Genomic DNA, 57075 nt, shown 5'->3' with positions numbered 1-57075 from the left:
TACATTCAGACCGGAAGGAGCGGACGGAGGGGCTGCTCCTGGAGCTGGCGTACCGGGGTCCGGAGGCGTGACGCCTCCGGGGTTGTCGGTGCCGGCACCGACATTGTCGCCGCCTTGGCCGGTATCGCCGGGAACTCCGGGAAGGGCCGCGCCAAACGGGCTTACGGTCGCGCTTGGCGCCGACTCATGGCCGCCTACGTCCACTGCGGTCACGTAGTAGGACGACAGCAGGGAGCCGGAATGATCCGAGAAGGACAGCGTGCTGCCCGTCAGGATGGATTCTCCATGCTTGCTGAAGCCGAGTCCTTGCGAGCGGTACAGCCGGTAGCCGACGACATCCTTTTCGGGGCTTGCCGCGAAGGAAATCCGGTAAGCGCCGTTCACCGCTTCCAGCGATACGTTCGATGGGGCGGAAGGAGCGGCGCCGTCGTCTCGACGCGGGTCGACCATCGTCGGCGCGTCGTCGGTCGCATCCTTGGGGATGAAGGCCGACAGCGGCCTGCGGTATTCGGCCGGCATAGCTTGCTGGGCTTTGTTGATTTCGTCCATCAGCTCGCCAAGCGGCTTTTCCCTCTTGATGACGGTTTTCGTGAAGACGAAGTCCGATGGAGTCGTGTCCTGGGCGATGTAATTGACGCCGTTGTACGTAATGAAGGACATGCTGCCGAGAACGTTGTCCACTTTGGTCGGCACGTATTTCTTGTTGAACCAGTCGGTGACGAGCAGGCCGCGGGAGCGGATCAGATCGCTCGGCAGCATCCCGCTGACGGTCGAAACGGTCGCTTTGACGAGCCCGTCCGGTTTGGGGAACGCCTCGGTCTTGAACAGCTCGGGCCTGTCGGCGACCGTCTGGTTCATGATTTCGGTCCAGAGCGAGCGCGCCCTGGAATGGGAGTCCTTGAGGAGCACGTTCTTCTGCTCCTTGTAGCCGGCCCATACGCCCAGCGTGATGTCCGGCGTGAAGCCCATGAACCAGACGTCGCCATAGCTCTGGGTGGAGCCGGTCTTGCCTGCGATCGGAATCTTTCCGTAGGATTTGAAGCCGCTCGTCAGGCTGTGAGCCGTGCCGCTTGCATCCGAGATGACCGTGCGCAGCATGTCTGTCATCAGGAAAGCGGTCTGCTCGGAATAAACGCGCTTCGGCTTGAGCTCGTGCTGATAGACGATATGGCCTTCCGAATCCACGATCTTGCTGATCATGAACGGCTCATTGTAGACGCCGCCGTTCGGAATGGTCGCATAGGCATCCGTCAGCTCTTCGACGGTCACGCCCTTGCTCAGGCCGCCGATGACACCCGTTTGAGCGTTGTCGTCGCTAGGCTGCAGGGTCGAAATGCCGAGAGAGCGGGCAAAATCCCATGCCTTCGGAATGGTCACCTTGTCCAGGAACAGCTTGAGGGCCGGCGTGTTCAACGAGCGGTTGAGAGCTTCGCGTGCCGTCACGAGACCGTTGAACTTCTTGTTCGCGTTCATCGGAATATGGAAGCCCTTCTGGCCGTCCTTGAGAATGATCGGCGAGTCGTCGATGACGCTGGCCGGCTGGACGAGCCCGGCCTCGAGTGCCGGCAGATAGGCGCCGATCGGCTTCATCGCGGAGCCTGGCTGGCGCGTCATCTGCGTCGCGTAGTTCATCTGCTCGATGTTGAAGTCGCGCCCTTCCATCATGCCGAGAATGGCGCCGCTGCGGTGGTCGATCATGATCGCGGCGGCCTGTTCGGGGCCCTTTGTCTTGCTGGCCGGTCCGAAGTTGTCCGGGTTGCTCGCGACTTCGCGCATGTTGTTGTAGATGACCTTGTCGATCGTCGTGAACACCCGGTAGCCGGAGCGGAGCAGCTGCTCGCGCGCGCTGGCCAGAATTTCGGAATTTTCCGTCTTGGCCAGATCGCTCTTCTTGAGATTGGGGTTCTGCTTCATGGCGAGAATCGTTGCCGCTTCCCGCTCCGTCTCGAGCATCAGGTAAGGGAAGGTGTTGTAAGCCTTCTCCTTATGCGGGGCGAGCGTGCTCTTGAGATCGAAGGCGATCGCCTCGTCGTATTGGGCCTGGGTGATGCGGCCGGTGACGAGCATGCGGGACAGGACGATTTTTTGCCTTGCCGTGGCTCTCCGGAATCCGTCCGGGTTGAATACGCCCTTCCCGTTGAAGGCCGAATAGGACGACGGCAGCTGCGGAAGGCCTGCCAGATAGGCGGATTGAGCCAGATTGAGCTTGCTGAGATCGGAGATGTTGAAGATTCCGATCGCCGCGGACTTGATTCCATACAGATTGTAGCCGGATGAACCGTTGCCGAACGGCATTTTGTTCAGATAAGCCGCGAGGATCTGGTCCTTGGTCAAATATCTCTCCATCCGGATGGAGAGCAGGATTTCCTTGACCTTGCGCGCATCGGTGCGGTCGAGGCTGAGGAATACCCTTCTTGCCACCTGCTGGGTGAGCGTGCTGCCGCCGGTCTGGCTGCTTTCATTGAGCAGCTTCTGCTTGACGGCGCGCCCGAAGCCCATGTAGTCGATTCCGATATGGGAATAAAAATTGCTGTCTTCCGTCGACAACAGGGCGTCGATGACGGATTGCGGGATGTTCTGCAGGTCGACGAGACGCCTGTCCTCGTCGGTCCTGAGCTGTCCTACGGGGGTTGTCCCGTCGTTGAAATAAACGAAGCCGGTCAGGGCATTCTCGTTGACCATGGCTTCCAGCTCGCTGCCGGGCCGGACAGGATCGTCCTTGACCAGGGCGGCCACATATCCGGTCGCGATGCCGCCGGCAAACAATGCGCCGGTAATGCCGAAGATAATCAGCCATTTCGCCGTGATCCACACGACGAGACCGAACGTCCTCCAGCCGCTGCGCCCGGGAGCTTGTTCATGCTCTTGAGCCATATGTACCTTTCCTCCTCCAAGTAAGCACAGCTATTATAGCACATGTCGCCGGAACCCGGCACCAGATGTCATTTCCATCGTTGAAATCTCCCCTTTTCCGGCTGTTGCTGCCGAAGCTTGGAAGTTGACACTCCTCGCGGGGCATGATATAACTTGCAAAACGATTCCGCACGGCTCGGAGGAGCCGGCGGACCATACGGCCAACGGCGTGGATGGGCATCCAGTAGCCGGACGGCAGGCGTTCACAGAGACCCGGTGGCAGGTGCGAACCGGGACGCCCCGTCCGCGCGAATTACAGCCCTGAGCCGGCCGGGGGAACCGCGGGCTGCCAGCCCGGCGCGTAGCCCGGTCCCGGAAGCAGCCTTCCGTTATGTTCAACGAAGTGGGAATCCATTTGGCTTTGCCTGTCATAGCATGCGCAGGCGGAGCGGATTCCAACAAGGGTGGTACCGCGAGCTAATCCTTCTCGTCCCTTCGGACGAGAAGGATTTTTTGCGTTTTCAGCGCCGCAGGCGCCCATCAGAGAAAGGGGAGCACAGAAAATGAACCAGCAGGAGAACATGGAGCGGAGCGGGCAGCGTCCCGGACCGAAGCTGACTTCGGAGCAGCGGCAGGAGGTTGCGCGGCAGCTGGCGATTCTCGCAAGGGGAACGGCCGAGATCATCCCGGAGAGCGGCCTTCGGGAGAAGCTGGAGGAATCGGTGGCGGCCGGCATTCCGCTCAAGGTGAAGCTGGGACTGGATCCTTCGGCTCCGGATATTCATATCGGCCATACTGTCGTGCTCCAGAAGCTGCGGCAGTTCCAGGAATGCGGACATGAGGTCCAGCTGCTCATCGGGGATTTCACCGGCCGGATCGGCGATCCGTCGGGCAAGTCGGAAACCCGCAAGGCTTTGTCCGAGGAGGATGTCCGGCGCAACGCCCAGACATACAAGGATCAGATTTTCAACGTGCTCGATCCGGAGCGGACGACGGTCTGCTTCAACTCCGAATGGCTGTCGCCGCTCACCTTCAATGAAGTCATCGGCCTCGCGGCCAAATCGACGGTTGCCCGCATGCTGGAACGGGACGACTTCACGAAGCGGTACAAATCCAACCTGCCGATCAGCATCCACGAGTTTTTCTACCCTCTTATGCAGGGATACGATTCGGTCGCCCTAGAGACGGACATCGAGCTGGGCGGAACCGACCAGAAGTTCAATCTCCTCATGGGCAGAAGCCTGCAGAAGGAATACGGCAAGCGGCAGCAGACCGCCATCACGATGCCGATCCTCGAAGGGCTCGACGGCGTTCAGAAAATGAGCAAGAGCCTCGGCAATTACATCGGCATCCAGGAGGAGCCGGACCAAATTTTCGGCAAAGCGATGAGCATACCGGACGGCCTCATGCCCAAATATTTCGAGCTGGCCACGGATCTGGACTCGGATCGCTTGGCCGCCGTCTCATCCGGATTGGCAGACGGCACCTTGCATCCGAGGGATGCCAAGCTGATGCTGGCTCACTCCCTCGTCCGCCTGTTCCATGGAACGGAAGCGGCTGACTTCGCCGAATCGCGTTTCCGCGCGATATTCTCCGAAGGCGCCTTGCCGGATGATATCGAGGAGGCCGTCCTGCAGGCGGCAGAGCTTGAAGAGGGCAAGATCCGGCTCGTAAAGCTTCTCACCGTCCTGGATTTGCTGCCGTCGGGCAGCGAAGCCCGCCGAAGCGTCCAGCAAGGAGCCGTCAAGCTCAACGGGGTTAAGCTGGAGGATGTCTCGGCGGTCGTGGAGCCGCAAGAAGGGGATGTCCTGCAAGCCGGCAAACGGCGCATGGCGCGGATTCGGATTCAATTGTAGCGGCTGTCCGAAATTTTCAACAAGAAAATGTCTAAGTTGTGAAACAAATGGCCGATTGCAACGTATAGAGTACCGGGCAGTTAACATTAGATGCCAAATATGGGGAGGTGCGGGATGGAAACGGTTTACCTGTCATGCCTTGCCTTCGGCGTCCTGTTCGCCATCGTAAGCGTAGTGCTGGGGGATATTCTGGGCTCTTTCCTGGACGGGGCGCTCGATTTCCTGTCCGTGGACGGTCATCATATTTTCCAGCCGGCTGCCGCTGCCGGCGCCGTTACGGCATTCGGCGGAGCGGGGCTTATGATGGAGAAGTATTCGAGCCTCCCGGCCTCCGGCATTGCGCTTCTGTCCGTCCTCGCTGCGGCGGGTTGCTCCTTGCTCGTGTTCTTCCTGTATGTCAGGCCGATGCAGAACTCCGAATCCACTTCGGGGTACTCCATGCAGGAGCTGGGCGGATCGATCGGCGAGGTGCTGACGGCCATTCCGGCCCGCGGCTGCGGCGAAGTGCTGGTCCGGATCGGAGCGGGAGTGACGAACCATACGGCCGAAAGCTTCGACGGCACCGATATTCCAACCGGAAGCAAAGTCGTCGTCGTCGAAGTGAAGCCGGATGCCTTGGCGGTATCCATTTTGAAATGAGAGAGGGGAAATGGGTTTGATTCCAGATTATTTGGTTATTCCTGCTATCGTTGTCGGTGTCATTGTCGTACTGGGTCTTGCGTTCTGGGCAAGGTACAAGACGGTCAGCCCGGATGAGGCGATGATCGTCACGGGTACGTTCCTCGGATCGAGCAACGTCGCATCCGACGATTCGGGCCGCAAAATCAAGATCGTCCGCGGCGGAGGCGCCTTCATCCTGCCGGTATTCCAGCGGGCGGAGTTCTTGTCGCTTCTGTCCATGAAGCTGGACGTATCCACCCCCGAGGTGTATACGGAGCAGGGCGTGCCGGTCATGGCGGACGGAGTCGCCATCATCAAGATCGGCGGCTCGGTCGAGGATGTGGCGACGGCAGCCGAGCAGTTCATGGGCAAGCCGGTTGAAGCTCTGAAGTCGGAAGCCCAGGAAGTTCTCGAGGGCCATCTGCGGGCGATTCTCGGCTCCATGACGGTAGAGGAAGTGTACCGCAACCGGGACCGTTTCGCCCAGGAGGTTCAATCCGTAGCGGCCAAGGACCTGAAGAAGATGGGCCTGCAGATCGTCTCCTTCACGATCAAGGATCTGCGCGACAAGCATGGCTACCTCGATGCGCTCGGCAAGCCGCGGATCGCCGCGGTCAAGCGGGATGCCGAAATCGCCGAGGCGCAGGCGGTTCGCGATGCCCGAATTCAGAAAGCCCAAGCCGAAGAGGAAGGGCAGAAGGCGGAGCTGCTGCGCGATACGAATATCGCAGAGGCTTCCAAGGAGAACCAGCTCAAGGTCGCTTCATTTAAAAAGGACCAGGATACGGCCAAGGCCGATGCCGATCAGGCGTATACGATCCAGGAAGCCCGGATCAAGCAGCAGGTCGTGGAGGAGCAGATGAAGGTCGAGCTCGTCCGCAAGGAACGCGAGATCGATCTCGAGACCAAGGAAATCCTTCGCCGCGAGAAGCAGTACGATTCCGAAGTGAAGAAAAAAGCCGACGCCGATCGTTATGCGGTGGAGCAGGCCGCCGAGGCGGAAAAGGCCAAGCAGATCAACGCGGCGGACGCCACGAAGTATCGGATCGAAGCCGAGGCCCGCGCCAACGCGGAGCAGAAACGGCTGGCAGGCCAGGCGGAAGCCGACGCCCAGCGGGCCAAAGGCACAGCCGAAGCCGAAGTCATCCGGCTGCGCGGTCTGGCCGAAGCGGAAGCCAAGGAAAAGCTGGCGCAGGCGTTCGAGAAGTTCGGCGAAGCGGCCGTGCTCGACATTATCGTCAAGATGCTGCCGGAGCTGGCCGGCAAGGTTGCCGAGCCGATCAAGTCGATCGACAAGCTGACGGTTGTCGATACGGGCAATGGAGCCGGAGCGGCCCGTCTCAGCAACTATGTGACGGATCTGATGGCGACAGCGCCGGAAATGCTGAAGAGCGTCGCCGGAATCGACGTCAATGCCCTGATGAAAAGCCTAACTTCCCGCGTTCCGGCGGCAGGCGTGAAGCCGGCGGCTGCTGATATCCCAGCGCTGCCGTCCGATGCGGCAGCTGCGATGGCTGCGGCAGCCTCGGAGGCATCCGTCAAGGAATAAGAAGAACCGGATGCAGCGGTCATATGAAGGAGAAAAACCCCCTTGCGGCAATCGCAAGGGGGTTTTTCGGGTCTCTTCCGAAGAAGAGAAGCCGGTATTAGCGGCTGTAGAACTCGACGATTTGCTTCTCGTCGATGTCGGAGCTCAGCTCGCCGCGCTCTGGCAGGCGAACGTACTTGCCTTCCATAGCCGTTTCGTTGAACTCGATGTAGCTAGGAAGGTGATGACGGCCTTCCATGGCTTCTTTGATCGATTTCATGCTGCGGCTGCGTTCGCGCAGGCCGATCACGTCGCCAGGCAGTACTTGGTAGGAAGCGATGTCGACTTTTTTGCCGTTGACCGTGACGTGGCCGTGGGCAACGAGCTGGCGAGCGCCCGGGCGGGAGTTCGCGAAGGCAAGGCGGTAAACCAGGTTGTCCAGGCGGGACTCAAGCAGGAACATGAAGTTCTCGCCGGAGATGCCTTTCAGCTTGGAAGCCTTGTCGAACAGGTTGCGGAATTGCTTCTCGTTGACTCCGTACATGTGGCGGAGTTTTTGCTTCTCAGCCAGCTGCAGGCCGTAGCCGCTCACTTTTTTGCGCTGGTTCGGACCGTGTTGACCCGGTGCGAAGTTGCGCTTGAGTTCTTTGCCGGTGCCGCTCAGGGAAATGCCGAGACGACGGCTGAGTTTAAACTTGGGACCTGTATAACGTGACATATTGGGTGTAACTCCTTCTTCAAATGGAATGTTTGAAAAGGGTCCAATGATTTCGCCGGATGCTGCACGGACATGGACAAGCCATGACCCCGAAGGACTAGTTCAGCCGCTGGCCCTCCAGCTGCAGCACCCCATGAGGGTGTCACAAAAACGTTGGCCTATATTCAACAACTAATTTTATAGGAATCAGGCATCCAGTGTCAAGCCGAATCCCGTTGCGGAAAGCTTGCTTCGCATATTAGTTGTTGCGGGTTGGAAATGCTAGTGGAAACGAGCGGAGGTTGGAATGACATGGAATGGAAGCGGGCAGGAACGGTTGCCGCCGGAACGGGCGCGATTCTGGCTATAACCTTGGGCGGCTGCGCGGCTATGCAGGCGGACCGTACGCCGGAGGAGCTGTTCAGCCTTGCCGTGTCGGGGCTGGCGGCTCAGGACAGCTACAGCTTCAGCGGCTTCTCCACATCGGCCGGCAGCTCCGCGGCCAAGACGCAGTTCAAGGGAGAGGTGCAGCGGCATGAAGGAGTTCGGCTGCTGGAGAGCAGAGAGGGAGAAGCGGACATGCTGGAAACCGAAGGCGGAATTCCGGCCGGATACAATCCGGCATGGCTGCTGGGCCGGCTGCTGGACAGCAAGGCGGCCGTCGCTCTGGACGCTGCCAATTCGGAGGCAGGCCGCGCTGTTCTCATCATCCGTCCGAACCCGGCAGAAGCCGGGAGGATATGGCGCAGCCGGCTTCAGGACCAATGGAGCCGCATCGAGAGCAGCTCCCCGGAGGACAGCGAGGTGTGGGGGCGGCTGGACGGCTCCCGGCAGGCGGAGCTGAAGCGGGAATGGAACCGGGAGCTTATGCGCAGCGCCGGACAGTGGCAGGAAATGATGGATTCCTTATCCGCGGACTCCTCGTATACTCTCGTCGTCGACCGCAGCCAGCTCGTGCCATTGAAATTGGCCGAAAACGCGGATCTTCATTATAGATTGGACGGGAACAAGGCCGATGAGCAGAGAAAGACGGAGTTTCTGTTCCAATTGAATCATTAGTGCAATAACGCATGACCGTGCAACAGAAGAGGCGTTCATGATAGGATGGTTCGCGTAAAAAGTTTTTTAGATCGAAGGGAGATTCAACCGTTCATGCGTGATCCTAGACTTCAAACACTCGCCGCGAATCTGGTGAGCCATTCCGTCCAAGTGCAGCCTGGCGAAAACATCCTGATCGACTTGATCGGAAGCGAGCTTGAGCTCGGCAAGTGCCTCATCGAGGAAGTGGTCAAGCGCGGCGGCCGTCCATTCGTGGAAACAAGCGACCGTTCCATCCTGCGCTCCCTGCTGCAAAATGCCTCCAAGGAGCAGATCGAGCTGTGGTCCAAGCTCGACCAGGAAAGAATGAGCCAGATGCAAGGCTACATAGGCGTCCGGTCGGGAGAGAACGTCAACGAGCTGGCCGATGTGCCGGAAGAAAGCATGAGGATGTACCAGCAGCTCTACTCTCACCCGGTCCACTCCGAAATCCGGGTGAAGCGTACCAAATGGGTCGTGCTCCGCTATCCGAGCGCATCGATGGCGCAGCTGGCCAAGATGAGCACCGAGGCGTTCGAGGACTTCTACTTCAATGTGTGCAATCTGGATTACAGCAAGATGGAAGCAGCGATGACGCCGCTCAAGCAGCTCATGGACCGCACCGACCGCGTGCGCATCACCGGACCGGGCACGGATCTCAGCTTCTCCATCAAGGGAATCGGATCCGTGAAATGCGCGGGCGAGCGCAACATTCCCGACGGCGAGCTGTACACAGCTCCGATCCGCGATTCCGTGCAAGGTACGATTACGTACAATACGCCCAGCGTGAATTCCGGCGTGACCTTCGACAACATCTCCTTCACGTTCGAGAACGGACGCATCGTCAAGGCGACCTCCAACAACACCGGCCGCATCAACGAAATTCTCGATACGGACGAAGGAGCCCGTTATATCGGCGAGTTCAGCCTCGGCTTCAATCCGTACATTCTGCATCCGATGAACGATACCCTGTTCGACGAGAAGATCGCGGGCTCGCTGCACTTCACGCCGGGTCAAGCGTACGAGGAGGCCGACAACGGCAACCGTTCCGCCGTCCACTGGGATCTCGTTCTCATCCAGCGTCCGGAATACGGCGGCGGCGAAGTGTATTTCGACGACGTGCTGATCCGCAAGGACGGCCTCTTCGTCCTGCCGGAACTGGAAGGCCTGAATCCGGACAGCTTGAAATAATCCGATTCGATTCCGACTGCGTTTGCGGGGCTCTAATTGAGGTTAAATTTTACATGTTCCATCTTGAATGGGCATCCTGATTCAGTTATGATGAAGGAAACGTTTTCTTTATCGACTTCTTACAAGGAGGAATCCCTATGTCCAACAATGCGGCTATCGTAGAAATTTCCCAAATTGCAAGCCGGTTCCGCTCATCGATCGTCCTTCAGGCCGACAACAAGTACATCGATGTGAAGAGCATCCTGGGCTTGTTCACGACGTTGGTCGGAGGCCATTCCTATGAGCTTCACGTTCACGGGCCTGATGCCGACGAAGCGAAAGCAGCCCTTTCCGAGGCTTTCTCGAAGCATAACCTCGACGTGAAAGTCATCGGCGAGTAGCTTCATTCAGCAGCTATCGATAAGCCCGGCCGCGCATTCGGCCGGGCTTATTTTCATGGGCTTGTTCCTGCAATGACCTTGTGTATTGGACAGAGATCGTCTAATATTAAAGATACTATCGTAACATGAAGACGGCGAGACATCCGCACAGGGGGGGGAAACTATGTCTTCACCGGAAGTCCTGGTCCATCTGCATCAGAAGGCGGTTCAACTGCTGCAGGATGACGCGAACAAAATCGAGAAGCTGATTGAGGTTCAGATGGAGAATCTTGCTACCCGCAAGTGCCCTCTGTACGAAGAAGTCCTCGATACCCAGATGTACGGCTTCTCGCGGGAAGTTGACTTTGCCGTAAGGGCGGGGCTTATCGATGAGGCCGCTGGCAAAGCGATCATCAGCCGGCTCGAGCGCAACCTTGCCCAACTGTATGAAGCGCTGGACCAAAAGTCTCAGCTCCTATAGCAGCCAGCAACGGTGGCTTCCCGGCCATCCGCAGCAAAAAGGCGCATCCCCCGCTGTCGGCGGGAGATGCGCCTTTTTGCTGCGTGCTTCCTAGACGAGGAAGAAGGCGAAGCCTAGAATGATATAAACCATAATCAGCAGAAAGCCTTCATACCAGTTGGTCCTTCCGTCGCTGGAGACCGCCTTGGCGATAAATACCGCGACCGCAATGGAAGCCAGCTCGATCGGGGTGAAGACGATGTCCATCGTCGGCCCGAACAGACCGCTGATCAGCACGAGCACCGGGGCGACGAACAGCGCGATCTGCAGGCTGCTGCCGACGGCGATTTCCACCGCTGCGCCCATCTTGTTTTTGAGCGCGAGCATGATGGCCGCGCTGTGCTCGGCGGCATTGCCGACAATTGCGACGACGAAGGCGCCGATGAACAGCTCGGAGAGGCCGAAGCGGGCCGACACCTCATGCAGCGTTCCGACAAGCCATTCGCTGACGAAGGCGACCATGACGGTGGCCACGACCAGATACAGGATGGAGCGGCCTTTGCTCCATACGGGTTCTTCGTGGTGGCCCTCCGCCGACGCATCGGCCTTATCCTCCATATCGGAGAGCATGTTTTTGTGCGTGACCATGGAGAAGACCAGCCAGAGCAAATAGCTGACGATCAGAATGATCGCGACCGTAATGCTGAGCACCTTGTCGGCTTGTACGGAGAAATGCTCCGCCGCGACGAAGATGGCCGGCACGATGAGGGCGATGACGGCCATCACCATGAGCGTCGAGTTGTGGGTGGCCAGCTGGACGTTGTAGCGCTGCTCCTTGTACTTCAGTCCGCCCAGAAAAATGCTGAGGCCGAGCACCAGCAGCAGGTTGCCGATGATCGAACCGGTCAAGCTCGCTTTGACGGTCTCGAAGGAGCCTGCCCGAACGAGGAAAATCGCGATGATCAGCTCGGCTGCGTTGCCGAAGGTGGCGTTGAGGAAGCCGCCGAGACGCTGTCCCGCATAATGCGCCACGGACTCGGTGGCCTGCCCGAGAAACCCGGCCACGAAGATGACGGAGATGGCGGAGACGACGAATTGGAACATTTCGTTCCAATGGGCGTAATGGGCGATTCCGCTCAATGCGAAGCTGATGATCAGCCCGGCGAAAAACAGTTGACGACGACTCAAGAAGCGGCACCTCGATCATTTTGGAATATGTAATACGGCAAAATCTGTATCTTAATATACCCATCCCGCATGGAAAAGTAAACGCCCGGAATGGATTGTGCTTGTCTTGCTTTTGGAAGAGATCATCCCTTACAATGGAAGAAAGAGTGGATTCATTGAAGGAGTTGAACGTGATGGCGGAAGACCTTCAAACAGGCTTGATTCGGATTTCGGATGACGTTGTCGCTACGATCGCCGGACTGGCGGCGCTTGAGACTCCCGGGATCGCCGCGATGTCCGGCGGCATATCCGAAGGTCTCGCCAAGAGGCTCAGCGGAAAGAACGCCCAGAAGGGCGTATCCGTCGAAGTCGGCCAGCTGGAAGCGGCCGTCGATCTCAGGGTAATCGTCCAATACGGCATTCCGATCCAGGAAGTCTGCAGGCAGCTGCAGCTGAACGTCAGGGAAGCCGTAGAGAATATGACGGGTCTCAACGTGGTCGAGATCAACGTCAAAGTGGATGGAGTCCTGTTCCGGGACGAACCGGTAGAGGAAGCCGGAACCGGTCCGGCAAGGCTGAAATGAAAAAAGGAGCCGCTCATGAGAGCGGCTCCTTTTCATTTTGCGGATGCAGGGACGGCAGCTACGAATTGGCCTGCCGGCCGACTGCGCGAAGCGGGTTGTCCGTCGCCCGCTTCGCCGATGCGGGCTGACGATTGGCTTCGCGGCTGATGCTGAGCAGCACGCCGACGGACATCAGGCTGGCCAGCAGGGAAGAGCCTCCATAACTGATGAACGGAAGCGTGACGCCGGTCAACGGAATCGCATTGGTGACGCCGCCGATGTTGATGAATGCCTGTACCGCGAACAGAGAGACGATGCCGGCTCCCACAACCGTGCCGTATATATCGGGACAGCGAAGGGCGACAATCAATCCGCGCCACAGGAAGAGCAGGAATACGATCAGGAACAACGTGCTTCCGATGAAGCCGAGCTCTTCCCCGATGATGGCGAAGATAAAGTCGTTGTAGGCGAACGGCAAGTACTGGACCTTCTGGATGCCGTGTCCGAGGCCGGCTCCGCTGAATCCGCCATGGCCGAGCGCCATCAGCGAGCGGGCGACCTGATAACCGTCCCCCAGGGAGTCGGCCAGCGGATCCTGATAGCTCGTAAACCGGCTGATGCGGTATTCCCACTTGGTTGGCGAGATGAGGAAGGCTACGGCTCCGACAGCGGTCAGGACGATGCCTCCGAAAAAGGCGGATGCAGCCAGCTGGCGCAGGTTGGCTCCTCCTGCAACAATCATCAGGAACGCGCAGGCCGCTATGACGAGGCAGGAGCCGAGATCCGGCTGCAGCATGATCATTCCGCATACGATGCCGACGATGACGATGACCGGCACGAGCCCTTTTTTGAAGCTGCGGAACCGTTCCCCTTTTTTGGCGATCAGAGTGCCGAGATAGAGGATAAGCGCCAGCTTCGCGAATTCCGTCGGCTGTACCGCGAATCCCATCACATTGAACCAGCTTCTTGCCCCGTTGATCTCTCTTGCCACGAACGGAACGATCATGAGCATGAAAAAGACGGGAAGAAAGAACAGCATGAACCCCCGCTTGAACACCTGATAGCGGAAATTCATCACAACCAGCATGATGACCGTCCCGAGAGCGGCGAACAGGAATTGCTTCTTCAAGTAATAAAGAGGATCATTTCCTGCAGTGCGGCTGACGGCGGCCGTGCTGGAGCTGGAGCTGAACACCATGACGAGACCGAAGCCGACAAGAGCCAGCGTCAGAATCAGGAGCAGGAAGTCCGGCCTGCCGCGGCGGCCCTCCGGATTGACCTTCATGGTTGGCTGTCACCTACTCGGAAAGCTTATTTTTGAGGTCGGCGAGCTTCTGCTTGGCAGCGCTCAGAATAGGCTGGGGCACGGCGGACTCATATTCGAGGCCGTGCGGGAAAGTGGCTCGTCCGATATAGACGGATTCAACGGTGAGCACGGCTGCCGGATTTTCCAGCTTGCCTTCGACGGCCCGCGTGCTGATCCGCAGGAAATATTCGTAGTTCGTGCCGCGGTCCACGAATTTCAGATCGTATGTAGCGCGGTAGTATTCCCATTGCCAGCGGACGAATCCGAGGCTCTCGGCGCTTTCGTCAAGGTGGGCCAGATCGCTTTTCAACCCGTTCAAGCCTGAATTTTCAATTAACATGGGGGAAATCCTCCTCAGCAGCATGGCAAAGACTGTATTCCCTTTCATATTAGTATGTTTCCAAAGCCAGTGCAACCCTGCGCGGCCTGTCGTCCCGAGCGCCGCGGCAGTATCGTCTACCCCGGCGGGGCCTGCATCTGGTACACTACAAGAACAGCAGGAAGATTATAAACGGCCGCTCCGGGAGCCGCCTCTGGCGTCCCGGCACAAGGCAAGGAGGGCAACAGCTTGAATCAAGACCAGACCGCCGCGGCGGACAAGCTTTTGGAATTGTATCCGCGCATGGTAAGCGACCGCCGCCATCTGCATCGGCATCCTGAAATCAGCTTCCGGGAAGAGCATACATCCGCCTGGATAGGAGATCGTCTGGCAGAAATCGGCTGCGCCTCTGTCCGCAAGGGGGTCGGAGGCTACGGACTTGTCGTCGATCTGAAAGGGGATCATCCGGGTCCCGTAATCGCGCTGAGAGCGGACATGGACGCTCTGCCGCTCCAGGACTTGAAGGAAGTGGAATACCGCTCCCAGACACCGGGCGTCATGCATGCATGCGGGCACGACGCCCATACGTCCTCGCTGCTGGCGATCGCAGAGTACTATCATTCGCTCGACGGCGGCTTCGGCGGCACCCGCAGGCTGCTCTTCCAGCCCGCGGAGGAGCTTACTCCCGGCGGCGCGCTGCCGATGATCCGCGACGGAGCGCTTGAAGGCGTCGACGTCATCTACGGCGTGCATCTATGGACGCCGGTCCAGGCCGGTACGGTCAGCATCCGCGGAGGCGCGTTCATGGCCGGCGTGGACGAGTTCACCATCGAGATTACCGGCAAAGGGGGGCATGGAGGGATGCCGGAGCATACCCGCGACACGATCGTCGCGGGGTCTGCGCTCGTCCAGGCTCTGCAGTCGGTCGTAAGCCGCAATGTCAGCCCTCTCGACACGGCGGTTCTTTCCATCGGCTCTTTCCAGGCCGGAGAGGCGAGCAATGTCATTGCCGGCAACTGCCGGCTGAAGGGAACGGTGCGCACCTTCGACAAGGGCGTGCGGGACCTGATGCGCCAGCGCATCTCCGAGCTCGTCCGGCTCGTATGCGCCGGATTCGGCACCGAAGGGGAGCTGGATTACCGGGAGGGCTACCCGCCGGTCGTCAATGACGAGCTGGAGGCGGCCCGCTGCATGGCTGCGGCAGCCGAGCTGTTCGGAGACGGGAATGTCCGCGAGTCGGAGCTGATTACGGCAGGCGAGGACTTCGCCTATTACCTCGAGCAGGTGCCGGGCTGCTTCATGTTCGTCGGCGCAGGCAATTCCGAGGCGGGCGCCGTGCATCCGCATCATCATCCGAGATTCGACCTCGACGAAAGCTCGATGCTTCAATCCGCCCGGCTGATGATCGGCTGCGCGGAAAAATATGCCGCCACATTCTCCCGTGAATGACCTCATGGAGGCATGCGCACGATAAGGAAACAACCGGACTTCCTGTGCTGGAAAGCAGGACGGAACGAACCGGCCAATTTCTTGGGAGGTCAAGCGCATGCCAGTTGCGGTATCACAGATCATGAGCAAGCCTTGCATCACTGCTACGCTGAAGGACAATGTGTATGAACTGGCCGTGCTGATGAAGGACCACGGCATCGGCTTCGTTCCGATCGTCGAGGGCGAGAGGCTGATCGGAGTCGTGACGGACCGGGATCTTGTCGTGCGGGGATATGCCGGCAAGCATTCCGGCTCCACCGCCGTAATCGAAGTCATGACGCCGAACCCGGTCACGCTGAGCCCGGCTGACACGGCCGAGGAAGCGGGCCGCCTGTTCGCGGAAAAGGAGATCCGCAGGCTGCCCGTCGTGGAAGACGGCCGCTTGGTCGGCGTTGTCGCGATCGGGGATCTCGCCGTACGCGACAGATTTGCGGATGAAGCGGGACATGCGCTGAGCGCCATATCCGAGGCGGCTCCGTCCCCGTTCGTCCATTGACAGGCATAGGAAAGAAAAAAGGCCGGCATCCCTTCGGGAACTGCCGGCCTTTTTGCTTCAGCCCCTCCTATGCGCGGCCAGGCGGCATAAAAAGGCTGGGTTTTGCCCCATACTGTCAGCATTGGCAAGTGATAAAAGGAGGCTGGGTCTAACATGCTGAAGCGGAAGAGCGGCCCGCTTGTCGTGCTGGAGGACGGCACGGTGCTGCTGGACGATGCCCATCCCGGAGCCGAAAAGGCCAGGGAAGCGCTCGCGGGCTTTGCCGAGCTCGTCAAGCGTCCCGGCACGATGCATACCTACCGAATGACCCCGCTGAGCGTATGGAATGCTGCTTCCCAAGGCAAGCCGGCGGAAGAAATCCTGGACTGCCTAGAAGCCAATGCGCGGTACGGGGTGCCGGGCGCGGCCGCCGGCAGAGTGAAGCAGTGGCTCAGCAGGTACGGGGAGCTGGAGCTGACATCGATTGAAGACGGCATGCTGCTGCTGTCCGGACCCGCCGCAAGGCTGCGGGAAATTACGGACGAGTGCATCGCTTCATGGGGGGCTGCCCGCGCAGCCGATGGAATCGCCGTTCCGGGCGATCGCCGGGGAGATCTGAAGAGAGAGCTGCTGCGGATGGGCATGCCGGTCGTCGACCATGCCGGCTACCGGGAAGGCGAAGCGCTCCGCATCGGTCTGCGCGGCGAGCTGCCCTCGGGCAAGCCGTTCCGGCTGAGGGATTACCAGCTGCAAGCGGTGGAACGGTTTTGCCGGGACGGCGTCCAGGGAGAGGGCGGCAGCGGCGTCATCGTGCTGCCGTGCGGAGCGGGCAAGACCGTCGTTGGCGCCGCCGCTCTCGCCAGGCTCGGCTGCGCGACGCTGATCCTGACATCGGGCACGACCTCCGTACGGCAGTGGCGGCGAGAGCTGGTGGAAAAAACGACGATCGCGGAGGATGACATCGGCGAATATACGGGGGAGAACAAGCAAGTACGGCCGGTCACCATCGCCTCGTATCAGATTATGGGACGCCGGGGCAGCGGAGGCCATATGGATTTGTTCAGCCGCAGGGACTGGGGCCTCATCATCTACGACGAGGTGCATCTGCTTCCGGCTCCGGTATTCCGGTTGACCGCCGAGCTGCAGGCGACGCGGAGGCTGGGCCTGACAGCGACGCTCGTGCGCGAGGACGGGCGAGCCGAGGATGTCTTTTCCCTGATCGGCCCCAAGCTGTTCGAGCTGCCGTGGAAGGCGCTTGAGCGCGAGGGCTGGATCGCCGCGGTCAGCTGCCGGGAGGTGAGGGTGCCGCTGCCGGAGGAAGACGGGGAAACATACGATGGGGCGGGAGCCCGCGCCCAGCTGCGGCTCGCCGGAGAAAATCCCCGCAAGGCGGAGGCGGTGCGCCGGCTTCTGGAAAGGCATCCGGGGAAACCTGCGCTCGTCATCGGCCAGTACTTGCGGCAGCTGTCCAGCCTCGGGAGGGAGCTCGAAGCTCCCGTGCTGTCGGGCAGCACGCCGCCCGAGGAGCGGGAGGAGCTGTACAGCCGCTTCAATTCCGGCAGCCTGCCTGTGCTGGTCGTATCCAAGGTCGCGAATTTCGCGATCGATATGCCCGATGCGGCCGTCGCCATTCAAGTATCGGGCAGCTACGGCTCCCGTCAGGAGGAAGCGCAGCGGATTGGCAGGCTGCTGCGGCCGAAGGAAGATAACCGGGCTTATTTCTATACGGTCGTGACGGATGGGACAAAGGAAACGGAATTCGCGTTGAAGCGGCAGCTGTTCATGATCGAACAGGGCTATACGTACGAGATCGCGGAAAAGGGATCTTTATGATGGGCTCTGACAAGCCTTGGGAGCGCAGCAAAGCTGTCCGTCCTACCCGGAGACGCAGCGATCCGGTGCTTATGCCGGAGCTGCCGGGCTCTGCCGGACCTTTCTCCGGAGAGGATTCGGAAGCGGAGATTTGGAGCCGCTTGAGCCCGGTCTCGAAGGATGTGCTCCGCTGTCTGCTGACGAGATTCGGCGTCCATCCTGCCGAGGAGGGGCGGCTGCTGGAGGAAGCCGCCGCAGGCTGCTGGTCGGGACTGGAGCTGCGTGCCGGCCTGTCCGGCCTGCAGGCAGCCGGAGCCGTGCAAGCGAGGCTGCGCTTCTGGGGGGAGCGCGCCGTCGCCGTGACGGCCGGCTCGTACTTGAAATGGGCGGCCGTTGCCAGCCCATGGATTGCTGCGGACGAGGAGGCGGCGCACCGCAGCGCCGCGTCGGCCGTAAGCGGAGGCGGCGCTCTGTACAGCCGCGCTCTGCTGGGGGCACTAGCGGAGCTTGCCCGAAGCGGACCGGTACTCACCGTGAAGGGAAGGCTTCATGGGAGCACCATTAAAGCTCTGGAGCAGGCAGCGGGCTTGAGCCCCGAATCCTTTATCCAGCTGGACCCTTCCTTGAGGCTGGACTATCCCGGCTCGGTCGCGCTCGTGCTCGACTGGTCTTTCAGCAGCGGCATTTTGCGTCCTGGACGAGCCTGGAGCTGGGATGCGCAGAAGCTGCGGACATGGCTTGACGAGCCTCTGATGCAGCGGGAAAGGGGGCTGTTCAGGTGGATATTGGATCGGGCTGTCCGCCGTTCGGCGGAAGCGGCTGCCGCTGCGTCGGTCATCTCCAGTCTGAGGGAGGATGTCTGGTACAGCGTGCCCAAGCTGGAGCAGCTATGCCGGTCGCGCTCCGTGTGGCCTGCAGGCTGCCCGGGCCGGGACAGCGCGGCATGGACCGGGCTGCTGGAATGGCTGGCGGGCTGCGGCTGGGCCGAATGGGGCGAAACGGAGCAAGGAGAGTCCTGCTTCCGGCTGCTCCTCTCTGCTGAAGGCTGCGGGGAGGATGGGGGATTCAGAGGGGGACGAGCCGCTTCTGCTGCAGCCTGACGGAGATATATGGGCGGGAGCCTGGACTTCGTATCGTCAGCTCTGGCCGCTCGAGCTCGCTGCCGAACGTGGAGAAGTGAGGGAGCTCACTGCCTACCGGCTTACAGAAAAATCTCTGAAAAGGTCGGCGGCGCTCGGCATTGGGGCTGGCCAGCTGCGGGAATGGCTGGCCGTCGCCTCGGGAGCGGCGCTGCCTTCGCAGGTGGAAGCGCTTCTGGCGCAATGCTTGCCCGGGACGGAGAGCCGCAGCACCCTCTTTGCCGTCGAGGAGAGCGGGGAGGACGCTGCAGGAAGCAGCGGCAGGCCTTGCTGGCAGCCGTCGGATCCTTCCTTGACCTTTGCCACGCTCGAACCGGCGCCGGCGGCCGAGGTTCAGCCTTGGCTTGTCCTGCAAGCGGAGAAGCTGCCCGCTGCCTGGACAGCCGCCCCGCGCAGCTATCGCCCGTCCGCTTGCCGCCAGCTGCTGGAGAGCGCGGTCCGGCTGCATATTCCCGTGGAGCTTCATGACGGGGAAAGCGCCGGCATATTCGTTCCGCTCCAAGTACAGGGGGACGGCGACGGCTGGGCTGCGGAAGGCTTCTACCGGAAGGACAATGAAGCCAGAGTGCCGGCGATGCTGATTCACGGCCAAGTCGGCCGAATCCGGCTGCACATTCCCGGAAACGCACCCGCCCGCTGAAGGCGTCTACCGAAGCTCAATCGGGTATGCTATGATAGGAGCAAGCCGGAAGGAGACCTTCCCCGGCAGGAAGGAGTGGACCGATCTTGCAGCAGCTTGAGATTGCGGAGCAGACGCCGCTGGATATGGCGCCAGTCGTGCTCTGCGCCTATGAACTGGGCGATTACATCAACCAATCGGCCGAAGTGGCGGATTATTTATATTGGAAGAACGAAGTCGAACACAACCCGGAGGTCGCCTCGCTGAGGGCGAGATTCAACCGGGCGAAGGAATTCTTCTCCGAATGCGAGCGCTTCGGAAGGTTCCATCCCGACTATCATGCGGCCAAGGATAAAGTGAAGGCTGTCGAAGCCGAGATGGCGCAGGTGGAATGCATCCGCCGCTACAAGGAAGCCGAGGAGGTCGTGGATACGCTGCTCTATGACGTATCCCTGATGATCGCCGAATCGGTATCCGGCTCGATCAAGGTGCCGGGCAACAATCCGCTGCCGTCGGGCGGCTGCGGCGGAGGCGGCTCCTGCAGCTGCGGAAGCGGGGGGTGCGGCTGATGGAGCATTCCGAGTCGATGCCGGCCGTCGAAGCGGCTTCGTTCCCCGAACAGCGTAAGGGCTACATCGTCTGGGTGAGCGACGCCAAGTCGGCCCGCAGCCTGGAGAAATACGGCAACGTGCATTACATTTCGCGGCGGCTGCATTATGCCGTTATCTACATCGATTCGGGGCGCGAGGAAGAGACGCTGCGCAACATTCACCGCCTGCCGTACGTCAAGAAGACGGAACGCTCCCTCCGGAACGAGATCAAGACGGAATACACCAAGGAAAATCCGGACAAAACGCGTTTCTACAGCATGTAGATGCAGCGTCCGGCTTCGGTGGCCCAAGACCTTCGACCTCTGGCGGGCGAGGGTCTTTTTTCTTGTACAAAAACCCAAAATGTGACAATAATGGAGAGTCCTATTTTTTAATTTGAAATTGGAAATAGACATGGTAGAATAAACCTAATCATAAACTAGATATAAAGGCCTGCTTCCCAGGGGCGAGATCGACCGGCCGGTCCGGCTCGGCGCCGGCGCGCTCCAGCGGGCCTACCGGCACGTAGTCGCTTCCCGGATGCGCTTTCACATAATCCTTGGAAGCATCGATGATCGCCGGCAGATGCGCGGCCAGGACGGCGATGCGGCCCTGCTTGATCTTCTCCTGCGCGATCGGGTCGGTCTGCGTGAACGTCTCCGGATCGAGCAGCCCTTCGGAGATCAGCTTGCGGTAGTAAAGCGTGTACTCCTCGTACGGCTTGGTGAAGAAGACATGCTCAAGCGTGCCGTCGCCCTTGTCGACGTAGTCGGAGCCGTAGAACATCGTATTGCCGATGCCGACGGCCCAGCCGTTGGAGAAGCCGCCAAGCGGGAACACCGGCATGCCGCTCTCCTTCAGTCCCGCGTCCTTGATTTTTTTGAGGAAATTGTACATGTCGTCCTTCGTCTTGACCGACTGCGGGTCGATGCCGACCTTCTCCGCGATGTCCTTGCGAACGTAGAAGCCGTACAACCAGTCCATGGCGTCCTTGTCCGTCGAAGGCTGGTTCTGGTACATCATGTACTTCTTGTCTCCGAACGCTCCGATCGCCTTGTCGTACAGGGCCGGCGGCACGTTTTCCTTGGCGATCGCCTTGGCGAGGTTCGGGTATTTGTCCAGCTTGCCGGAGATGTCGACGAGCTGATCCTCCTTGGCCGCCTTGATGATGCCGTCCAGCTCCCCGCCCCAGGCCGGTCCCGTGTAGATGTCCGGCAGATCCTGCGTCGCGAAGATCTGGTTCACCTTTTCGACCTCGCTGCCCTTGGTGTAATCCATCTTCACCTTGACGCCGGTCTTCTCCTCGATCGCCTTGGCGACGGGCGTCGGATCGACGTCCCCGGTGCCGGATCCGTTCCAGTTGTGCAAAATCTTCAACGTCACTTCCTTGCCCGAGCCGCCGTCCCCGCCGCCATTTCCCGCTGCCGCATCGTTGCCGCCGCCGTTGCTGCAGCCAATGAGCGTGCCGCCCATCATCGCCGCCGCGAGCAGCGCCGCCGCAGCCTTGCTCCGCTTGTTCCTCATGGTAACCCCTCCGATATTCGTAAGTGGTATATGATAAAGTCCCTTCCCAGCCGCCCGGCTTGAGCCCGGTTCACCGGCTGCGGGACGTTTACCCTAGCCTTTGACCGAGCCCATCATGACGCCCTTGACGAAGTATTTCTGCAGAAACGGATAGATGCACAGAATCGGAAACACGGTGATGACCAGCAGCGCCATCCGCAGCGATTCCGGCGTCGCTCCCGCCACGTTGACGTTCATCGTCTGGCCGCCCTGCTGGGCCGCCCGCTGCATGGAGGACGACAGCGCTTCCGCTTCGGTGAGCATCTGCTGAAGCAGCGTCTGGACAGGAATGAGGCTCTTGTCGGAGACGTAGTAAGCCCCGCTGAACCAGTCGTTCCAGTGGGAGACTCCGATGAAGAGCGAGATCGTCGCCAGCACCGGCCCCGACAGAGGGAGAATGATCCTCAGGAAGATCTGGAAATCGCCGTAGCCGTCGATGCGGGCCGACTCCTCCAGCTCCTCCGGAATTCCTTGCAGGAACGTGCGGATGATGACGATGTGGAAGAAGCTGAACAGCATCGGAATGACATAGACCCAGAAGCTGTTGATGAGATGGAGCTTCTGGAGCGTGATGAAGTAGGGAATGAAGCCTGCGCTGAAGATCGTCGGCAGGAAAATGTAGAAGGTGAAGAACGTCCGGCCGGGCAGCGTCTTCTTGGACAGCGCGTAGGCCATCAGCGTGCACAGCGTCACATGCAGGAACGTGCCGAGCAGCGTCCGCAGCAGCGTGATCTTGTACGCCTGCCAGATTTTGGCGTTGTCGAAGATCTGCACGTAGTTGTCGAGCGTGAACTGGCGGGGGTAGAAGTAGAGCGCCCCCAGCATGGAATCTTTGCCGTCGTTCAGCGAGTAGACGAGGATATAGATGAACGGATAGATCATCGACAGCCCGAACAGCGTCAGGACGGTGTAATTGAACACGCTGAAGAGGGAGAATTGGCGCCTTCCCATGAACGGAACCTCCTTTCGGATTAGAAAAGGGATACGTCGCTGACCTTGCGGGCGAGCCGGTTGACGGTCAGGATCAGCACGAGCGCGATGAAGCTCTGGAACAGGCCGACCGCGGCCGCATAGCTGAGCCGTCCTTCGCCGATGCCGGCGCTGATGACATGCACGTCGAGCACGCTGCCGATGGCGGCGGTCGCCGGCCCGTTCAGCAGCAGCAGCTGCTCGTAGCCCGCGCTCATGAGGCTGCCGGTGGCGAGGATGAACAGGATGACCGCGATGTTGCGGACTCCCGGCAGCGTGACATGCCAGATCTGGCGGAACCGGCCCGCGCCGTCGATTTTCGCCGCCTCGTACAGCTGCTGGTCGATGCCGGCGATGGCGGCCATGTAGATGATGGAGTTCCAGCCGATGTTCTTCCATACGTCGGAGCCGACGATGATCTGGTAGAACCAGGTGGTGTTGTTGAGGAACTGGATGGGGTCCTTCAAGGCCCCGGAGGAGAGGAGCAGGTCGTTGACCGGACCGCCGTAAGGGGTGAGCAGGCGCTGCATGAGCGTCACGACGACGACCCAGGAGACGAAGTAAGGCAAATAAGAAAGCGTTTGCAAAGTTTTCTTTGAATTTAAGGCTCCGAACCTCGTTGAGCAGGATCGCCAGCAGGATCGGCATCGCGAACCCGATGAGCAGCTTGAGGCCGCTGATGAGCAGCGTGTTGCGGATGAGCTGGCTGGACTGGTAATAATCGAAAAATTGATGGAAGTATTTCAGGCCGGCCCACGGGCTGCCGGTAAAGCCGCCGGAAAACCGGAAATCGCGGAAGGCGACTTGAATGCCGTAGAGAGGCACGTAGGAGAACAGGAAAAACCAGACGATGCCGGGCAGCATGAACAGGTAGAACAGCTTGTGCCGCCAGATCCGCTTCAGGAGCGGGTTAGCCATCATGGGATTCAACCTCCTTGTCGGATGGGGAAGCGGCCGGATATGACGGCGCCTGCGGTCGTTCGGCAGGCGCCGCTTCTCCGGGTGAATCGGGTCGAGCGAAGCCGCGGCTCACCAAGCGGCGAGCGGACCATCGGTCCGCAAGGGCAATGCCGCGGCTTCGCTGAACGGTAATAAGAAGACCATCGGTTCGCAAAAGCAATCCCTCGGCTTCTCAGAACGGCAGCCTATTGGCGGTCAGCCGATCGGCTCGACCGGACGGCTACGGCTGGAGAGACAGCTTGAGCGTCTTGACCTCGAACGGGTCGAAGGCCAGCTCGACCGCTCCGCCGGATATTTCCAGCGGGTGCTGCTTCTGCTCCATCAGATCGGCCAGCCACGCTTCCGAGAGAGCGAAGCCCGCCCGCACCGTCGTCTTCAGTCTCGTGCCGGCCGTCTCGTACAGCCGGATGACGAGGTCTCCGTCATCTTCGGCGCGCTTCACCGCCTCCACCATCACATGCGGATGGTCCGGCAGCAGGAACGAGCGTCCCTCCTCCCAGCCGGATGATGCTCCCGCCGACGGCATATCGGCCGCTGCGGCTGTCTCGGCTGCAGCCGCGCAGGCGGACACCGCCGCCTGAACCGCCGTCGGCTCGGCACCGTCCCCGGAGGACCGGACGGACGGCGATGCCGCGGCCACGGTCCGCAGAGGCACGTTCAGCTCGTAGCCGCGCCGGTAGATGCCGGCCTGGACATGGTCGCCGGCATGCGGATACAGGGAGTAGGTGAACTCATGCTCGGCCCTGTCGGCTTCCGGATCGGGATAGGACGGGCTGCGCAGCAGGTTGAGATCCAGCTCGCCGCCCTCGGCGCGGTGGCCGTACTTGCAGTCGTTGAGCAGCGCCACGCCGTAATCGGGCTCGGACAGATCCGCGTAGTGATGGGCGCAGATCTCGTCCTTGGCGTAATCCCACATCGTGTTGCGATGCGTCGGCCGCTTCAGGTAGCCGAACTGGATGTCGCAGCTGACGGAATCACAGCGGATGCCGAGCGGGAACGACGTGCGGAGCATCTTGCCCGATTCCTTCCAGTCGACCTTCGTCTCGAAGTCGATCCGGCGGCTGCCTTCCGTCAGCACCACCCGCTGGACAAGGATCGATCCGCCGAACGCATACCGCATGGTCAGGCCGGCCTTCGGCCCATCGGCGAACGCCTCGACCTCCTCGAGCCGCAGCGACGTTCCTCCGGCTGCCCGGTAATCCTGGCGGAAGTCCCAGGCGTCCCCGTCATCGGAGTAGACGCGCAGCGCGTTGGCGCCCCGTCCCGGCTGCACAAGCTCGCGGCCGGCTTCCTTGTCGAGGATGGACGTTATGCCGCCCTCCGCATCGAAGGCCAGCGCCAGCAGCCCGTTCTCGATGACCCGGCCCTCGGCCGAAGCCCGCAGATCAGGGAATTCGGCGGCATCCTTCGCCCCGGAAGCCGCTCCTCCCACCGTAACGAAGCCCATCGCAGGCACGCGCACGAGCTGCCAGCGGCCGTCCAGCCGGAGCCATTCCTCCCGCTCCCAGGGGAGCGAGTTGAAGACGGCCGTGCCGGATGCGCCGCCTGCCGCGCTGGCGTAAGCCGCCTCTGTCATCCGTTCCGTTTTGTCCAGAAGCACGGCGTACCGTTCCAGCGATTCGTCGTAGACCCGCTTGATCGAGGAGCCCGGCAGAATATCGTGGAATTGATAGAGAAGCACTTCCTTCCAGATCTCCTCCAGCTCCCGGGCCGGATACGGACTGCCGTCCGCCATCCCGGCGAGCACGGCGGCGAATTCCAGCTCGCGCAGCGCCTTCTCCAGCTTGCGGTTGTAGCGCTTGCTCCGGCCCTGGCTTGTCAGCGTTCCCTGATGCTTCTCCAGGTACAGCTCTCCGCGCCACGTCTCGTAGCGCTCCGCGCCCTCCGCGAGCCGCTCGAAGAAGCGCGAGGACGGCTCCTGCTCCACCGGGCTGAGACCGAGCAGATCCTGCTCCCGGGCGAGCCGCTCCAGATGCTCTTCTCCCGGTCCGCCCCCGCCGTCGCCGATGCCGAACAGCATGAGCGCGCGGTCGGATATGCCTTTGTCCAAATACTCCTGCTCCGCCTTCACGATCGAGCGCGGCGCCGCCGGACTGTTGTACGTATCCTCCGGAGGCATATGCGTCAGCACCTGCGAGCCGTCGATTCCCTCCCACATGAACGTGTGGTGCGGATGGCGGTTGTACACGCTCCAGCTCAGCTTCTGCGTCATCATGTAATCGACGCCGGCCTTCTTCAGCAGCTGCGGCAGGCTGGCCGTGTAGCCGAATACATCCGGCATCCAGAGCGACTTCATCTCCTGGCCGAACTCCTGCTGGAAATACCGCTTGCCGTAGAGCAGCTGGCGCACGAGCGATTCGCCTCCCGGAACGTTCGTGTCCGACTCGACCCACATCGCTCCCTGCGGCTCCCAGCGGCCTTCCGCGACGCGTTCCTTGATCCGTCCGTACAGCTTCGGATAATGGATCTTCATCCACTCGTACAGCTGCGGCTGGCTCGCTCCGAACACATAATCCGGATAGCGCTCCATCATGGACAGCGCCGTCGAGAACGTCCTGGCGCCCTTGCGGATCGTCTCCCGGATCGGCCAGAGCCACGCCAGATCGATATGCGCATGGCCGACGGCGCTGATCGTCAGGACGGGATCGCCGCCGCGCTTGGCGAGCTGCTCGCCGAGCAGGCTCCGCGCCTGCGCGATCTCCTCGTCCGTCAAGCCCGCGAGCCGATGCGAGGCGTCATGCAAGGTGCGGAAGATCCGCTCCTTGCGGGCGGAGCCGGCAGGCAGGCGCTCCGCCGTCTCCAGCAGCACCTCGAAATCGTAGTACAGCTGCCGCAGCTCCTCCCGGCAGATCGCGACGACCGCTTCCTTGAGCGTGCCGCTGCGGTAGCGGCCGAACAGGTCGTTGCAGCCCGCGTCGCCCCACAGGTCGATGGCTTCGTCTCCGCTCGAGCGCTCGCTTACATGCACGACCCGCTTGCCGGGCAAGCCGAGCGAAAAGTCGAACTCGGAATTGATGTTGGTCAGCCCCTGGACCGGCGACCCGTCCTCGTCCACCAGGCAAAGCTCGCCGTTCACGTCGATGAGCAGCACGACCTTTTCGTCCTTCGCCCGTTCCGGCACGGAACCGGAGAAATGGAACCAGGCGCAGTCCCACAGCTCTCCCCAGCGGTCTCCAGCCTGAAGCTGGACCGGCCGTCCCGACCGGCGCCTCCCCGTAGGGCACCGGCTCGGGCGTTACCCAGGCCGATACGGCAAGCTCGGCGACCGGCTCGTATATATTCGCCTGCAGGCGTCCCAGCACGCCTCTCAATTGTTCAGGCCGGATGACTTCGTATGGCATGCTTTAACCGTCTCCTTTATGCAGGCTCAGCCTCTATTTCTTTTCCCAAGCTCAAATCCAACTATAATATATCTATTGTATATGTTCAATATGTTTTTTAGAAAAAAAGGAATAAAAAAAAAACGGTCCCTTGAAGGAACCGGATTCTAAAATAAGCAGCTCAATTCAAAAACGGCTCCGCCGCCTTGAAGGCGAAGAGCCTTCTGCAAGGAGTTGTCCTGCAAGGAGTTGTCCTGCAAGGAGCCGTCTGCAAGGAGTTGTCTGCGGGGAGCCTTCTGCGGGAGCGCGCGGCATATGCCGGAACGATCCACCGCAAAGCGTCGTCATCCTTGAAGCGGCGGACCCGATGTCGTCTGGCGGACGACAAGCTCGGGCTCCAGCAGCGTTTTCGTGTAGCCGCCTCCGGCTCCGCCTTTACGTATGACCTCCAGCAGCTTTTCGGCCGCCCGGCTGCCCATATCGAATTCGAACTGCCGGATATGCGTGAACATGCTGAATTCCTCCACGATCGAGGTCGGATCGTCGAAGCTGACGATCGACAGATCCTCCGGCACGCGCAGTCCGGCCTGCAGGGCCATCTGGTAGATCTGCACCGCGAGCCGCCCGTTCAGCGTGATATAAGCGGTCGCCATCCGGTTGCGGATATACCGGAACAGCGGATGAGTCTCCGCTTTCTTGAGGCTTTCCACCCGGAAGCCGGTAATCATGTGGGCGGGATTGATGAGCGCCCCTTTGTTTTTCAGCTCGTTCATGTACCCTTCGAGACGCTCCTGAACCGTAACGGTCTGCATCGGCGAGTCGGAGCAGATCGCGATCTCGCGATGCCCGAGCTCCCATAGATGGTCCACCGCCAGACTCGTGCCCATCCTTCCGTCGGATGCGATGTAATTCGTCTCCACCCCCGGCAGATAGCGGTCGATCAGAACGAACGGAAATCCGGAGAACTTCATCGCGAGAATTTCTTCATTGTACTGCTCCTCGTCCACGGGAAAGATCAGCAGCCCCTCGGCCCCGATCTCCTTCAGCGTCTTGATTGCTTCCTTCTCCTTGTCCACCTGGCCTCCGGAGAGCAGGATCACGCTTCGATAACCCTTGTCCTCAAGCGCCATGCGCACGCCGTCGATTAGCCGGATGGCGAAATAATCGTCGATGGAAGGCATGACGAGGCCGATCAGGCCGCTCCGCCGTCTCCCCGCTCCCCGCTCCGGAGCCGATAATGCCGCGCCCGGCTGCTGCAGCGGGAAATCCGGGGCGGCCTCTTCAGGCTGCCGGCCGCTCACGAAGGTGCCGCGTCCGGGCACACGGGAGATCAGCTTCTCGGCAGCCAGGCCGGACAAGGCGTTGACGACCGTGATCTTGCTTACGTTGAACCGGTCCATCAGCTCTTTTTCCGTCGGGATCCGGTCGCCTTCCTTCAGTTCGTTCGAATCGATAAGATCACGGATGTAATCCTGAATTTTCTGATACAGCGGAGTTCGATCTGTCGAGCTCATTTTCCATCACCAGTTTCGGTCCGAGATTTGTATATATAATATATTCTTGCTTATCGTTGCGCAACCGTTTCCCATTCCTCCTCCCTGGGCACAGAGCCGCAAATCCCTTTTGAAGCTCCCTGCTTCGCCAGAACTAAACCTCCGCCTTTCGGCGTGTTTTCCCTGCATTCTTTGTCGAAGTGCTTGAATTATATATGTATAATATATTTAATATAAATGCAAGCGCATTCAAACCTGATTAATTCGCCACTCCCGGATCAAGGAGGTGAGCCTCGGGAGCGCAGGGACCGTTCTCCCGAACAAGGCTTGGAAAGCAACCTATTCCGAACAAAAGAGGTGTTTCGTGATGATTCGCAAGCTTGCGGCAGCCAGTCTTGCATTGGCCTGCACATTGTCCTTCTCCTTCGCCGTCTCCGCCGAGCCGGATGCCCAGAAGGAGAATCGCTCCCCGTCCGGCTCCATTTCCTGGCCCCAGCAGCAGCAGCTCCCCCGCTTCGCCAAGGCCAAGCAGCTTGAAGTGGCGGATATCTATGACGCCCCCGGCGATGTGAAGCTGCTTTTGGCCACGCTCCAAGGCCTCGTCAACCGCAGCGAGCCGCGCATTTATTTGCTCGAGAGCAAGGAAGAAGGCAAGTTCGCCTGGCTGAACGATCTCGACGTCCCCTACAAAGTCCGCGACAGCGAATGGTCGCTGCTGGACAAGTTCAAGAGCGAGGTCAAGGGCATCATCGTTTATGACCCTCAAGTACCCGATTCCATCAACGTGGCGACTACCCTGGCGGGAATCAAGGATGCGGTCGCCGCAAGCCCCGAGCTGGCGAAAAAGCTGACGGCTTCTCCTTATTCCTTCAAGGTGCTCGACGATCTGCAGGGCCGCTTCAAGGACCGGCTCGATGCCTACACCTGGCAGTACGAGCATCTATGGAGCCAGACGACCCATCGGATGCTCGTCGGCCTCAGTCCCGATACATCCATCCGCCTGCCGTCCACCGGCATCCCAGCCTCGTACAAGACGGTCGCGCAGGAGACGTCGCAGGAGCGGGACGCAGGCAACCGCAAGGTGTACGATCTCGACCTGTCGCCTTACCTCGGCCAGCAGTCGGTCTATCTCCGCTTCGACGACGCCTTCCCCGAGGACGGCTGGGGACCGGCCGTTCACGAGGTTGCCGTCAAGGCAGACGGGCAGACGATCGCCAGCTTCGTTCCCGGCACTCCCGCGGAGGAGCCGTTCCTGTACGACGCCCAGAGCTCCCAGGTTTCGGCCGGCAGCGGCGGCCACCGCTTCGCCGACAACGGACGTTATTTCGTCTACCGCTTCACGCCTCCGGCAGGCACCAGGCAGCTGACCGCATCCGTCGAGATGTGGAACCAGTTCAAGGTCAGCGCCGGCAGCGAGCAGCCGGCCTCCTCCGAGCAGAAGGAGCCTTACGGCTACCTGCGCGACTACGCCGTCGCGAACAGGGCGATGGTGTTCTGGCTCGACTCCAACGTGCCGGCGCAGCGGGAGCTGTTCGAGCGCATCCTGTCGGATGTGCAGCCGGGGACCCCTTATCTCGGCTGGTTCAGCAACGATACCGTCGGCGAATTCAGCTCCGTGGAGATTACCTCCCGGCACAGCGTGTACGTGCTTGCCGCCGACTGGTTCAGCAACATGACCGTATTCTCGGGCGGCAGATCGGTAGCGGCGCCGCTCAAGGCGGCCAAAGCTCCGAAGCTGCAGAACAAGATCTATGTCACCTATACGTTCAGCGAAGGCGACAACTTCCAGTACAACCAGCATCGGATGCGCGTCCTGTGGGACGATCCCGCACGCGGCAAGGTGCCGCTCAACTGGACATCCAGCCCGCTGCTGTACGACGGCGCTCCCGCCATTCTGGACTACTACCTGAAGACGGCGACGCCGAGCGACCAGCTCATCTCCGGACCTTCGGGAGCGGGGTACTTCTACGCGAACGCCTGGCCGGACAGCACCTTCCCGTCCTATTTGAAGTCAACCTATCCTTACTTGAAAAAAACCGGCATGACGATCCCGTACGTGCTCAACCGCATCGACAGCGAGAACGTTCCGCTCAGCGACGCGAAGGCGAAAGCCTATGCCGACGAGTATCACGCCCCCGGCCTGTTCCTCAGCTGGGAAGACCGCTTCGGCGTCGAGCTGGCCAAAAACAAGCTGCCGATCTCGACGATCCAGGGCATCGGCACGGTCAAGGACGGCCAGCGCATTCTGGCGGAAGCCAAGGCGAAGTGGGACGGCAAGTCGCCTCTCTTCATCTCGCTCGGCCTGCTCGCCTGGAGCTTGACCCCGACGGACGTCGTCGCCTTGAACGGCTCTCTCGGGCCGGAATTTGAAGCCGTCAGAGCCGATCAGTACTTCTCGCTCGTCCGCGAGGCGAACGGTCTGCGGCCTTAAAGTACAGATCCGGCGGCCAACGCCGCCTGCTGAGATTCAAGCCCCTCTCATCAACAGGACGATGCGTTGTCCTAGGCGTCGTCCTGTTTGTGTTTTTGGGCCGATAAGCAGATGTAGGAGCCAGGCATCTGCATCCTGCACGATATAGAAGAACACATAGGATGAGAGGCAAGGAGAAGCAACGATGCCGCCAAATGGGGGGATGCTGTTTGCGGTTGAACAGCACCTCACTACTTGCGGCTTAGTTTCTTTCCCTTACAAAACACGTCCAACCGGATACGATCCGACAGGTAGAAAGCAAATTGCTTCGCTTCTTCCCATTGATGCCGCAGCTCCATTTCCTGTATCAATCCGCCGTGTTTCAATACTACGGCAAACTTTCCATCTTTCGGTTCAATTCGGATTTGATCCATGTCGCCCATTTCTACCTCCCGCTATTGCTGGAACACCGGAGTATTCGTCATGTGTTCAACTTCATTTGACCGAAGGGACGGCATGTTGAAGTTGGACGTTATTTTAATTAAAAACACATAGAAAACGGAACCCGCAATCCAGCGAGGCTCCGTTTTGGTTCTTGCGGAAAAACTAACCAGTACGTTGAAGAGGCTAAGTTGATCCTGGAGTGCTTCAGCAAAAAATAGATGGCAGAGAAAACTTATTCCATTATCTCTTTTCTCCACCAAGCACTCGTTGGAATTTCCTTGGACGTTATGATAACAGATTCGCCGATTTTTGGAGTTGCGATGTTGACCTTTTGTTCGGACGCCGCTTTTGTGACCCGTTCTATGGGATCAGTCCATAAGTGAAAGGCTAGCGTGAACGCTCCCTAATGAATGGGAATCAAGAGCTTTCCTCTAAGATCAAGATGAGCTCGCACCGTTTCTTCAGGCTTCATATGAATCAAAAACCGTTCGTCATATTGCCCGCATTCCATCATTGTCAAGTCGAACGGTCCGTAAATCTCACCGATTTCCTTAAAGTGAGGACCATAGCCGCTATCTCCACTGAAGTAAACCCTCGTGTCGCTCCCGACGATGACCCATGAGCACCACAGGGTAGAATTACGGTTGAACATCCCTCTTCCTGAGAAATGCCTCGCCGGCATACAGGCCAACGTAAGACCGTCAATCAAGAGCTCTTCATACCACTGGTGCTCAGAAATTTTTTCCGGTGCGACTCCCCATTTGATCAAATCCCGCCCTACTCCTTTTGGCACGATAAATCGATGGGTTTTATCCTTTAGTTTACGGATTGAAGAATAGTCCAAATGATCATAGTGATCATGGGATAAGATAATCGCATCCATCGCGGGAAAATCCTCTGGCTGAAGAGGCAGCTTCCTGCTGTATCGTTTCTCGCCAACCCAAGGAATTCGAGTGCCTAGCATCGGATCAAAGAGAAGTCTTTTATTCTCTAGTTCAAGTAGAAAAGCCGAATGGCCAAACCATGTTACACGTGCAGCATTCGGAACAGTCATTATGTCCGCTAACGTAAATGTCTCTACAGCAAGATTAGTTGCAGGCTTTAGTCTCCCTCTTGTTAATAGAGCATCCCTCAGTAAGCTAAATATTGTCGCTAAACCCATTCTCATATCGGTCGGAATCTGATTTTCATATTTTTTCATGGTTGTTCTCTGTGGTTTATTCATCATCTTCACAACCCATCATTTGTGTAGGGCACGCTTTCAAGCCGTTATATCCCTCTAACTCCGGCTGATTTCAGCAGCGGGCTCGTGTGGAGCAGCATATTGGGTTCCTTTATCTAAATCCCCATTTACATTCTGGTTTCGTTTTTACACACCCGAGTATTTCTTTAAAGATCGGCAAAGCCCCAGAAAATGTACATGGTACATCACTGAGGCTTTTATCGTGCTCTACATGAACAATAGCTGGTTTGGGTTATTTGAAACGTTACTTTCCTTGACTATTTTTCCATGCGGTTTGCCCCAACAGTTCCCGCAAAGTAGTCATGTACGTTTCTTCCGACGTGGTCCATCTCAGTCTGGCCGTTTCTTCCGCATCCGGACCTGCAAGAAAGCGTAGTCGGTCAGACTTATCGTTGGCAGCAGCGTAAATCTGGCCGGCCACCTGGTTCACATCAGCATTACCAAATGGAAAGGTCATCATGCATTGCATCATGTGATCGAAATAAGGCTTGTACGATTCTGGAACGGACGCATCTTGGGATGCGGACATGGTGTTCGACCCGAAGCTTGTCGTTAGCATGGAACCTGGCTCCACCAGTTTGAGGGAGATATTTTGCGATTCAAGCTCGTAGGCCAGCGATTCCGACAGTCCTTCGACTGCATGCTTTGACGCTGCATAGACCGAAAAAAGCGGGAATGAGGTAAAGCCTATGTTCGAAGTGATATTTACAATGGTTCCGCCGCCTTGCCCGCGGAAATAAGGCGTAATCGCCTGAATGACGTTCATCGTACCGAAGACATTGGTCTCGAAAACCCCGCGGATAGCATTCATAGGTGTTGTTTCAAACACCGAGATGACACTGACTCCAGCGTTGTTCACAACCGCGTCAATCTTGCCAAACCTGGCGATCCCTGCCGAAATCGCGGCCTCGATGCTGGCAGGATTAGTAATATCGAGCGCCGTTACAAAAATCCGTTCGGGATTTTCCTCTGCCAAGCTCTGGTCCGGCTTGCGCATCGTCGCAACCACGTTCCAGCCCTCATTAGCAAACTTCTTGGCTGTAGTATGGCCTAATCCGGTCGAACACCCCGTGATCAATACGGTTTTTGTCATTGAGCTATCTCCTTCAACTCAGTTTTTATCGCTTCTATGTTAGCTTACTCGGTTATAGTGGCTCTAAGTCAATTCCATCTGTCTACTCCTTATTGTTAAGGGTTTGTAATTGACGCTATGTAAGTTCTGATTGTAAATTATATTAGAGTTACTCTAATCAATACAGGCGGTGAATGAACTCTAATGAGTCTGACTATTAAGCAAATTTCAAAAAAAATGGGCATTACTGCATATACACTTCGTTTCTATGAGAAAGAAGGCGTGTTGCCAATTGCTGACCGAGATGCGAAGGGGGTCCGCATGTTTAGCCAACACTACATCGATTGTATTGAGATGGTGCAAGCACTGCGTTCAACAGGGCTGCCACTATCAGAAATAAAACTTTACGTGGAGCTTTACAAGCGCGGGGATAGTACATTGCCACAAAGGAAACAGATGCTGATGCACCAGAGAAGCAAAGTGGAAGATCAATTAGCCCTATTGGTGAAAACACTGGAAAAGATCAATTATAAATTGGCGTTAATTGATGTCCAAGATAATAAATTTGAAAAGCTGCCATAATAGAAAGGGCAGCTTGAATGGTAAGCATAGTAGTGTCAGTAAGCTCAATCCTTAATCATTCTATATCCCCACCCGAATGCGCTTTTTGAACGTTAGTGAATCCAAGACGGCGACGGCTTAGCTCCGCAACTCGGAAATGGAAGCCAGAGCGGCGCTGCCAAAGAAAAAAATCGCCCAAGCTCGTCGAGGCAATCCAAGGCAATTGGCCCCCCGTCCCCCCGAGAGAGTATCCCGTTCGCAAATCCACTCCGAAGTGCTCGACTACTTCTGTGCACATGGTCATTGTTATCTCCAAGCAATGGAATATGAACACAATCCTATGAAAAACTATGCCCTCCAGTATGACTATTCCAGGATAAGAAGTATTAATTGAGCATTAAATTTGTACATATCTCATTTCCCCCGCGCTAAACTAGTAATCAAATATAATTATAATTTGAAGGTATAAAGTAATCCTTACATAAGGAGACTATTTCTCTGTTGAAGCCGATTATTGATAATAATGTCATTCCTTTTATTGAGAAAGTTGAACGCGAGGCTTGGTTGGATATGTGTGCTTCTGCACCGGAAAGCTATGTGAAAAGTTCAAATGTCTCCTTTACGCGTGTGGGATCAAGTATTGCCCTCGCTAATCGCGGGCTGCCCTATCCTGATTTCAACCGCGTTCTCGGCGTAGGAATTGGGCCAGCAAGCGAAGCGGAGCTGGAACTGGCACTCGCATGGTTGAAAGAACATGCGGCTCCGTCCTCTCCCTTGCAAATTCCGCCGCATGCCCTTTCTAAAAAGATTCTTGAGTGGATGAACACAAGAGGCTTGGAACGTGTTGGAAACGGCAAGGCCGTATTTTATCGAGATTCATCGCCTGTGCAAAGCCATCCAATCCCACCTACGCTTGATATCCGTCTCGTTGGAGCACCCTGCGCTGAAGACTTCGGCTTTACCGTACATGCGGGGTTCGGTGTGCCCGAATCAAACATCCCGTTTTTTTCGGCGTTGGCTGGACGGCCAAAATGGAAAACTTACGCGGCCTATGACGGTAATAAACCCGTCGCTTCCGCAGCCATGTTCATCGACAACAGCTGGGCCTATCTTGGGGTAGCTTCGACGTTACCGGAATATCGCGGCAGAGGGGCGCAGAATGCACTATTCAAACGGCGCATAACGGATGGAATTGCTGCTGGAGTTATCGGTTTTACCGGGGATACTGGACAACCGCTTGAAGGGGAAGAGCACGCTCACAAGTCTTACCGCAACTTTCATCGAGCTGGATTTAAACGTGTTTTAGTGCGTCAGAACTTTATCTTGAAATAGATCGATTTACTCTCATCAGAATCATAGCGTGCTCCCATGCTCCCATCATGCTTGTAACCAATTCATGCTGCGAAAGCTGAGTATATAACTACTGGCACAATAACATTGGCAGGAGAAAACGGACCGGGTAGGGCGAACGCCTTACCCGGTCCGTTTTTATAGGATGTTTCATGTTGGAACACGTTTGGAGAATGTCACTTGGTCACTGTGTTCCTACTGTACACACGAACAAAATCAATCATCATTGTTTGCGGGAATATCGTGGAGCCATCGGGATCGCCATCAAAATCTCCACCGACGGCAAGATTCAATAAAAAGTGAAACTTCTTATTGAATGGAGCCGGACTCGATCCTCCTGAACTAAACCATTCATTTGAGTTTCGTGTTTGATACAGCTTTCCGTCTACATACCACCGAATTTGGTTGGGTTCCCACTCAACGGAATAATCGTGATACCCATTATCCGGCAAGGTGTAGTTCGAACCGATATATTTCCATGGATTACCAAAGTGAACGGTTCCCATCACCTTTAACGGATCCGATCCTCGCTGCTCCATAATGTCAATTTCGCCGCTCGCTGGCCATCCGCCATACTCATAATTTGTCGGAAGCATCCAAATAGCCGGCCATATCCCCTTCCCGTAAGGAAGCTTGGCACGAACGACAAATTTGCCGTACATCCAATCTCCTTTATTCTTCGAAACCAATCGAGCGGACGAATAGGACATTCCGTTTATGTTTTCTTTAATCGCTTTAATTACTAAGTGACCAGAACCGTCTTGATAGGCGTTTTTCGTACTATTCGTATAATACTGTTTTTCCTTGTTCCCCCATCCGTGCCCGCCGATATCATAGCCCCATTTGCTGGGATCAGGAGCCGTGCCGTCAGCCCCGTCGAATTCATCGCTCCATACAAGAGACCAGTTGTCCGGCGCAGGTGCAGGCGCAGAATCTGAAGCGGAAACGATGAATTCTTCCCATCCGGACGCAGAAGTCCTGTTCGCATAGAGAATCGATCCTTGATTCAAGTCCACAGATACGTATAGATTGTTGGCTACAGCTTGAAGGGCTGTTTTTCCGTTCCCTCGATCGATTTTCCTGAATTTTTCCCAAGCTTGAATCGTAGACGCCCTTGCAATCAGTTTAGTACCCTGATTCAGATCAGCTGTGACATATTTGTTGTTGGCAATCGATAAGAACGATACGGTATTGTCCGAATTATGGATGACATTAAATTTCTCCCAATTTTGCGCAACTGCCCGGTTGGCGACAAGCGGACTCGCCCCTGCTTGATCCGCAGACACAAATTGATTATTTACCGCTGCTTTAATCGTGGAAGACATATAAAACCTCCTGAAATTTAATCAAGAGCATGCAGTCCAAATAGGAAGATGGCCGCATCAATCAGCTCTTTAAGTATTCATCTTTCAGCAACCAAGATTATCGCCGGGGGTCACACCGAGAATCGAAGCAATCCGTTTATACTGAACCGTACGGCTTTGAACCTGCATCGGATTTCTACCGTTGCATTCCAATGCGCCATTAATCGTTCTAATGGTTTCACCGAATCCTTTAGAGTTAACCATCGCATTATGTCCCGTCATCGTTCCGGCGCCTGTTTGAGTGTTCCAAAACCAAAGTGCCGTTTTCCAAGCTACCGAAGCGTCCTGGGCAACTAGATCTGGATTGTTCAAGAGTGGAAGCCCCAATGCTATGCCTGCCGCCCCATAATTGTAATTCCAGCTCAATTGCAGGGGACCGCGACCATAATATTGCTTTCCAGGCGCGGGGGGGATACTGATTGTGGGCAGCAGAATAGTGCGAATAATTCGCCGTGTTCTGCTCAACGACATGGTATAATCCTCCCGTTTCATGATAAACGTTGGCAAGGAATGCGGCAGCTTCCTGCTTCTGAATGGTGATGCTGCCAGTTGTCGTAAAACCCGGGTAAGCGCTGATAGCAGCCAACAATCCAGAGTAGGTGTAGAATCGATTGCGGTTAGAGAATATTTGGTTGAATTGGTCTTCAGTAACGATGAAACTGCCCGATTGCGCGGATGCAGGGGCAGTATTGGAAGCAGAAACGATGAATTATTCCCATCCGGAAGCTGAATTCCTGTTCGCATAGAGAACCGATCCCTGATTCAAGTCCACAGATACGTATAGATTGTTGGCTACAGCTTGAAGGGCTATTTTTCCGTTGCCTCGATCGATTTTCCTGAATTTTTCCCAAGCTTGAATCGTAGACGCCCTTGCGATCAGTTTAGTCCCCTGATTCAGATCAGCTGTTACATATTTGTTGTTGGCAATCGATAAGAACGATACGGTATTGTCTGAATTATGGATGACATTAAATTTCTCCCAATTCTGCGCAACTGTCCGGTTGGCAATAAGCGGGCTCGCCCCTGCTTGATCCGCAGACACAAAATGATTGTTAACCGCTGCTTTAATCGTTGAAGACATATGAAGACCTCCTATAATAAGTTGAACTAAATGCGCGTTTTTTCGCATGTAGACAACTGCGTGGCAGAGAACAGTAGTAACGATGTCCGCTTTATAAAGCGGTTGCTGAAAACGAACGTATTCTTAATGTGCAAGCCTTAATGCCATCCATATCCCGTCAGAGTAGACCCCATTATGCTTTAATGCGTTTTTTTCGACCCCGTAGACTTCGAAACCTAAGGATTCGTATAGGTTTCTTGCCGCTTCATTTTCCGAAACGACGGCTAATTTCAGCTGCTCCACACCATCTATCTTCCTCGCCTTATGAATAAGTTCCAGCATAAGGGCTTTTGCCATGCCATGTCCGCGCAGTTCAGGAGCTACATACATTCCGTATATATTTCCTTTGTGGGCGTCCTTAAGGCCGGTGTCCCGCATGAAAGTTGCCATTCCGAACAGAGTGTTATTGACAAAGGCTCCAAGGACAAATTTATCGGGAGTCGGTTTGAGGAGTTCTTTGTAAAATTCCAAGGGAAACTTGGCTTCCTGTTCATAGGAAGAAACGTAAGCTTCCGGGCTGCTTTGCAGCCCGTTTAAGCGCAATTGCTGGTATGCATGAGCATCAGATTCCGACAGGGAACGAATGTTCATTCATTTTCTCCTTGTGTTAAACGTGATGGCTTCAAGGACTTTATTTTCTCTTCCGTGGCTGCTGCTTCGATGCTGGGACAGCCTGATGCTATATTTTCTCAACGATCGTTTTGTTTAAAGTTCAAGGCTGTCGAGTCGGCTTATAGCAGACCGCCCGAAACGAGAATGGTATCGCCAGTAATCCAAGCCGCTTCGTCGGACGCTAAGAATACAGCTGCTCTTGCAATATCTTCGGGCTGTCCTACACGTCCAAGCGGTGTCATGGAAACAGCATGTTCTCGGATCTGGGACCAAGCTCCGATCGCTTGTGTGCCTTCTGTCTCCGTTGTCCCCGGAGCGATGGCGTTCACGCGGATATTTCGTCCTCCGAGTTCTTTTGCCATCACTCGCGTCATGGAGCCCGTTGCGCTTTTTGTCGCCGCATAGAGCAACGCGGACACAGAAGGATTAATGCCCTCAGTAGAGCTGATGTTAATGATATTGCCGCCTTTTGTTCCGAAATGCTGGACGGCTTCTTTGCTGGTCAGGATCGGCCCCAGAACGTTGGTATTAAAGTGACTGTGAAATTCATCCTCGGTTATTGCCTCAAGAGTCGCGAACCGAAAGATGCTGGCATTATTCACCAGGATATCGATTGGGCCAAATAACCGCTTTGTTTCTTCAAATAACCGTTTGACATCGGCTTCCTTGGAAACATTGGCCTGAATGGCGGCTGCCCGTCCTCCGTTTTTCATGATCTCGGAAACAACGAGATCCGCACCTTCTTTGCTTCCCGCATAATTGACGATTACCGCTGCACCAGCTGCCGCAAAGGCTTTTGCAATGCCTGCGCCAATCCCTTTTGATGCACCTGTCACGATCGCTACTTTTCCTTGTAGTTTTTCCACGGTTAAAACCCCTCTTCTTCTTTTTTACTCCCTAAAGTTGTTTTGGGAGCCGTATGGCAATATGGCTTCAGCAGCTCAAGAGAAAGCCAAGTCGGACATTCTGAGGCCGACAGAAAACACAAACTGCAACGTGATGAATGCAGACTGGCGAGCGTGAATCAACGATCATTTGTGTAGGGCACGCTTTAAAGCCGTTTTATATCCGTCTACAACTCTCCGGCTGATTTCAGCAGTAGGAAAGTATTCTTCAAAGCCGTGAAAACCTCCAGGGTATAGATGAAACTCTGTCGGCACCCCCGCCTGCGTCAGCCTTGTTACATAATCGATTGTTTCATCGCGAAATGGATCCAAGTCACCAACACAGGTGTATGTGGGTGGAAGTCCTGACAAATCGGTTGCTCGTGCAGGAGCAGCGTATTGGGTTCCTTCATCTAAATCCCCTAGATACATTTTCCATCCAAATTGGGTTTTCTCATCATTCCATACTCTTCGATCTGTGATTTGATTGAAGGACTTCGAAGTCATCCGATCATCAATCATGGGGTAGAGAGGCATTTGGAATGCTATTGCAGGCCCCTTGCGATCTCTTGCCAAAAGGGAGACGGCAGCCGTTAATCCACCTCCGGCACTGGGACCGATTACTGCGATTCTGGATGAATCAACACCCAGCTCTTCAGCATTTTTAGAGAACCATATGAGTGCAGCATAGCAATCATCAAGTGGAGCTGGATAAGGATGTTCTGGAGCCAGCCGATAATCCACTGAAACGATGACACAATCGAGTTCGGATACCAGTTGCTGCAAAGTAGGGTCCATCATATCAGCAGATCCAAGGATATAGCCGCCGCCATGAAGATACAGAACACCGGGCAGCGTTTCTTCCTTCACTCTTGGTTCGTAAATTTTGATCCGAACATCTGGATCCCCCTCTGCTCCAGGAACATGTTTCTCTGATGTTAAAACAGCATCATTAGCGGGCAACGTTGCAGCTATACCAGCAAACATCTCATTCATTTCGTTCCTTTTGGCATTTAAGTTCTCTCGGGTATAAATGACTTCTGGCAAATAAGAAAACATTTCTTTAATTTCCGGGTTTAGTTTGTTCTCCATCATCCACTCATCCTTCTGCTTAACTTCAGCTTTATTTTTCTCCTCTTTCAATATCTTTGCTTCTCAAGTTTTAAAGTTCCGCCATTCATCCTTTTATGTACTATATTTCCATGCTTTTTGCCCTAACAGTTCCCGCAGGGTCGTCCTGTAACGTTTCTTCCGATGTGGTCCGACTCAGTCTGGCCGTTTTTTTCCACATCCGGACTTGAAAGAAAACGGAACCGGACAGACTCATCGTTGGCTGCAGCTTAAATCCGGCCGGCAACCTGGTTCTCATCTGCATGATGGTTCAACCGCCTGCCCGCGGAAATAAGAGGTAAACGCCTGAATGACGTTCATCGTACCGAAGACTTCCTTGCTGTAAGAATTCCTATTCCTGTCGAACATCCGTTTTTGTCAATAAACGGGCTCCTTCGAGTAATTTCTTTTTGTTTCTACATTAGCTTCATACCGTTTTTGTCATGGAATTATCTCCTTCGAGTAATTTCTTATTGTTTCTACATTAGCTTACCGGGTTAAAGTACCTCTAAGTCAATTCCATGCATCCAGGCCTTATAGGTAAAGGATTGTATTTGATTCTATGTAAGCTCTTATAGCAAATTATGTTAGAGTTACTCTAATCAATAGCGATCAACTTGTGCTCAAGGTAGATTCCTCCCCGCTTTGCTGCCTCAGAAAAGCGGCATTGACTAAACTACAAACACTACGCACTAACAGGGTCATCCGCTATTTTGCTTTAATGGACGAACTGGCGACTGTTTGCCGGAGGAGCTTCGTGCTGACGATGTGCACATTCCTCGCCATTTTGTGCGGATTATGGGCCTGTTCCGACATGTTGTTCAATTTTGGGCACTCTAGGCTAAGCAGGTCCAGGGCATCCGCTCCGTTCCCCCACCTATGCCCTCCTGACCGCAGGCGTTCTTGCCCTGCTCCCTGCAGCCGCGTCCGCCTTTGTGTCTATGCAGTGAGAAAGATACCGATGGAATGGATTCGGAAGCTTCCCTCTGCTCTTGCTTTTTGCTTTGCTTTTTCAGCAAAAAAAAGCCAATTCGGACCTTTTCAGGTCGAAATGGCTTTTTTTCTGCCGCTTTCTATGCCAGGTTCCATTCCTCATGGATTTTCGGCACATCGGCGATGAGCTGCTGCGTATAGACATGCTGCGGCTGCAGGATGACCCTCTCCGCCGGCCCCTTTTCCACGATGCGCCCCTTTTCCATAATATAAAGCGTATCGCTGACATAGTAGGCCAGCCCGACGTCATGCGTGATGAAAATGATCGTCATCCCGTTCTCCTCCCGCAGCTTCATGAGCATGTCGAGAATGGTGGAGCGGGAGCACGCGTCGATCATCGATGTCGGCTCGTCGGCGATCAGGATGCGCGGCCGCATCATGAAGATGCGGGCAATCATGAGCCTCTGCATCTGGCCTCCGGACAGCTCGAACGGGTACTTGTTGTACAGCTCGTCGAACTTCAGGTTGACGAACGAGCAGGCATCGATCATTCTCCGGCGCTCCTCCTCCTTGCTCAGCTCCAGGCTTTGCAGGGCGATGCAGTCGCGCAGCAGCTTCTCCACCCGGTGGAACATATTGAACGAGGAAAACGGATCCTGGAAAATCGCCTGGATGTCCTTCCAGTAGTTCCGGCGCTCCTTATGCCCCTTGAGCCGTCTCGGAGCCCCCTCGTATTCGATCCTGCCGTTCGTTTCCTTGAGCAGGCCGAGCAGCATCTTGGCGAGCGTCGTCTTGCCGCTGCCGCTCTCCCCGACGATGGAGATGATCTCGCCCTTGTGGAAGGCGAAGTCCACCTCACGCACGGCCGTCTTTTTCTTCTTGCCGTAGCCGAACACCTTGGTGACGCCGACTCCGGCGAGCAGAATGTCCTTATCGCTGAACTTCTTCATCCGCATAGCACTCCTTCAAGGTATCCACGCCGAATATGCAGCGGTATGTCCTGCCGGCCTCCACGCGCATCGGAATCTTGCCGCTGCGGCATTCCTCCCGCGCGAAGTCGCAGCGCTCCGCGAAGCGGCAGCCTTCCGGCACGTTCTTGAGGTTGGGCGGAGCCCCGGGAATGGCCGACAGCTTGTGGTCCTTCATGCCTTCCTCGGGGACGATGATGGAGCCCATCAGCCGCTTGGTATAAGGATGGACAGGGTCGAACACCATCTGCTGCGCCGTGCCCCGCTCGACGATCTCGCCCGCGTACATGACCATGATGTCGTCCGTCACATGGTAGAGCAGCGGCAGCTCATGCGTGATGAAGATGAGGGAACGGATGAACTTCTTGTCCAGCAGCTCCTTGAGCAGGCGGATGACCGCCTTCTGCGAGGTGACGTCGAGCGCTGAGGTCGGCTCGTCGGCCACGAGCACCTTTGGATTGAGGATCGTCGAGATGGCGATGACGGTCCGCTGCTTCATGCCGCCAGACAGCTCGCTCGGATAGCGTCCAGCACCTCCGGAGCGAGATGCAGCGTGCGGAATCTCTCCTCCGCCATCGCCCTCACCTGCGGCTTCGTCAGCTTCGGCTGATGCTCCTTCATGAGATCCTCGATGAAGCGGATGATCTTCAGCGTCGGATTGAGCGCGTTCATCGCGGCCTGCGGAATATAGGCGATTTCCCGGCCGAGAATCTGCTTGCGCAGCCTCTCCTTGCCGAGCTTCATGATGTCGATGCCGCCTATGGAGATCGAGCCTTCTCCGTAATAGAGAGGCGGGAAATAAAAGCCCATCAGGCTCATCGACAGCGTCGACTTGCCGCAGCCGGACTCGCCGGCGATGCCGAGCGCCTTGCCCTCCTCGAGCGCGAAGTCGACGCCGTCGACGGCGAACACCTTTTCGTTCAGACGCGTCCGATAGTACGTCTTGAGCCCTTCGACCTCCAGTACGCGCCGCAGGGGCTCGGGGGCAAGTTCGGGTTGCAGGGTCCGCCAGCTTCCGGCTCATGCGCGCTCACTCCTGATTTTCGGATTGAAGATCTCGTCCATGCCGGTGTTGATCATGTACAGCGAGAAGGTGATGACGGCGATCGAGAAGGCGGCCGGGATGAACGCCCACCACGCCCCGGCGACCGGAGCTTCGAAGACGAGCGCCCAGTTCATGATGATGCCGAGCGAGATCGTGTTGTACGGCCCCAGGCCGAGCATGGAAATGGAAGCCTCCGACAGGATGCCGGAAGCGACCTGGAGGATGAAGGCCATGACGACGTAGGAAGCGATATACGGCAGAATTTCGAAGACGATGATCTTCGGCGTGCTGTGTCCGGATATTTTGGCCAGATTGACATGATCCCGGTTCCTCAGCGAGCTCGTCTGGGCGCGCACCGCCCGCGCGGTCCACGGCCAGCTCGTAAGGCCGATGATCAGGGCGACGAGCAGCGAGCTGCGGGAGTTGATGCTGACGGAGATCAGGATCAGGATGATGAACGACGGGATGACGATGAACATGTTCGTCACCGCGGTCAGGATGTTGTCGAGAAAGCCCCCGGCGTATCCGCACAGCAGCCCGATCGCCAGACCGATGATCGTGGCGAAGACGCCCGCGACGAGGCCGACCATGATGGAGGTGCGGATGCCGTAGACGAGCTCCAGGAACAGGTCGCGGCCGAAGTTGTCGGAGCCGAGCAGCAGCCCCCCCGCCCGGAGGCTGGAACGCCAGCGCCTCCATCGACAGCGGATCGGCCCGGTTGATCAGCGGTACGATGACGACAAGAGCGACCATCAGCAGCAGCATGATGGCGCCGAACATGAACTTGGGCGAACGGATCAGAATGCCGGCGGAATGCTTCATCTCAGTTCTCCTCCATTTGGGACGCCTTAATGCGGGGATCGACGATGCCGTAGACGATCTCGATCGTGAAGTTCGCCAGCAGCACCGTCAGCGCGATCAGCAGCGTGCAGCCGGAGATGAGCGGGTAATCCAGCTGCCGGATGGCCGTGAACAGCCAGGTGCCGATGCCGGGGTAGCTGAAGACGATCTCGCAGATGAGCGAGCCGCCGACCATCGTGCCGATGGACAGGGCAAGGCCTGTAATCTGCGGCAGCATGGCGTTTTTGAACACATAACGCGCCACGCGCGAATCGCGGATGCCGAGCAGCTTGCTGTACAGCACATAGTCGGAGTTCAGCTCGTAGATGCTCATCTCTCTCATGCCGATCGCCTGGCCGCCGATCGTGACGAGCACGATCGAGAGGAACGGCAGCGTGTGGTGGCGGAGCACCGAGAGGATGAAGTCGAGGCTGAAATGCGGCACCATCTGATAATCGTAGCCTCCGGACATCGGAAACCACTTGAGCGTGATCGCGAGCAGGTACAGCATGATGATGGCGAGGGTGAAAAAAGGGATGGAATTTACGAACAGCGCCGCCGGGAAAAGCACCTTGTCGAAGACGCCCTTGCGGTAGGCGGCCACCGCGCCGAGCACGTTGCCGATGATCCAGCCGACGAGGATGGCGGGCAGCTGAAGCGCGACCGTCCAGGGGACGGCGGCCATCAGGATGTCGGATACCTTGCGCGGATACAGGCCGAAGGATGTTCCGAGATCGCCGGTGACAAGCTTCTTGAGGTAAATGCCGAACTGCGCGAGGAGCGGTTTGTCCACCCCGAACTCCTTCATGAAGTTGTCGTACACCTTCTTGATGGAATCGCTGTCCGTCATTCCCTGCGACACCTGGGAAGCGATCGTGCTGACCGGGTTGCCCTCGATGAGTCTCGGCAGCAGGAAATTAAGAATCAGCGCGATCAGCAGCGTGACGAGATACCAGCCGGACTTCTTCAGGAAATAGCGGGCATAGGCATTCAAGAGCTTCACCTTCCTTTAAGGAGAAGGGCCGGCCGCATACGCGGCGGCCCTGTGGTTGCGAGGCAATGATTGCGGTCGAGGCATAGCCGTGCAAGCTTCCGAGTCCACGCGTGCCCGGAAGCGGAGATGGCCGCGGCGGTTCGGTTCGACTATCCGCGCAGCGGCGGTTCGGTTCGGCTGCCCGGAGCAGCGGGCCGAATCTCTCTGGAGAAGCAGCGCGTTCGCCTTTGATCGAGGATGCTTACCCTGCAAGGGGTCAAGCGATCGAGAGCATCCGAGTTCAACCGCGATCGGAAGAGAGATCGGCACGCGCAGCGGCCGCCTTGCCAGCGAAGTCAGTTCGTGATTTTATACAGAGCCTTGATGCCCGCCCCGTCTATCGCGATCTGCGGCGGAATGTTGCTGCCGTCCCCGTCGACCGGGAAGCCCTTCCAGACCGACTCGTTCACGGTGTAGAACACCCACGGACGGTACATCAGCGGAATGGACGGGACGTCCTTCAGCCAGATTTGCGTCAGCTCCGTGTACATCTTCTTGGCGTCGGCTTCGGATGCGGTCGGGATCTTGTCGATCAGCTCATCAGCCTTGTCGTTTTTATAGCGGCCCCAGTTCCAGAACGCCATCTCGCCGGCCGGCGCTACGCCTTTGGAATACATGATCGTGCGGGCGCGGCTCCACGGGTTGCTTGGCGTCACATTGCCGGCCGGCGTGTTCATGATGATGTCGAACTTGCCGGTCTGCAGGTCGTTCGTCCAGACCGGAGCTTCAGGGAACTTCGTACGAATTTCGATGCCGATCGCCTTGGCGCTCTGGGCGACGATCTCCAGCGCGGCGTTCCAGTCGGACCAGCCGTACGGGCACTCGACTTCGTACGGACCGAGACGCTGGCCGTTCAGCACACGGATGCCGTCCTTGCCCTTCTTCGCTCCGATGCTGTCGAGCAGCGCGTTCGCGGCTTTGGTGTCCGTCGTCCACTGCAGCGGCTTGATGGCGTCCTGGTCGACGAACTTGGACTCCGATGGCGTATCGAGCGTCAGCGAAGGCTTCATGTCGCCCGAATAGCCGCTCATGGCCAGCTGCGACACTTTCTTGTAGTCGATGGACATCGCGATCGCTTTGCGGACTTCCGGCGAATCCAGGCCCTTTTTCGACATATTGAAGAAGATGGATGGCATCGATCCCGGCAAATAGTAAGGCGCATCCTTCAAGAACGTCTTGATCGGAGCTTTCTCCTGCATCTTCCACACTTGCGGCGTGAACTGCTGCGAGACGTCCACCTGGCCGCTCTTGAACGCCAGGTCTCCGGCCGCGTTGTCCTTGTAGATGACATGCGTGATATATTTCGGAGCGGGCAGCTTGCCGAACAGCTTCTGGCCCCAATAGTTGTCGTCGCGGATGAGCGTGATCTTCTGGTCGTTGTAGAACATGAGCTTGTAAGGCCCGGTGCCGACCGGGTCGGCGTTCATTTCCTTGCGGATCGTCGCCAGGTCGTTGTTCGACTTTGTCTCGACGCCTTCCCATATATGCTTCGGCAGCATCGGCATCAGCTCGATGCTCTCGGTTACGGTCAGTTTGTTGGCGTTGGCGGGGTTCAGGCTGATGACGACCGCATTCGCTCCGTCCGCCTTGACATCCTGGATGTAATCCCAGTAGCTGGACCAGTTGAGCTCGTATTTTTTGCCGAGGCCATAGGTATACACGACATCATCGGAAGTAAAAGGCTGGCCGTCGCTCCACTTGGCGTCGGGGTTCAGCTCGATGCGCAGCGTCTTGTCGTCCGTCCAGCTGTACGACTTGCCGAGGAGAGGCTCGAGCTTTCCGTCGATCATGTTGATCATGAACAGCGTTTCATACACGAGCTCGCGGGAGTTGCCGTAGTTGATCGGAAAAGCCGGGTTGCCGCTCAGCAGGTTGAAGTTGGTCGGCGCTCCCCATTGCAGGCCGTTGATATAGAGCGTCTCGTTGCGCGGCGTTTCCTTGGCTCCGCCGGAACTGTCCGTGCTCGCGGTCGGCTGCGGGCTGGCCGAAGGATCGGCGCTCGCGGCCGGCTCCTTGGTCGCCTCCGTTCCTCCGGTGTTCGCCGCGCTCGTTGGCGGCGGCGTGGAATTGCTGCATGCGGCCAGCAGCGACCCCGTCATCATGACCGAGGCGAACGTTAAGGCTAGCGCTTTACGCTTCATGGCTTCCTCTCCCCATTCCTCAACTAAATTGGATGCCTTTCCCTTAAGTAAGCGTTTACATAAACAAGTATAAAACGGCCTCGAAGGACCGTAAATGGTGGCAGTTTTGGGATTATATCTATTTTTTTGGGGTAGAGCCTCCGATCTGCGGCTGCGGATCTCAGGAAACGTCGGCCGCCGGGATGCGCAGGCGAACGCTGCGGACAAGGAATGCGTCCCCGGCGCGGTTCGGACGGCAAGAAACCGCCGTGACAAGGCCTTTCTGAACCATGATGCCCCGCTCCGCCACAGTCAGCTTCGGATTGCGGCCGTTGAGACGGCAGCGGCGGAAAGCTGCCGGGGTCAAGCGGGCCATACGGGTGATGACTCCGCCGATGGCCGGAGCTTCTACAATCCACTCCGCCGACGTCTGCGGCCCCTTATAAGCCTGAACGGTCCGGAACAGCCAGCCGCGGGTGGCGTTGCGTAGCCGGATGAGCCATTTGGACAGGGTCAGCTTGACGATGGAAGCCTCGATGAGGTCTCCGGGACATACCGGCAGCTTGATCCTCGTCTCGGCCTGAGGCAGTATTTCCCACCAGGCGTAATAGTTCGCTTTGCCGTTCACGTACTCATGCTCGGTTCCGGTCTGGATCAGGCAGCTGTTGTTGTAGCCGTCGATGCCGATCCAGGCGGAGGAATACGAGGATCGCGCCGAGGGCAGCACGAGCGGCACGCTCCAGGAAGCGGAGATGCTTCGGAACGCGCCTTTGCTGCCGGTTGCCGCGTACCCGCTCCAGTTCGACGAGGTCCAGCCTGCGTTAGCGAGGACAGGCGAAATTTTTTTGCCGCGGCAAGCGGCTTTCATTCGTTGGGATAACCGATCGGGCATCTGTTCACAGCCTTTTGAGGGAGATGCTATATCAACTATGCATCGGGCAGAAGGCGTGCATGGGCATCCGGCTGCCATCGCAATCAAGCCAAAGAAATGCTATGGAGGCTTAGTTGCGCCAACCGAATGAAGGACAGTCGCTCCCTTCCCGAAAACGGCAAATAGCCCCCGCTCAATGCGCCGGAGCTGAAGCTCCGTCCCTCACGGCTCCACGAAAAAAATGTACATTCCGGCTGCTTTCTTGATCCGCTGCCGTTCGCCGACAGGGAGCCTTTTCAGCTCTTCGGTACCGTAGGCGCCAGCCGAAAAGCTGTTGTTGCCTGTATAGAAGCCGATCATGAAGAGGTTCCATCCTTGAGCGCCAACGAGAGGCTGATGCGGTCGCTGCCCGCATGCTTGAGCATCTCCCTTGAATCGTCCAACAGAGGCAGCGGCAGCCGGGTGCCCGGATGGACCGTATGCATCGGAACCAAATCAAAAAGACGCGGAATCTAGCATTCCGCGCCTGTTCCTTTGAAGCACCCTTTTGAACCGGATCAGTACATGAAAGAACTAACGACGATGACGAGAAGCACATACAGGACCAGGATGGCGCCTGTGCTGGAGTAAGCATTGCCATAGCCAGCTTCCGACATGATTCAAAACCCCTTTCACAAGTTCTACTCTACGTTATGTATCTCCCGGACGCGACGTTTGGACGGGAAGTATAATTGTGCTTATGCTAGGGGAGCCGGCAGATTCATAGACAGCCGTCCCCTCCTGCACGGCGATCCGGAGCAAGGCGGAAGCCTGAACCGAAATGAAAAAGACGCGGAATTCGCCTTCCGCGTCTCCCCATGCGCCCTCATCCGCTCCTTGAACTAGTACAGGAAAGATGCGGTTACGATGACCAGCAGGATGAACAGGACCAGGATGGCGCCTGTGCTGAGTCTGCCATGACCATATTCGGACATTTTTCATTTCCCCTTTCGTTCTTGCTACTCTACCTTATGTATCTCCCATGCACGACGTTTGGACGGGAGGAATATTTGTGCTTATGATAGGGTATTCCGCAGTTTTGTAGACCGCTGCAGGGGAATCGGACGTCCCGTCCGCCATGCCGAAACGGAAACGGAAAATGAAAAAACGCGGAAGCTTTCGCTCCGCGTCTTCATGTGGAAAGCTGATTTTTACCTGATTAGTACAGGAAAGAGGCGCTTACGATGACCAGCAGAATGAACAGGACCAGAACAGCGGCTGTGCTGATCGATTTGACGTGGCCGACTTCAGACATCTTCCATTTCCCCCTTCACTTGAGTCTACCCTACCTTATGTATTTACCGGCAGCGATGTTTGGACGGGAAGTATATTTGTGCTTATGCTAGGGTATTCCGCAGTTTTATAGACAGCTGCAGGGGGGGGGCGGGACGGCGCAGCCGCCATGCTGAAATGGAAACGGAAAATGAAAAAACGCGGAAGCTTTCGTTCCGCGTCTTCATGTGGAAAGCTGATTTTTACCTGATTAGTACAGGAAAGATGCGGTTACGATGACCAGCAGGATGAACAGGACCAGAATGGCGCCTGTGCTGAGTCTGCCATGACCATATTCGGACATTTTTCATTTCCCCTTTCGTTCTTGCTACTCTACCTTATGTATCTCCCATGCACGACGTTTGGACGGGAGGAATATTTGTGCTTATGCTAGGGTATTCCGCAGTTTTATAGACCGCTGCCGGGGAATCGGGACGTCCCGTCCGCCATGCCGAAACGGAAACGGAAAATGAAAATGAAAAAACGCGGAAGCTTTCGTTCCGCGTCTTCATGTGGAAAGCTGATTTTACCTGATTAGTACAGGAAAGAGGCGCTTACGATGACCAGCAGAATGAACAGGACCAGAACAGCGGCTGTGCTGATCGATTTGACGTGGCCGACTTCAGACATCTTCCATTTCCCCCTTCACTTGAGTCTACCCTACCTTATGTATCTACCGGCAGCGATGTTTGGACGGGAGGTATATTTGTGCTTATGCTAGGGTCGGCGTGATCTCCTCAAGCGGAAGGGCCCATTTTCACGCCCATTTCTCCCGGAGTCCAGCCATAACCGGAACGGCAGGCATAGGATATCGCAGTCTACCGAAGGGAGAAATGACAAATGTCTTATGGAGTCGTCGGCGGAGAAGGCGTAGGCTGCGGTTACGGCGGATTTGGAATGAGCACGGCAGCAATCCTGGTCCTCTTCATTCTGCTCGTCATCATTACGCGCGCGTTCCTTTGCTAGTACTAGTACGGAATGTCATTTTCTAAGGCAAAAGAGGACCCCCGCGGGTCCTCTTTTTTGATTCCTTTCTACGCCGAGACTTGAAGGCTCTAACGAACGTGGATATCCACGCCGTATGCATGCAGGCCCAGCTTGCGTGCGACCGACTGCGAAGCGAAGTTGTCCCATGAGGTGCTGTAAAATGGCAGCATGCCGTCTGCCTGCAGCGCCTGGGCCCAGGCTTCCGCGCACCGGATCGCGAGCCCCCGGCCTCGATGGCCCGGCAGCGTCTCCAGTCCGGCCTCCGCTCCAAGGAGGCCTTTTCTTGCGCTGAAGCAGACCGACACGGCCAGCCCGTCTTCGACAACGGCAAAAACCGGTTGGCGTTCCTCCAGTCCTTCGGCCAAGCCCGGAAATCCGGAATCAAGCAGGCTCCTGTTCTCGCTCGTAATGCGGATGGCTCCGCCCGCTGCCTGAACAGGATTCCTGAACAGATAAGCCGGCCCCATCCAGATCGACGTCAACTCCCGGATCCCATTCCATCTCCGAATCAGTTCTCCAAGCCCCAGCCCTGGCCGGCCTTTCCCGAAATCACGGTCAAAAGCCTCCCGCTGACCGTCCGGGAAATCCTCGCCGAAGCGGACGACGTCTCCCTCCGCCGTTCTGCCGAGGAAAATAAGCGGCGCCGCCGAACCGGACGGCTCATTGACCGCGGTCATCGTTCCCCGTCCATCCGTCTTGAACAAGATCTCCGCTTGAATCGTCATCCGCTCATAATCGCCGATCCTATCCGCACTTCTTCCCCTCATCGTCCCGCAACCCCCCTTCTTCAAGCGCGCATCTATCCTCCTGCGTCTGCGGCTGATTGAATTCTGGCGGCCAGCGCCTCCGGCGTCAGCTCCGAATCCGGCCGCAGCAGCTCCTGAATGCCGGCGTACATCGCCTCGGTAACGCCCGCGGGCAGCCGCACATCGAATACCGGCGTCAGGCGGACCTGCCGCATCAAGGACAGATATTCCCGGAACAGCGGCGTCGAAGCGCTCTCGTCGTATTCGTTCGGATACGAGCCGGACAAGTCGCCGCTCTCGGCGGCCCGATTGGCCTGTTCCGAGCCGGTGAGCAGCTTCACAAGCTCCAATGCGGCTTCAAGACGGTCCCCGCTCAGGCCGGCCTTGAAGGCAAGTCCCCAGCCGGAACCGCCGGATACCGCAAGGCCGGCTCCTTCCTGCCCGGCCCGTACGGCGGGCAGCAGCGCCAGCCTGGTCTCAGCTGCTATGGCCGGAGGCGCATCTGCGGCGAACGAGGATACGGCCCAGCCTCCCTCCAGCACGACCGCCGCTTTGCCCTGATAGTACAGCTCCCGCTGCTGCACGTTGTCGAGCGTTCCCCGGTCGGCGTTAAGCAGCCCTTGATCGGCCAAGCTGCGAACGGCGCGAAGCGCCTCCACGAACGGGGCGTCCGTGTATGCGGCGGTTCCGGCTACGGCATCATTGATCCAGGCTTCCCCGACATAGCGCTCCGCCAGCGTGCTGAACAGGCACGAGCCTCCTACCCAGGCATCCCTGTTGCCGAACGAAATCGGTGTATAGCCGCGCTTCTTGATCGTTTCCAGCGCCTGGAGGAGCTCCTCCCAGCTTCCCGGGAAATGCTCGTAGCCCGCTTCCCGAAACATGCGGCTGTTGTAGAATACGAGCGAGGTCGCCGTAATCTGCATCGGGACAGCTGCCCGCCTGCCGCCGAAGGTGAAGTCGTCGAAGGCCTCGGGCCTGAATCCTCCGCCCCAGGAAGGATCGGCCGCCAGAAAGTCGTCCACCGGCTGGATCAAGCCGTTGCCGAGCAGCATCCGGGCATCCGAGCCGAGAACCATGAAGACGTCGGGCAGCGCGTTGCCGGCTGCGAGCGTCTTGATTTTCAGCTTCAAGGCGTTGTTGTCCAGCACATCCTCCTTCAGCTCTAGGCCGGGATGCTCCCGGCGGAACTGGTCCACCAGCTCGCGATGGACGACATCGACGGCTGCCGTAGAGGTGGGCAGCCAGGAATCCGTGAGCGCGATCCGCAGCGGCTCGCCCGTCCCGGCAGCAGGGGCTGCAGACGGCAGCGGCAACGGACCGCTCCTGCAGCCGGCGGCGGCCGGTATGAGAACCGCAAGCAGCAGCGCCGCCGCAATCCGCTTGAGCATGAACGACTCTCCCCCTGCCTTCTGGCGGCTATCGACTGCGGTAATCCCGAGGGGACATCCCCGCATGCTTCTTGAACATCAGCGAGAAGTACTTATAATCCTGGTAGCCGACCTTGCAGGCGATGTCCGCCGTCCTCAGTCGGCTGTCCCGCAGCATCCGCTGCGCTTCCTCCATCCGATGCCTCGTCAGCCACTTGATGAAGGTCGTTCCCGTCTCTTCCTTGAACACCTTGCTTAGATGAGCTGCCGTCACTCCCGCATGGTCGGCCGCTTCCGCCAATCCGATCGGCTTGTCGCCGTTCTCGGCGGCGAAGCGGATGACTTCCTTGACGAGGCGGCTCGCGGCGCAAGGCTTGCGGACAGTCTCCTCCGCGCAAGCCTGCTGATCCCCCTCGCTTGCAAGTGCAGCCTGCGCATCTTCCGGCTGCCGAGCTTCCGGATGGGAGCTCTTATACACCGCGACTCCTCCCCCGGCGGCAGCAGCCTTCTGGCGAAGGGCAGCCAGCGCTTCAACGAAACCTCGTCCCGCGTCCTCAAGACCGCAGACCGGCAGAGAGGCGCCAACCGCAATGGAAACGCCCAGACAAGCATGGACATTTGCCGCGACCCGTTCCAATGCATCCAAAGAAAGCTTCCCGCTCGGCATAGGGAGGATTCCTGCGAGCCTGCCAGGGCGGATCGCCGTTATGCAGACCGGGCTTCCCGGGGCTGCGGCGAGCGTTTCCTCGGCGATGTTCAGCAAGGCATATCCGTAAGCGTCCAGCTCCGAGGGAGTGAGACGTTCCTGCAGCTGCCGGTAGCCGTCCACTTCGGCCGCGAATACGGCATAGGGAGGCCCTCCCAGCTCCATGCCCAGCAGCCGCGCCTGCTCGAGAAGCTCCTGCCGGCCGATCCTGCCTTCCAGCATCCCCGCGACCCAGCCTCGACTTAAGCAGAGGAGCGCTCGCCCGGAGCAGCTGTCCCCTGAGCTGCTCTCCCTGCCGCCGGAGCCTGCGCTCCTTCTCCTCGTCGCGCAGTCCCGATACGGTCTCCACCAGATTGTCGGCCAGCACCGGCTTGAGCAGGTAATGCCGGATGCCGAGCGCCATCGCCTCCTTGGCGCAGGCAAAGTCTTCATAACCGCTCAGCAGCACCATTTCCACGTCCGGATACTGCTGCTTGACGGTGCGCGCCAGCTCGATGCCCGACATGACCGGCATCCGGATATCCGAGAGGATGAGGTCGACCGGCTCCTCCCGCAGCTTCTCCAGAGCTTCCGCGCCGTCGCGCGCCTCGGAGGCGATTACGACGCCGTAACGCTGCCAATCGATGGACATCCGTATTCCTTTGCGCACCATCTTCTCATCGTCAACCAGCATGACCTTGAACATGGACAGCCTCCCCCTCTGTGCATGGCTGGCGCACGGTAACGACTGTGCCTTTCCCCGGAATGCTCCGGAAATCGATTCCATAGCCGGTGCCGTAGTTCAGCCGGATCCGATCGCGGATATTCGTCAAGCCAAGCCCTCCCTCCTTCCCGTTTCCCTTGCCGGACTCGCATGCTTCCAGCCGAGAGAGAATCTCCTGCTCATCCGCTCCGGCCCCGTCATCGGCGACCTCATAGAGAAGATCGGCTCCCTGGCGGTAGATCCGCAGCCGGATCCTGCCCTCCCCGCCTCCCGGCTCGATGCCGTGGCGGACCGCATTTTCCACGAGAGGCTGCAGCACGATTTTCGTCACCTTGCAGGAAAGGACGGACGGATCGATCTCTTCCAGAAACCGGATTCCGCCGTCATGCCGCTTCTGCTGGATCGCCATGTAATGGCGGATATGCTCGACTTCCTTCTCGACGGTCGTGAAGCGGCTGCCGCTGTTCAGGCCGATCCGGAACAGCTGGGACAGGGAATTGATCATGAGCGACGTCTCGAAGGCGCGCTCCATCCGGCACATCCAATAGATCATGTCCAGCGTATTGTAGAGGAAATGGGGATTGATCTGCTCCTCGAGCGCCTTCAGCTCGGCATCCTTCTGCTTCATCCGCGACACATGGACCTCGTTGATCAACTCATCCAGCTTGCGCGACATCCGGTTGAATCCATGCGACAGCAGCGCGATCTCGTCGCTGCCCTTCACCTCCATCTGCCCGCCGAAGTTTTCTCGCTCCACATGGCGCATAAGCTCCCGGATTTTCTTCAGCGGCTTCAACACCTTGGATCCGAAGATGAGGATGAAGGCCAGGCAGACGGCCAGGCTGGCCAGCATGGAGGCGTAAGCGAAGCGCCGGATCACCGCTGCAGGCTCCGCTATTTGCCGCAGCGGCGTCAATTCCACGATATGCCAGTCCGGACGGCTCATCCGGTCGTATACCGCCAAATAGCTCTCTCCGTCCAGCTCTGCGACGTACTGCCCTTCGCTTGCGGAGCCGAGCCCTCCTGGCGGCAGCGGCGGAGGACTGCTGCCTCCATCCGGATGAAACTCCTCCGAGGTGAGCACGATCCGGCTTCCGTCCAGCAAATAAAACGGACTCTCTCCCGGCATGCTGCTGCGGTACAGCTCCAGGATGCTGCTTTGCGGAATATTGATCTTAAGCACGCCCAGCGAGCGGCCGACATCGTTGATATCCCGGATGTCCCGGATCATCGTGATGACCTTGATTTCCTTGTTCTGGACGTAGACGCTGTCGGGATACCAGCTGTCGCCTCCTTTCCGTTCCTTGGCGCGAAGCAGGCGGTCGGGAGGGATGGCGTTGAGCGCGCCCCTGGTGTCAATGCCCTTTTCGGCGAGATCCTGCAAATAAATCGAAAACAGATAAGGTTTGTTGAAGGCTTGCTCGTTGCAGATGGACAGGATGCGCGAGAGCTGTTTTTGCCTGGCGGCAGGATCCTTCGAGGACAGATAAGCGGACACATCCCGATTCTGGATGAGATTCAGGGAAATGGTATTGACGTCGTTCATCATCATGTCGAGATGGCTGGAGACGGCACGCGCGCTTTCCAGCTTCAGCTGGGCGACCTGGCTCTGAATGAGCTTCGTCGATTCGAAGGTCGAGAAACCGCTTACAATTACAAGCGGAATAACGGCCACCGCCACGGCGAACAGCAGAACTTTGGATCTGAGGCTGAAAAACCGTCTGCTTCCCATCGTCTCACCGCCCGAAGCTGGAATTGGATGGCAGAGCTTGATCTCGGTTGTGCTTTTATCATACGACATCGCCCTCCGGACGCCAAGCGAACAGGTGATTGCTTCGGCTGCGGCTGCCCGAGCGGCCGTTCGTCGGATGCCCGCGGCATGCCGGCAAGACAAAAAAAGCCGGTCCGGATGCAATCCGGAGCCGGCTGGACGACCTAGTCCATGCTCTCTTCCTCTGCGGACGGTGTCGTCCATGGAACCGGCTTGGCCGCGGCACCGGCTGCTTGCGCGGCAAGCACGGCAAGCTCTACCTTGCCGAGCGCGATGCGGTAGTCGGCCGTCATCTCGAATGGATGCGGCAGCGGCAAGCCGCGGAAATACGGCAGGACGGAAGCGGTGCCCGCAAACCAGTCCCCCGGCTCCGGATCATCGACGGGACGGTCCGACCAGGCCGCTTGGAGCGGCGGGCTGTAGAGGGGCTCCGCGCCGTCGCGCAGCCGTCCGCCGGAGAGGCGTTCCCGGTAGGCGGCGGTTGGCGGGGAGCGTCGTACAGATGCGTACATCGCAGGGGCGTAGTCGCTCCGCGACCCGGTATGGCGGGTTTTCTTGGCGAACTCAAGGACGCCCTCCGCCACCCCGGGCACTCCGAACAGCAGCGCGTACAGCCGCTTGCCGAACTCGATCCGCTCCTTGAGATCGGAGAAGTCCTCGAGAATAAGCCCTGCGAGCAGCGGTTCTCCGCTCTCGTCCCGGCCGTAAGGAAACACGACCTGGTTCAGCTGCAGCACCGACTGCATGCCGAAGTAGAATGTGCCCAGCACCTTGCGCCGATAGTAGGCGTTCTGGACGACCCGGCTCTCGATGAAGTTCTGCTCGTTCACGATCAGACCGATCGTCAGCGGCACCGCATCGCCCGTGCGGAGGAACTGCTGCCAGACAGGCCGCATGAAGGCCGACACTCCGAGCGCCGGCAGCAGATGCAGCAGGCTGCGCCCGCTTCGCCTGCTCTCCTCGTAGAGAAGCAGCTGGGCATACTTTTGTCCCTCTGGCTGAGCTGCGGCCMGTTGTTCCTTGGTTGTTTATCGGCT

At 57.7% G+C, this 57075-nt stretch carries 54 protein-coding genes and 5 pseudogenes (1 of these 59 only partly in view); 19 read left to right on the top strand and 40 right to left on the bottom strand.

Translation table 11 applies throughout. From position 1 onward, the window contains the following. Positions 1 to 2874, bottom strand: partial view of a transglycosylase domain-containing protein gene (locus BN871_RS13555; protein ID WP_048746586.1) — the 5' portion only. It extends 237 nt beyond the left edge of the window; the window shows 2874 of its 3111 coding nt (coding positions 1-2874); its start codon is at positions 2872 to 2874; its stop codon lies off the left edge, out of view. Positions 2875 to 3416: 542 nt separating this feature from the next. Here BN871_RS13555 and tyrS point away from each other — a divergent pair. From tyrS to BN871_RS13540, 3 genes are all read left to right on the top strand, one after another. Beyond that, the gene (tyrS, locus tag BN871_RS13550; protein WP_048746585.1) at positions 3417 to 4709 is read left to right on the top strand and encodes a tyrosine--tRNA ligase; all 1293 of its coding nucleotides are present in this window, start codon (positions 3417 to 3419) and stop codon (positions 4707 to 4709) included. A gap of 114 nt (positions 4710 to 4823) precedes the next feature. Beyond that, positions 4824 to 5348 (top strand): NfeD family protein, encoded by a 525-nt coding sequence (locus BN871_RS13545; RefSeq protein WP_048746583.1) that lies wholly within the window; start codon positions 4824 to 4826, stop codon positions 5346 to 5348. A 10-nt stretch (positions 5349 to 5358) separates the two neighbouring features. Next, entirely contained in the window at positions 5359 to 6918 is a 1560-nt protein-coding gene (locus BN871_RS13540) for a flotillin family protein (RefSeq protein WP_021878356.1), read from the top strand. Positions 6919 to 7015: 97 nt separating this feature from the next. On the opposite strand, the gene rpsD is transcribed toward BN871_RS13540, so the two are convergent. Next, positions 7016 to 7615: a 30S ribosomal protein S4 gene (rpsD, locus tag BN871_RS13535; RefSeq protein WP_048746580.1), complete on the bottom strand. Its 600-nt coding sequence runs from the start codon at positions 7613 to 7615 to the stop codon at positions 7016 to 7018. Positions 7616 to 7906: 291 nt separating this feature from the next. Here rpsD and BN871_RS13530 point away from each other — a divergent pair, with 291 nt between their 5' ends. The 4 genes from BN871_RS13530 to BN871_RS13515 all read left to right on the top strand — a co-directional run bounded on the left by BN871_RS13530 (position 7907) and on the right by BN871_RS13515 (position 10702). Further along, on the top strand, positions 7907 to 8653 hold the full coding sequence (locus tag BN871_RS13530) for a hypothetical protein (RefSeq protein ID WP_048746578.1): 747 nt from the start codon (positions 7907 to 7909) through the stop codon (positions 8651 to 8653). Between the two features lie 93 nt (positions 8654 to 8746). Then, a complete protein-coding gene (locus BN871_RS13525) occupies positions 8747 to 9862 on the top strand; it encodes an aminopeptidase (protein ID WP_048746577.1) in 1116 nt (371 codons plus the stop codon). A gap of 137 nt (positions 9863 to 9999) precedes the next feature. Then, positions 10000 to 10242, top strand: coding sequence for an HPr family phosphocarrier protein (locus BN871_RS13520; RefSeq protein WP_021878361.1), 243 nt, complete (start codon positions 10000 to 10002; stop codon positions 10240 to 10242). Positions 10243 to 10405: 163 nt separating this feature from the next. Further along, entirely contained in the window at positions 10406 to 10702 is a 297-nt protein-coding gene (locus BN871_RS13515) for a YlaN family protein (protein ID WP_021878362.1), read from the top strand. 90 nt (positions 10703 to 10792) lie between these two features. Here the strand turns inward: BN871_RS13515 and cax are convergent, their stop codons facing one another. Then, positions 10793 to 11869: a calcium/proton exchanger gene (cax, locus tag BN871_RS13510; RefSeq protein WP_021878363.1), complete on the bottom strand. Its 1077-nt coding sequence runs from the start codon at positions 11867 to 11869 to the stop codon at positions 10793 to 10795. A gap of 173 nt (positions 11870 to 12042) precedes the next feature. On the opposite strand from cax, the gene BN871_RS13505 reads away from it, so the two are divergent. Next, a complete protein-coding gene (locus tag BN871_RS13505; RefSeq protein ID WP_048746575.1) occupies positions 12043 to 12432 on the top strand; it encodes an Asp23/Gls24 family envelope stress response protein in 390 nt (129 codons plus the stop codon). A 58-nt stretch (positions 12433 to 12490) separates the two neighbouring features. On the opposite strand, the gene ftsW is transcribed toward BN871_RS13505, so the two are convergent. Continuing rightward, entirely contained in the window at positions 12491 to 13696 is a 1206-nt protein-coding gene (ftsW, locus tag BN871_RS13500) for a putative lipid II flippase FtsW (protein ID WP_021878365.1), read from the bottom strand. Between the two features lie 13 nt (positions 13697 to 13709). After that, positions 13710 to 14057 (bottom strand): YugN family protein, encoded by a 348-nt coding sequence (locus tag BN871_RS13495; protein WP_048746573.1) that lies wholly within the window; start codon positions 14055 to 14057, stop codon positions 13710 to 13712. Positions 14058 to 14339: 282 nt separating this feature from the next. Between BN871_RS13495 and BN871_RS13490 the strand changes: the two genes are divergently transcribed. From BN871_RS13490 to BN871_RS13460, 7 genes are all read left to right on the top strand, one after another. Further along, positions 14340 to 15485 (top strand): amidohydrolase, encoded by a 1146-nt coding sequence (locus BN871_RS13490; protein ID WP_083436434.1) that lies wholly within the window; start codon positions 14340 to 14342, stop codon positions 15483 to 15485. Between the two features lie 97 nt (positions 15486 to 15582). Next, a complete protein-coding gene (locus tag BN871_RS13485) occupies positions 15583 to 16020 on the top strand; it encodes a CBS domain-containing protein (RefSeq protein WP_048746571.1) in 438 nt (145 codons plus the stop codon). Positions 16021 to 16173: 153 nt separating this feature from the next. Further along, positions 16174 to 17832, top strand: a complete 1659-nt coding sequence (locus tag BN871_RS13480) for a DNA repair helicase XPB (RefSeq protein ID WP_048746569.1) — start codon at positions 16174 to 16176, stop codon at positions 17830 to 17832. Beyond that, entirely contained in the window at positions 17829 to 18911 is a 1083-nt protein-coding gene (locus BN871_RS13475) for a hypothetical protein (RefSeq protein ID WP_048746568.1), read from the top strand. Before BN871_RS13480 ends, BN871_RS13475 begins: the two co-directional genes overlap by 4 nt. Next, positions 18868 to 19590, top strand: a complete 723-nt coding sequence (locus tag BN871_RS13470; RefSeq protein ID WP_048746566.1) for a hypothetical protein — start codon at positions 18868 to 18870, stop codon at positions 19588 to 19590. Before BN871_RS13475 ends, BN871_RS13470 begins: the two co-directional genes overlap by 44 nt. Before the next feature lie 86 nt (positions 19591 to 19676). Further along, entirely contained in the window at positions 19677 to 20138 is a 462-nt protein-coding gene (locus BN871_RS13465) for a YlbF family regulator (RefSeq protein WP_307721783.1), read from the top strand. After that, entirely contained in the window at positions 20138 to 20443 is a 306-nt protein-coding gene (locus BN871_RS13460) for a YlbG family protein (RefSeq protein ID WP_232313036.1), read from the top strand. The genes BN871_RS13465 and BN871_RS13460 overlap by 1 nt, the downstream gene beginning before the upstream one ends. A 148-nt stretch (positions 20444 to 20591) precedes the next feature. Here BN871_RS13460 and BN871_RS13455 read toward each other — a convergent pair whose 3' ends face one another. The 5 genes from BN871_RS13455 to BN871_RS13435 all read right to left on the bottom strand — a co-directional run bounded on the left by BN871_RS13455 (position 20592) and on the right by BN871_RS13435 (position 28485). Beyond that, positions 20592 to 21683, bottom strand: coding sequence for an extracellular solute-binding protein (locus tag BN871_RS13455; RefSeq protein WP_083436432.1), 1092 nt, complete (start codon positions 21681 to 21683; stop codon positions 20592 to 20594). Between the two features lie 93 nt (positions 21684 to 21776). Continuing rightward, positions 21777 to 22673 (bottom strand): carbohydrate ABC transporter permease, encoded by an 897-nt coding sequence (locus tag BN871_RS13450; protein WP_021881432.1) that lies wholly within the window; start codon positions 22671 to 22673, stop codon positions 21777 to 21779. A gap of 20 nt (positions 22674 to 22693) precedes the next feature. After that, on the bottom strand, positions 22694 to 23278 hold the full coding sequence (locus BN871_RS29070; RefSeq protein WP_232313034.1) for an ABC transporter permease subunit: 585 nt from the start codon (positions 23276 to 23278) through the stop codon (positions 22694 to 22696). A gap of 593 nt (positions 23279 to 23871) precedes the next feature. Then, a complete protein-coding gene (locus BN871_RS13440) occupies positions 23872 to 26742 on the bottom strand; it encodes a glycoside hydrolase family 38 C-terminal domain-containing protein (protein ID WP_232313032.1) in 2871 nt (956 codons plus the stop codon). A gap of 573 nt (positions 26743 to 27315) precedes the next feature. Beyond that, positions 27316 to 28485: a substrate-binding domain-containing protein gene (locus BN871_RS13435; protein ID WP_048746564.1), complete on the bottom strand. Its 1170-nt coding sequence runs from the start codon at positions 28483 to 28485 to the stop codon at positions 27316 to 27318. A 346-nt stretch (positions 28486 to 28831) separates the two neighbouring features. On the opposite strand from BN871_RS13435, the gene BN871_RS13430 reads away from it, so the two are divergent. Beyond that, the gene (locus BN871_RS13430; protein ID WP_048746563.1) at positions 28832 to 30895 is read left to right on the top strand and encodes a GxGYxYP domain-containing protein; all 2064 of its coding nucleotides are present in this window, start codon (positions 28832 to 28834) and stop codon (positions 30893 to 30895) included. 230 nt (positions 30896 to 31125) lie between these two features. Here the strand turns inward: BN871_RS13430 and BN871_RS13425 are convergent, their stop codons facing one another. The 3 genes and pseudogenes from BN871_RS13425 to BN871_RS13415 all read right to left on the bottom strand — a co-directional run bounded on the left by BN871_RS13425 (position 31126) and on the right by BN871_RS13415 (position 33654). Beyond that, positions 31126 to 31317 carry a hypothetical protein gene (locus BN871_RS13425; RefSeq protein ID WP_021879350.1) on the bottom strand — a complete coding sequence of 64 codons (192 nt, stop codon included), beginning with the start codon at positions 31315 to 31317 and terminating at the stop codon, positions 31126 to 31128. Positions 31318 to 31550: 233 nt separating this feature from the next. Beyond that, positions 31551 to 32519 (bottom strand): annotated as a pseudogene (locus BN871_RS13420) (MBL fold metallo-hydrolase). Positions 32520 to 32805: 286 nt separating this feature from the next. Next, positions 32806 to 33654: an SDR family oxidoreductase gene (locus BN871_RS13415; RefSeq protein WP_021879348.1), complete on the bottom strand. Its 849-nt coding sequence runs from the start codon at positions 33652 to 33654 to the stop codon at positions 32806 to 32808. 183 nt (positions 33655 to 33837) lie between these two features. On the opposite strand from BN871_RS13415, the gene BN871_RS13410 reads away from it, so the two are divergent. Then, positions 33838 to 34215 (top strand): MerR family transcriptional regulator, encoded by a 378-nt coding sequence (locus BN871_RS13410; RefSeq protein WP_021879347.1) that lies wholly within the window; start codon positions 33838 to 33840, stop codon positions 34213 to 34215. Between the two features lie 480 nt (positions 34216 to 34695). Beyond that, positions 34696 to 35526, top strand: a complete 831-nt coding sequence (locus BN871_RS13405) for an N-acetyltransferase (RefSeq protein ID WP_048746560.1) — start codon at positions 34696 to 34698, stop codon at positions 35524 to 35526. Between the two features lie 194 nt (positions 35527 to 35720). On the opposite strand, the gene BN871_RS13400 is transcribed toward BN871_RS13405, so the two are convergent. The 20 genes and pseudogenes from BN871_RS13400 to BN871_RS27710 all read right to left on the bottom strand — a co-directional run bounded on the left by BN871_RS13400 (position 35721) and on the right by BN871_RS27710 (position 50385). Continuing rightward, complete coding sequence (locus BN871_RS13400) at positions 35721 to 36869, bottom strand: glycoside hydrolase family 16 protein (protein ID WP_021879345.1); 1149 nt, start codon at positions 36867 to 36869, stop codon at positions 35721 to 35723. Positions 36870 to 36953: 84 nt separating this feature from the next. Beyond that, positions 36954 to 37379, bottom strand: coding sequence for a chitinase (locus tag BN871_RS26910; RefSeq protein ID WP_269745428.1), 426 nt, complete (start codon positions 37377 to 37379; stop codon positions 36954 to 36956). 43 nt (positions 37380 to 37422) lie between these two features. Further along, positions 37423 to 37536: pseudogene (locus BN871_RS29660) on the bottom strand (chitinase); the annotation flags it as partial. Between the two features lie 81 nt (positions 37537 to 37617). Continuing rightward, the gene (locus BN871_RS13395) at positions 37618 to 37989 is read right to left on the bottom strand and encodes a hypothetical protein (protein WP_048746559.1); all 372 of its coding nucleotides are present in this window, start codon (positions 37987 to 37989) and stop codon (positions 37618 to 37620) included. 123 nt (positions 37990 to 38112) lie between these two features. Further along, complete coding sequence (locus BN871_RS13390; RefSeq protein ID WP_021879342.1) at positions 38113 to 38619, bottom strand: GNAT family N-acetyltransferase; 507 nt, start codon at positions 38617 to 38619, stop codon at positions 38113 to 38115. Positions 38620 to 38759: 140 nt separating this feature from the next. Continuing rightward, positions 38760 to 39506, bottom strand: coding sequence for an SDR family NAD(P)-dependent oxidoreductase (locus BN871_RS13385; protein ID WP_021879341.1), 747 nt, complete (start codon positions 39504 to 39506; stop codon positions 38760 to 38762). Between the two features lie 165 nt (positions 39507 to 39671). Continuing rightward, the gene (locus BN871_RS13380) at positions 39672 to 40616 is read right to left on the bottom strand and encodes an alpha/beta hydrolase (RefSeq protein WP_048746620.1); all 945 of its coding nucleotides are present in this window, start codon (positions 40614 to 40616) and stop codon (positions 39672 to 39674) included. Positions 40617 to 41707: 1091 nt separating this feature from the next. Continuing rightward, complete coding sequence (locus tag BN871_RS13370) at positions 41708 to 42517, bottom strand: ABC transporter ATP-binding protein (RefSeq protein WP_048746556.1); 810 nt, start codon at positions 42515 to 42517, stop codon at positions 41708 to 41710. Then, positions 42498 to 43034 carry an oligopeptide/dipeptide ABC transporter ATP-binding protein gene (locus tag BN871_RS29655; protein ID WP_269745427.1) on the bottom strand — a complete coding sequence of 179 codons (537 nt, stop codon included), beginning with the start codon at positions 43032 to 43034 and terminating at the stop codon, positions 42498 to 42500. The genes BN871_RS13370 and BN871_RS29655 overlap by 20 nt, the downstream gene beginning before the upstream one ends. After that, positions 43031 to 43447, bottom strand: coding sequence for an ATP-binding cassette domain-containing protein (locus tag BN871_RS29060; protein WP_269745426.1), 417 nt, complete (start codon positions 43445 to 43447; stop codon positions 43031 to 43033). Before BN871_RS29060 ends, BN871_RS29655 begins: the two co-directional genes overlap by 4 nt. Positions 43448 to 43555: 108 nt before the next feature. Next, on the bottom strand, positions 43556 to 44170 hold the full coding sequence (locus BN871_RS13360) for an ABC transporter permease (protein ID WP_232313030.1): 615 nt from the start codon (positions 44168 to 44170) through the stop codon (positions 43556 to 43558). Positions 44171 to 44403: 233 nt separating this feature from the next. Continuing rightward, entirely contained in the window at positions 44404 to 45414 is a 1011-nt protein-coding gene (locus tag BN871_RS13355; protein WP_048746555.1) for an ABC transporter permease, read from the bottom strand. Positions 45415 to 45749: 335 nt separating this feature from the next. Then, a complete protein-coding gene (locus BN871_RS13350) occupies positions 45750 to 47594 on the bottom strand; it encodes an ABC transporter substrate-binding protein (protein ID WP_048746554.1) in 1845 nt (614 codons plus the stop codon). 160 nt (positions 47595 to 47754) lie between these two features. Then, entirely contained in the window at positions 47755 to 48465 is a 711-nt protein-coding gene (locus BN871_RS13345) for a G1 family glutamic endopeptidase (RefSeq protein WP_083436431.1), read from the bottom strand. A 201-nt stretch (positions 48466 to 48666) separates the two neighbouring features. Beyond that, the gene (locus BN871_RS27720) at positions 48667 to 48804 is read right to left on the bottom strand and encodes a hypothetical protein (protein WP_021879332.1); all 138 of its coding nucleotides are present in this window, start codon (positions 48802 to 48804) and stop codon (positions 48667 to 48669) included. A gap of 197 nt (positions 48805 to 49001) precedes the next feature. Beyond that, on the bottom strand, positions 49002 to 49100 hold the full coding sequence (locus BN871_RS29055) for a YjcZ family sporulation protein (protein WP_232313028.1): 99 nt from the start codon (positions 49098 to 49100) through the stop codon (positions 49002 to 49004). Positions 49101 to 49325: 225 nt separating this feature from the next. Continuing rightward, entirely contained in the window at positions 49326 to 49418 is a 93-nt protein-coding gene (locus BN871_RS26905) for a YjcZ family sporulation protein (RefSeq protein ID WP_083436430.1), read from the bottom strand. Between the two features lie 224 nt (positions 49419 to 49642). Further along, entirely contained in the window at positions 49643 to 49738 is a 96-nt protein-coding gene (locus tag BN871_RS27715) for a YjcZ family sporulation protein (RefSeq protein ID WP_121234964.1), read from the bottom strand. Positions 49739 to 49966: 228 nt separating this feature from the next. Further along, positions 49967 to 50059, bottom strand: coding sequence for a YjcZ family sporulation protein (locus BN871_RS26900; protein ID WP_083436430.1), 93 nt, complete (start codon positions 50057 to 50059; stop codon positions 49967 to 49969). 230 nt (positions 50060 to 50289) lie between these two features. Further along, complete coding sequence (locus tag BN871_RS27710) at positions 50290 to 50385, bottom strand: YjcZ family sporulation protein (RefSeq protein ID WP_121234964.1); 96 nt, start codon at positions 50383 to 50385, stop codon at positions 50290 to 50292. A gap of 210 nt (positions 50386 to 50595) precedes the next feature. Between BN871_RS27710 and BN871_RS29050 the strand changes: the two genes are divergently transcribed. Beyond that, the gene (locus BN871_RS29050; protein WP_021882580.1) at positions 50596 to 50721 is read left to right on the top strand and encodes a hypothetical protein; all 126 of its coding nucleotides are present in this window, start codon (positions 50596 to 50598) and stop codon (positions 50719 to 50721) included. 89 nt (positions 50722 to 50810) lie between these two features. Here the strand turns inward: BN871_RS29050 and BN871_RS13340 are convergent, their stop codons facing one another. The 7 genes and pseudogenes from BN871_RS13340 to BN871_RS13315 all read right to left on the bottom strand — a co-directional run. Beyond that, the gene (locus BN871_RS13340) at positions 50811 to 51509 is read right to left on the bottom strand and encodes a GNAT family N-acetyltransferase (protein WP_048746551.1); all 699 of its coding nucleotides are present in this window, start codon (positions 51507 to 51509) and stop codon (positions 50811 to 50813) included. Positions 51510 to 51541: 32 nt separating this feature from the next. Further along, positions 51542 to 52879 carry an ABC transporter substrate-binding protein gene (locus BN871_RS13335; protein ID WP_048746549.1) on the bottom strand — a complete coding sequence of 446 codons (1338 nt, stop codon included), beginning with the start codon at positions 52877 to 52879 and terminating at the stop codon, positions 51542 to 51544. A 28-nt stretch (positions 52880 to 52907) separates the two neighbouring features. Continuing rightward, on the bottom strand, positions 52908 to 53336 hold the full coding sequence (locus BN871_RS13330) for a helix-turn-helix transcriptional regulator (protein ID WP_021881979.1): 429 nt from the start codon (positions 53334 to 53336) through the stop codon (positions 52908 to 52910). Between the two features lie 93 nt (positions 53337 to 53429). Then, positions 53430 to 53729, bottom strand: a pseudogene (locus BN871_RS30235) (hypothetical protein); the annotation flags it as partial. A gap of 232 nt (positions 53730 to 53961) precedes the next feature. Further along, positions 53962 to 54195, bottom strand: a pseudogene (locus BN871_RS30230) (response regulator); the annotation flags it as partial. Between the two features lie 31 nt (positions 54196 to 54226). Continuing rightward, positions 54227 to 55999, bottom strand: a complete 1773-nt coding sequence (locus BN871_RS13320) for a sensor histidine kinase (protein ID WP_048746618.1) — start codon at positions 55997 to 55999, stop codon at positions 54227 to 54229. Between the two features lie 203 nt (positions 56000 to 56202). After that, a pseudogene (locus BN871_RS13315) lies at positions 56203 to 57015 on the bottom strand (DUF2515 family protein); the annotation flags it as partial. Positions 57016 to 57075 lie beyond the last annotated feature (60 nt).

It is taken from the genome of Paenibacillus sp. P22 (assembly GCF_000469945.2).
GTDB classification, from domain to species: Bacteria; Bacillota; Bacilli; order Paenibacillales; family Paenibacillaceae; genus Paenibacillus_O; species Paenibacillus_O humicus.
Note: the sequence above shows the minus strand (reverse complement) of the source record. Positions and strands in the feature narration are given on the sequence as shown.

Coding starts and splice junctions, on each gene's coding strand:
- tyrS (WP_048746585.1), top strand. CDS start 3,417: ATGAACCAGCAGGAGAACATGGAGCGGAGCGGGCAGCGTCCCGGACCG.
- BN871_RS13545 (WP_048746583.1), top strand. CDS start 4,824: ATGGAAACGGTTTACCTGTCATGCCTTGCCTTCGGCGTCCTGTTCGCC.
- BN871_RS13540 (WP_021878356.1), top strand. CDS start 5,359: ATGGGTTTGATTCCAGATTATTTGGTTATTCCTGCTATCGTTGTCGGT.
- rpsD (WP_048746580.1), bottom strand. CDS start 7,615: ATGTCACGTTATACAGGTCCCAAGTTTAAACTCAGCCGTCGTCTCGGC.
- BN871_RS13530 (WP_048746578.1), top strand. CDS start 7,907: ATGGAATGGAAGCGGGCAGGAACGGTTGCCGCCGGAACGGGCGCGATT.
- BN871_RS13525 (WP_048746577.1), top strand. CDS start 8,747: ATGCGTGATCCTAGACTTCAAACACTCGCCGCGAATCTGGTGAGCCAT.
- BN871_RS13520 (WP_021878361.1), top strand. CDS start 10,000: ATGTCCAACAATGCGGCTATCGTAGAAATTTCCCAAATTGCAAGCCGG.
- BN871_RS13515 (WP_021878362.1), top strand. CDS start 10,406: ATGTCTTCACCGGAAGTCCTGGTCCATCTGCATCAGAAGGCGGTTCAA.
- BN871_RS13505 (WP_048746575.1), top strand. CDS start 12,043: ATGGCGGAAGACCTTCAAACAGGCTTGATTCGGATTTCGGATGACGTT.
- ftsW (WP_021878365.1), bottom strand. CDS start 13,696: ATGAAGGTCAATCCGGAGGGCCGCCGCGGCAGGCCGGACTTCCTGCTC.
- BN871_RS13495 (WP_048746573.1), bottom strand. CDS start 14,057: ATGTTAATTGAAAATTCAGGCTTGAACGGGTTGAAAAGCGATCTGGCC.
- BN871_RS13490 (WP_083436434.1), top strand. CDS start 14,340: ATGGTAAGCGACCGCCGCCATCTGCATCGGCATCCTGAAATCAGCTTC.
- BN871_RS13485 (WP_048746571.1), top strand. CDS start 15,583: ATGCCAGTTGCGGTATCACAGATCATGAGCAAGCCTTGCATCACTGCT.
- BN871_RS13480 (WP_048746569.1), top strand. CDS start 16,174: ATGCTGAAGCGGAAGAGCGGCCCGCTTGTCGTGCTGGAGGACGGCACG.
- BN871_RS13475 (WP_048746568.1), top strand. CDS start 17,829: ATGATGGGCTCTGACAAGCCTTGGGAGCGCAGCAAAGCTGTCCGTCCT.
- BN871_RS13470 (WP_048746566.1), top strand. CDS start 18,868: ATGGGGGATTCAGAGGGGGACGAGCCGCTTCTGCTGCAGCCTGACGGA.
- BN871_RS13460 (WP_232313036.1), top strand. CDS start 20,138: ATGGAGCATTCCGAGTCGATGCCGGCCGTCGAAGCGGCTTCGTTCCCC.
- BN871_RS13455 (WP_083436432.1), bottom strand. CDS start 21,683: ATGAGGAACAAGCGGAGCAAGGCTGCGGCGGCGCTGCTCGCGGCGGCG.
- BN871_RS13450 (WP_021881432.1), bottom strand. CDS start 22,673: ATGGGAAGGCGCCAATTCTCCCTCTTCAGCGTGTTCAATTACACCGTC.
- BN871_RS13435 (WP_048746564.1), bottom strand. CDS start 28,485: ATGAGCTCGACAGATCGAACTCCGCTGTATCAGAAAATTCAGGATTAC.
- BN871_RS13430 (WP_048746563.1), top strand. CDS start 28,832: ATGATTCGCAAGCTTGCGGCAGCCAGTCTTGCATTGGCCTGCACATTG.
- BN871_RS13425 (WP_021879350.1), bottom strand. CDS start 31,317: ATGGGCGACATGGATCAAATCCGAATTGAACCGAAAGATGGAAAGTTT.
- BN871_RS13415 (WP_021879348.1), bottom strand. CDS start 33,654: ATGACAAAAACCGTATTGATCACGGGGTGTTCGACCGGATTAGGCCAT.
- BN871_RS13410 (WP_021879347.1), top strand. CDS start 33,838: ATGAGTCTGACTATTAAGCAAATTTCAAAAAAAATGGGCATTACTGCA.
- BN871_RS13400 (WP_021879345.1), bottom strand. CDS start 36,869: ATGTCTTCCACGATTAAAGCAGCGGTAAATAATCAATTTGTGTCTGCG.
- BN871_RS26910 (WP_269745428.1), bottom strand. CDS start 37,379: ATGTCGTTGAGCAGAACACGGCGAATTATTCGCACTATTCTGCTGCCC.
- BN871_RS13395 (WP_048746559.1), bottom strand. CDS start 37,989: ATGTCTTCAACGATTAAAGCAGCGGTTAACAATCATTTTGTGTCTGCG.
- BN871_RS13390 (WP_021879342.1), bottom strand. CDS start 38,619: ATGAACATTCGTTCCCTGTCGGAATCTGATGCTCATGCATACCAGCAA.
- BN871_RS13380 (WP_048746620.1), bottom strand. CDS start 40,616: ATGGAGAACAAACTAAACCCGGAAATTAAAGAAATGTTTTCTTATTTG.
- BN871_RS13370 (WP_048746556.1), bottom strand. CDS start 42,517: ATGAAGAAGTTCAGCGATAAGGACATTCTGCTCGCCGGAGTCGGCGTC.
- BN871_RS29655 (WP_269745427.1), bottom strand. CDS start 43,034: ATGAAGCAGCGGACCGTCATCGCCATCTCGACGATCCTCAATCCAAAG.
- BN871_RS13360 (WP_232313030.1), bottom strand. CDS start 44,170: ATGGTCGGCCTCGTCGCGGGCGTCTTCGCCACGATCATCGGTCTGGCG.
- BN871_RS13350 (WP_048746554.1), bottom strand. CDS start 47,594: ATGAAGCGTAAAGCGCTAGCCTTAACGTTCGCCTCGGTCATGATGACG.
- BN871_RS13345 (WP_083436431.1), bottom strand. CDS start 48,465: ATGCCCGATCGGTTATCCCAACGAATGAAAGCCGCTTGCCGCGGCAAA.
- BN871_RS27720 (WP_021879332.1), bottom strand. CDS start 48,804: ATGATCGGCTTCTATACAGGCAACAACAGCTTTTCGGCTGGCGCCTAC.
- BN871_RS29055 (WP_232313028.1), bottom strand. CDS start 49,100: ATGTCGGAAGCTGGCTATGGCAATGCTTACTCCAGCACAGGCGCCATC.
- BN871_RS26905 (WP_083436430.1), bottom strand. CDS start 49,418: ATGTCCGAATATGGTCATGGCAGACTCAGCACAGGCGCCATCCTGGTC.
- BN871_RS27715 (WP_121234964.1), bottom strand. CDS start 49,738: ATGTCTGAAGTCGGCCACGTCAAATCGATCAGCACAGCCGCTGTTCTG.
- BN871_RS26900 (WP_083436430.1), bottom strand. CDS start 50,059: ATGTCCGAATATGGTCATGGCAGACTCAGCACAGGCGCCATTCTGGTC.
- BN871_RS27710 (WP_121234964.1), bottom strand. CDS start 50,385: ATGTCTGAAGTCGGCCACGTCAAATCGATCAGCACAGCCGCTGTTCTG.
- BN871_RS29050 (WP_021882580.1), top strand. CDS start 50,596: ATGTCTTATGGAGTCGTCGGCGGAGAAGGCGTAGGCTGCGGTTACGGC.
- BN871_RS13340 (WP_048746551.1), bottom strand. CDS start 51,509: ATGAGGGGAAGAAGTGCGGATAGGATCGGCGATTATGAGCGGATGACG.
- BN871_RS13335 (WP_048746549.1), bottom strand. CDS start 52,879: ATGCTCAAGCGGATTGCGGCGGCGCTGCTGCTTGCGGTTCTCATACCG.
- BN871_RS13320 (WP_048746618.1), bottom strand. CDS start 55,999: ATGGGAAGCAGACGGTTTTTCAGCCTCAGATCCAAAGTTCTGCTGTTC.